Origin of the sequence: Pseudoalteromonas sp. bablab_jr011, assembly GCF_016464045.1 — a bacterium.
GTDB classification, from domain to species: Bacteria; Pseudomonadota; Gammaproteobacteria; order Enterobacterales; family Alteromonadaceae; genus Pseudoalteromonas; species Pseudoalteromonas lipolytica.
Window position 1 is genome coordinate 1 of the sequence record NZ_JACDWU010000082.1, and the last position, 57,671, is coordinate 57,671.

At 42.1% G+C, this 57,671-nt stretch carries 56 protein-coding genes; 34 read left to right on the forward strand and 22 right to left on the reverse strand.

Annotation, left to right across the window (positions count from 1 at the left end; genetic code table 11):
• Positions 1-168 precede the first annotated feature (168 nt).
• Entirely contained in the window at positions 169-477 is a 309-nt protein-coding gene (locus JIG41_RS02430) for an EscU/YscU/HrcU family type III secretion system export apparatus switch protein (RefSeq protein WP_036970060.1), read from the reverse strand.
• A 6-nt stretch (positions 478-483) separates the two neighbouring features.
• Positions 484-3,045 (reverse strand): flagellar hook-length control protein FliK, encoded by a 2,562-nt coding sequence (locus tag JIG41_RS02435; protein WP_249406596.1) that lies wholly within the window; start codon positions 3,043-3,045, stop codon positions 484-486.
• A gap of 102 nt (positions 3,046-3,147) precedes the next feature.
• Here JIG41_RS02435 and ccmA point away from each other — a divergent pair, with 102 nt between their 5' ends.
• From ccmA to JIG41_RS02485, 10 genes are read left to right on the forward strand one after another with little or no spacing between them, the layout of a single operon-like run.
• Entirely contained in the window at positions 3,148-3,768 is a 621-nt protein-coding gene (gene ccmA / locus JIG41_RS02440) for a cytochrome c biogenesis heme-transporting ATPase CcmA (RefSeq protein ID WP_118844096.1), read from the forward strand.
• On the forward strand, positions 3,768-4,454 hold the full coding sequence (gene ccmB / locus JIG41_RS02445) for a heme exporter protein CcmB (RefSeq protein WP_036970055.1): 687 nt from the start codon (positions 3,768-3,770) through the stop codon (positions 4,452-4,454). The genes ccmA and ccmB overlap by 1 nt, the downstream gene beginning before the upstream one ends.
• A gap of 1 nt (position 4,455) precedes the next feature.
• Positions 4,456-5,193 (forward strand): heme ABC transporter permease, encoded by a 738-nt coding sequence (locus tag JIG41_RS02450; protein ID WP_036970052.1) that lies wholly within the window; start codon positions 4,456-4,458, stop codon positions 5,191-5,193.
• Positions 5,194-5,195: 2 nt separating this feature from the next.
• Positions 5,196-5,399, forward strand: coding sequence for a heme exporter protein CcmD (gene ccmD / locus JIG41_RS02455; RefSeq protein ID WP_036970047.1), 204 nt, complete (start codon positions 5,196-5,198; stop codon positions 5,397-5,399).
• Positions 5,396-5,875 carry a cytochrome c maturation protein CcmE gene (ccmE, locus tag JIG41_RS02460; protein WP_036970044.1) on the forward strand — a complete coding sequence of 160 codons (480 nt, stop codon included), beginning with the start codon at positions 5,396-5,398 and terminating at the stop codon, positions 5,873-5,875. The genes ccmD and ccmE overlap by 4 nt, the downstream gene beginning before the upstream one ends.
• Before the next feature lies 1 nt (position 5,876).
• On the forward strand, positions 5,877-7,832 hold the full coding sequence (locus JIG41_RS02465; protein WP_036970041.1) for a heme lyase CcmF/NrfE family subunit: 1,956 nt from the start codon (positions 5,877-5,879) through the stop codon (positions 7,830-7,832).
• Positions 7,829-8,401, forward strand: a complete 573-nt coding sequence (locus tag JIG41_RS02470) for a DsbE family thiol:disulfide interchange protein (protein ID WP_065978760.1) — start codon at positions 7,829-7,831, stop codon at positions 8,399-8,401. The genes JIG41_RS02465 and JIG41_RS02470 overlap by 4 nt, the downstream gene beginning before the upstream one ends.
• Positions 8,398-8,859, forward strand: coding sequence for a cytochrome c-type biogenesis protein (locus tag JIG41_RS02475; protein WP_036970035.1), 462 nt, complete (start codon positions 8,398-8,400; stop codon positions 8,857-8,859). Before JIG41_RS02470 ends, JIG41_RS02475 begins: the two co-directional genes overlap by 4 nt.
• Positions 8,860-10,122, forward strand: a complete 1,263-nt coding sequence (gene ccmI / locus JIG41_RS02480; RefSeq protein ID WP_074988670.1) for a c-type cytochrome biogenesis protein CcmI — start codon at positions 8,860-8,862, stop codon at positions 10,120-10,122.
• 9 nt (positions 10,123-10,131) lie between these two features.
• Positions 10,132-10,863, forward strand: a complete 732-nt coding sequence (locus JIG41_RS02485) for a VacJ family lipoprotein (protein WP_036970030.1) — start codon at positions 10,132-10,134, stop codon at positions 10,861-10,863.
• Positions 10,864-10,929: 66 nt separating this feature from the next.
• Here the strand turns inward: JIG41_RS02485 and JIG41_RS02490 are convergent, their stop codons facing one another.
• Positions 10,930-12,153 (reverse strand): EAL and HDOD domain-containing protein, encoded by a 1,224-nt coding sequence (locus JIG41_RS02490; RefSeq protein WP_199524211.1) that lies wholly within the window; start codon positions 12,151-12,153, stop codon positions 10,930-10,932.
• A 376-nt stretch (positions 12,154-12,529) separates the two neighbouring features.
• Between JIG41_RS02490 and putP the strand changes: the two genes are divergently transcribed.
• Positions 12,530-14,041 carry a sodium/proline symporter PutP gene (putP, locus tag JIG41_RS02495; RefSeq protein ID WP_199524212.1) on the forward strand — a complete coding sequence of 504 codons (1,512 nt, stop codon included), beginning with the start codon at positions 12,530-12,532 and terminating at the stop codon, positions 14,039-14,041.
• 137 nt (positions 14,042-14,178) lie between these two features.
• Here putP and JIG41_RS02500 read toward each other — a convergent pair whose 3' ends face one another.
• A complete protein-coding gene (locus JIG41_RS02500; protein ID WP_074988669.1) occupies positions 14,179-14,487 on the reverse strand; it encodes a YebG family protein in 309 nt (102 codons plus the stop codon).
• A 250-nt stretch (positions 14,488-14,737) separates the two neighbouring features.
• Here JIG41_RS02500 and JIG41_RS02505 point away from each other — a divergent pair, with 250 nt between their 5' ends.
• Complete coding sequence (locus tag JIG41_RS02505; RefSeq protein WP_075593876.1) at positions 14,738-15,031, forward strand: helix-hairpin-helix domain-containing protein; 294 nt, start codon at positions 14,738-14,740, stop codon at positions 15,029-15,031.
• A 25-nt stretch (positions 15,032-15,056) separates the two neighbouring features.
• Here JIG41_RS02505 and JIG41_RS02510 read toward each other — a convergent pair whose 3' ends face one another.
• From JIG41_RS02510 to JIG41_RS02520, 3 genes are all read right to left on the reverse strand, one after another.
• The gene (locus tag JIG41_RS02510) at positions 15,057-15,359 is read right to left on the reverse strand and encodes a DUF6170 family protein (RefSeq protein ID WP_199524213.1); all 303 of its coding nucleotides are present in this window, start codon (positions 15,357-15,359) and stop codon (positions 15,057-15,059) included.
• The gene (dsbB, locus tag JIG41_RS02515; RefSeq protein WP_199524214.1) at positions 15,359-15,877 is read right to left on the reverse strand and encodes a disulfide bond formation protein DsbB; all 519 of its coding nucleotides are present in this window, start codon (positions 15,875-15,877) and stop codon (positions 15,359-15,361) included. The genes JIG41_RS02510 and dsbB overlap by 1 nt, the downstream gene beginning before the upstream one ends.
• A gap of 144 nt (positions 15,878-16,021) precedes the next feature.
• A complete protein-coding gene (locus tag JIG41_RS02520) occupies positions 16,022-17,173 on the reverse strand; it encodes a chorismate mutase (RefSeq protein WP_036970008.1) in 1,152 nt (383 codons plus the stop codon).
• Between the two features lie 333 nt (positions 17,174-17,506).
• Here JIG41_RS02520 and JIG41_RS02525 point away from each other — a divergent pair, with 333 nt between their 5' ends.
• Entirely contained in the window at positions 17,507-20,512 is a 3,006-nt protein-coding gene (locus tag JIG41_RS02525) for an EAL domain-containing protein (RefSeq protein WP_118844097.1), read from the forward strand.
• Between the two features lie 11 nt (positions 20,513-20,523).
• Here JIG41_RS02525 and JIG41_RS02530 read toward each other — a convergent pair whose 3' ends face one another.
• A complete protein-coding gene (locus tag JIG41_RS02530; protein WP_036970005.1) occupies positions 20,524-20,853 on the reverse strand; it encodes a translation initiation factor in 330 nt (109 codons plus the stop codon).
• Positions 20,854-20,986: 133 nt separating this feature from the next.
• On the opposite strand from JIG41_RS02530, the gene JIG41_RS02540 reads away from it, so the two are divergent.
• From JIG41_RS02540 to JIG41_RS02555, 4 genes are all read left to right on the forward strand, one after another.
• The gene (locus JIG41_RS02540) at positions 20,987-21,292 is read left to right on the forward strand and encodes an STAS domain-containing protein (protein WP_036970002.1); all 306 of its coding nucleotides are present in this window, start codon (positions 20,987-20,989) and stop codon (positions 21,290-21,292) included.
• Positions 21,292-22,962: a fused response regulator/phosphatase gene (locus JIG41_RS02545; RefSeq protein WP_074988667.1), complete on the forward strand. Its 1,671-nt coding sequence runs from the start codon at positions 21,292-21,294 to the stop codon at positions 22,960-22,962. The genes JIG41_RS02540 and JIG41_RS02545 overlap by 1 nt, the downstream gene beginning before the upstream one ends.
• A 45-nt stretch (positions 22,963-23,007) precedes the next feature.
• Complete coding sequence (locus JIG41_RS02550; protein ID WP_074988666.1) at positions 23,008-23,667, forward strand: GAF domain-containing protein; 660 nt, start codon at positions 23,008-23,010, stop codon at positions 23,665-23,667.
• Between the two features lie 73 nt (positions 23,668-23,740).
• Positions 23,741-24,931: an amino acid aminotransferase gene (locus tag JIG41_RS02555; RefSeq protein ID WP_036969996.1), complete on the forward strand. Its 1,191-nt coding sequence runs from the start codon at positions 23,741-23,743 to the stop codon at positions 24,929-24,931.
• 63 nt (positions 24,932-24,994) lie between these two features.
• On the opposite strand, the gene JIG41_RS02560 is transcribed toward JIG41_RS02555, so the two are convergent.
• The 8 genes from JIG41_RS02560 to JIG41_RS02595 form a co-directional block, all read right to left on the reverse strand.
• Positions 24,995-25,774, reverse strand: a complete 780-nt coding sequence (locus JIG41_RS02560) for a DUF3379 family protein (protein WP_180311432.1) — start codon at positions 25,772-25,774, stop codon at positions 24,995-24,997.
• Positions 25,774-26,337, reverse strand: a complete 564-nt coding sequence (locus JIG41_RS02565; RefSeq protein WP_074988664.1) for a sigma-70 family RNA polymerase sigma factor — start codon at positions 26,335-26,337, stop codon at positions 25,774-25,776. The genes JIG41_RS02560 and JIG41_RS02565 overlap by 1 nt, the downstream gene beginning before the upstream one ends.
• Before the next feature lie 68 nt (positions 26,338-26,405).
• On the reverse strand, positions 26,406-28,052 hold the full coding sequence (locus JIG41_RS02570) for a BatD family protein (RefSeq protein WP_065978769.1): 1,647 nt from the start codon (positions 28,050-28,052) through the stop codon (positions 26,406-26,408).
• Positions 28,046-29,914, reverse strand: a complete 1,869-nt coding sequence (locus JIG41_RS02575; protein ID WP_074988662.1) for a VWA domain-containing protein — start codon at positions 29,912-29,914, stop codon at positions 28,046-28,048. Before JIG41_RS02575 ends, JIG41_RS02570 begins: the two co-directional genes overlap by 7 nt.
• Positions 29,915-29,916: 2 nt before the next feature.
• Positions 29,917-30,903, reverse strand: coding sequence for a VWA domain-containing protein (locus JIG41_RS02580; protein ID WP_074988661.1), 987 nt, complete (start codon positions 30,901-30,903; stop codon positions 29,917-29,919).
• A complete protein-coding gene (locus JIG41_RS02585) occupies positions 30,896-31,336 on the reverse strand; it encodes a DUF4381 domain-containing protein (protein WP_074988660.1) in 441 nt (146 codons plus the stop codon). The genes JIG41_RS02580 and JIG41_RS02585 overlap by 8 nt, the downstream gene beginning before the upstream one ends.
• Before the next feature lie 2 nt (positions 31,337-31,338).
• Positions 31,339-32,283, reverse strand: a complete 945-nt coding sequence (locus JIG41_RS02590) for a DUF58 domain-containing protein (protein ID WP_036969983.1) — start codon at positions 32,281-32,283, stop codon at positions 31,339-31,341.
• A gap of 3 nt (positions 32,284-32,286) precedes the next feature.
• Complete coding sequence (locus JIG41_RS02595; RefSeq protein ID WP_036969980.1) at positions 32,287-33,243, reverse strand: MoxR family ATPase; 957 nt, start codon at positions 33,241-33,243, stop codon at positions 32,287-32,289.
• 337 nt (positions 33,244-33,580) lie between these two features.
• Here JIG41_RS02595 and fadI point away from each other — a divergent pair, with 337 nt between their 5' ends.
• The 3 genes from fadI (at position 33,581) to JIG41_RS02610 (ending at position 37,792) form a co-directional block, all read left to right on the forward strand.
• Positions 33,581-34,891 (forward strand): acetyl-CoA C-acyltransferase FadI, encoded by a 1,311-nt coding sequence (fadI, locus tag JIG41_RS02600; protein ID WP_036969977.1) that lies wholly within the window; start codon positions 33,581-33,583, stop codon positions 34,889-34,891.
• Positions 34,891-37,116: a fatty acid oxidation complex subunit alpha FadJ gene (gene fadJ / locus JIG41_RS02605; protein ID WP_199524215.1), complete on the forward strand. Its 2,226-nt coding sequence runs from the start codon at positions 34,891-34,893 to the stop codon at positions 37,114-37,116. The genes fadI and fadJ overlap by 1 nt, the downstream gene beginning before the upstream one ends.
• A gap of 145 nt (positions 37,117-37,261) precedes the next feature.
• Positions 37,262-37,792 (forward strand): GNAT family N-acetyltransferase, encoded by a 531-nt coding sequence (locus JIG41_RS02610; RefSeq protein WP_036969973.1) that lies wholly within the window; start codon positions 37,262-37,264, stop codon positions 37,790-37,792.
• A gap of 27 nt (positions 37,793-37,819) precedes the next feature.
• Here the strand turns inward: JIG41_RS02610 and JIG41_RS02615 are convergent, their stop codons facing one another.
• Positions 37,820-38,206, reverse strand: a complete 387-nt coding sequence (locus JIG41_RS02615; protein ID WP_118844102.1) for an MmcQ/YjbR family DNA-binding protein — start codon at positions 38,204-38,206, stop codon at positions 37,820-37,822.
• A gap of 189 nt (positions 38,207-38,395) precedes the next feature.
• On the opposite strand from JIG41_RS02615, the gene yeiP reads away from it, so the two are divergent.
• The 7 genes from yeiP (at position 38,396) to JIG41_RS02650 (ending at position 45,743) form a co-directional block, all read left to right on the forward strand.
• Positions 38,396-38,968 (forward strand): elongation factor P-like protein YeiP, encoded by a 573-nt coding sequence (gene yeiP, locus JIG41_RS02620; RefSeq protein WP_036969970.1) that lies wholly within the window; start codon positions 38,396-38,398, stop codon positions 38,966-38,968.
• Positions 38,969-39,186: 218 nt separating this feature from the next.
• A complete protein-coding gene (locus JIG41_RS02625) occupies positions 39,187-39,915 on the forward strand; it encodes an RDD family protein (protein WP_180311436.1) in 729 nt (242 codons plus the stop codon).
• Entirely contained in the window at positions 39,912-40,862 is a 951-nt protein-coding gene (locus JIG41_RS02630; RefSeq protein ID WP_180311437.1) for a stage II sporulation protein M, read from the forward strand. Before JIG41_RS02625 ends, JIG41_RS02630 begins: the two co-directional genes overlap by 4 nt.
• The gene (locus JIG41_RS02635) at positions 40,852-42,309 is read left to right on the forward strand and encodes a hypothetical protein (protein ID WP_182396195.1); all 1,458 of its coding nucleotides are present in this window, start codon (positions 40,852-40,854) and stop codon (positions 42,307-42,309) included. The genes JIG41_RS02630 and JIG41_RS02635 overlap by 11 nt, the downstream gene beginning before the upstream one ends.
• Positions 42,299-43,447 carry a DUF4350 domain-containing protein gene (locus tag JIG41_RS02640; RefSeq protein WP_199524216.1) on the forward strand — a complete coding sequence of 383 codons (1,149 nt, stop codon included), beginning with the start codon at positions 42,299-42,301 and terminating at the stop codon, positions 43,445-43,447. The genes JIG41_RS02635 and JIG41_RS02640 overlap by 11 nt, the downstream gene beginning before the upstream one ends.
• Positions 43,444-44,427: a MoxR family ATPase gene (locus tag JIG41_RS02645; protein WP_036969962.1), complete on the forward strand. Its 984-nt coding sequence runs from the start codon at positions 43,444-43,446 to the stop codon at positions 44,425-44,427. The genes JIG41_RS02640 and JIG41_RS02645 overlap by 4 nt, the downstream gene beginning before the upstream one ends.
• The gene (locus JIG41_RS02650; protein ID WP_180311440.1) at positions 44,424-45,743 is read left to right on the forward strand and encodes a DUF58 domain-containing protein; all 1,320 of its coding nucleotides are present in this window, start codon (positions 44,424-44,426) and stop codon (positions 45,741-45,743) included. The genes JIG41_RS02645 and JIG41_RS02650 overlap by 4 nt, the downstream gene beginning before the upstream one ends.
• Before the next feature lie 50 nt (positions 45,744-45,793).
• Here the strand turns inward: JIG41_RS02650 and JIG41_RS02655 are convergent, their stop codons facing one another.
• Entirely contained in the window at positions 45,794-46,270 is a 477-nt protein-coding gene (locus tag JIG41_RS02655) for a DUF4234 domain-containing protein (RefSeq protein WP_036969958.1), read from the reverse strand.
• Positions 46,271-46,490: 220 nt separating this feature from the next.
• Here JIG41_RS02655 and JIG41_RS02660 point away from each other — a divergent pair, with 220 nt between their 5' ends.
• Complete coding sequence (locus tag JIG41_RS02660) at positions 46,491-46,685, forward strand: hypothetical protein (RefSeq protein ID WP_036969956.1); 195 nt, start codon at positions 46,491-46,493, stop codon at positions 46,683-46,685.
• On the opposite strand, the gene JIG41_RS02665 is transcribed toward JIG41_RS02660, so the two are convergent.
• Both JIG41_RS02665 and JIG41_RS02670 read right to left on the reverse strand, forming a co-directional pair.
• A complete protein-coding gene (locus tag JIG41_RS02665; protein WP_371915642.1) occupies positions 46,682-48,799 on the reverse strand; it encodes a putative bifunctional diguanylate cyclase/phosphodiesterase in 2,118 nt (705 codons plus the stop codon). The two genes, JIG41_RS02660 and JIG41_RS02665, sit on opposite strands and share 4 nt — an antisense overlap.
• Positions 48,800-48,975: 176 nt before the next feature.
• On the reverse strand, positions 48,976-51,696 hold the full coding sequence (locus JIG41_RS02670) for an insulinase family protein (RefSeq protein WP_118844107.1): 2,721 nt from the start codon (positions 51,694-51,696) through the stop codon (positions 48,976-48,978).
• A 192-nt stretch (positions 51,697-51,888) separates the two neighbouring features.
• Here JIG41_RS02670 and sixA point away from each other — a divergent pair, with 192 nt between their 5' ends.
• From sixA to JIG41_RS02690, 4 genes are read left to right on the forward strand one after another with little or no spacing between them, the layout of a single operon-like run.
• On the forward strand, positions 51,889-52,365 hold the full coding sequence (gene sixA, locus JIG41_RS02675) for a phosphohistidine phosphatase SixA (protein ID WP_036969950.1): 477 nt from the start codon (positions 51,889-51,891) through the stop codon (positions 52,363-52,365).
• A gap of 48 nt (positions 52,366-52,413) precedes the next feature.
• Entirely contained in the window at positions 52,414-52,767 is a 354-nt protein-coding gene (locus JIG41_RS02680; RefSeq protein WP_199524217.1) for a RidA family protein, read from the forward strand.
• A gap of 19 nt (positions 52,768-52,786) precedes the next feature.
• Positions 52,787-53,227, forward strand: coding sequence for an ASCH domain-containing protein (locus tag JIG41_RS02685; RefSeq protein ID WP_075593883.1), 441 nt, complete (start codon positions 52,787-52,789; stop codon positions 53,225-53,227).
• Positions 53,224-53,958, forward strand: coding sequence for an SDR family oxidoreductase (locus JIG41_RS02690; protein WP_065978779.1), 735 nt, complete (start codon positions 53,224-53,226; stop codon positions 53,956-53,958). Before JIG41_RS02685 ends, JIG41_RS02690 begins: the two co-directional genes overlap by 4 nt.
• Positions 53,959-53,961: 3 nt before the next feature.
• Here JIG41_RS02690 and JIG41_RS02695 read toward each other — a convergent pair whose 3' ends face one another.
• Together JIG41_RS02695 and smrB are read right to left on the reverse strand one after the other, a co-directional pair.
• A complete protein-coding gene (locus JIG41_RS02695; RefSeq protein ID WP_118844111.1) occupies positions 53,962-54,882 on the reverse strand; it encodes an AEC family transporter in 921 nt (306 codons plus the stop codon).
• Positions 54,883-54,905: 23 nt separating this feature from the next.
• A complete protein-coding gene (gene smrB, locus JIG41_RS02700; RefSeq protein WP_036969939.1) occupies positions 54,906-55,463 on the reverse strand; it encodes an endonuclease SmrB in 558 nt (185 codons plus the stop codon).
• A gap of 101 nt (positions 55,464-55,564) precedes the next feature.
• On the opposite strand from smrB, the gene prmB reads away from it, so the two are divergent.
• Positions 55,565-56,500, forward strand: coding sequence for a 50S ribosomal protein L3 N(5)-glutamine methyltransferase (gene prmB, locus JIG41_RS02705; protein WP_065978781.1), 936 nt, complete (start codon positions 55,565-55,567; stop codon positions 56,498-56,500).
• 61 nt (positions 56,501-56,561) lie between these two features.
• Positions 56,562-57,659, forward strand: a complete 1,098-nt coding sequence (gene aroC, locus JIG41_RS02710) for a chorismate synthase (protein ID WP_036969935.1) — start codon at positions 56,562-56,564, stop codon at positions 57,657-57,659.
• Positions 57,660-57,671: the final 12 nt, after the last annotated feature.

Consider the following 57,671-nt stretch of genomic DNA (forward strand, 5'->3'; position numbering starts at 1 on the left):
ATCATTTTGAGTGATCAAACCAGTCGCTACCTGCGTTAAAAATTTCTGATTTAGAACAACTAAATAACTAAATTTTTGCCTTGTTATCAACGCGGTTTTATTGCCTCAAAATAGACCACTTAATTAAGCGGAATGGTATTACTTAATGATGTGAAAGGACGTTCCTTTTTAAGCCTGAATATTTAACTTGCCTTGAAAATCTTGCCAACCAGGGGGGAATTTACCGCGTAAAACATACGAAAAGGCAATAAGCTCAGCAATCACATAATAAAGCTCCTTCGGTATCTCTTCACCTAACTCAAGATGTGACAGTGTTTTTGCTAAATCAGCATCTTGATGAACTAAAATGCCTTTTTGTTCGCCAAGCTTCACAATTTCTTCTGCCAGCTCACCAAATCCTTTACAGGTTACTTTTGGCGAGTTTCCAGCTTCGTAGAGAAGACCAATGGCTGACTTATGTGTGTATTGTTCGCTCATTGAATATTAAACCTTAATGTTGATGATGGCATGCGATTTATAAAATGCCTGATGAGTCGTTGCACCTTGTTTTAAACTTAACTCTCCTACATTTAAACCATGACTAGCGAGCTTATGGCGCAGTGTATCTAAATGCGGGTGCGCTAGAGCGGTTACCTCTTGCGACGATGCAAGCAATTGGCAATCGACCGCGGTATCCATAACCTCAGCCGTTACTTGCAGTTTACCAAGCGTTGCAAAGTCAAAGTTTAACCTAACAAACCACACATTCTTGCTCTCGAGTTTATTTTTACTGGATTTTTTGTATTGCCCAAGACTTATCTCTGTTTGCCCTGTTTCTGGGGGGAGTTTCATGGGTAAGAAAAATTGCGCGAGGGCGCTGGCATCTTGTTGCTGGTTAATCGGTGTTGCTTGCACTTGAGTGAGCGCTGTTTTTACTTGGCTTAGTTCTGCGGCCATGGCTTGCAAGCTAGGTTGTTGAAGCTGTTCGAGTAACTTATTACTGTTCACGGCTTTAAAGTTAGGTACTAACACTTGTAAAAGTGCATCAAGCCCTGTTTGATTATTAAAACTAAGGTTTGTAGGGGCTTGGCTTACGATGGGGGCCGCGAGTGTGGTTATAGCTAATTGTTCAAGCCCTTGAGTAAAACTGGCTTGTTGGCTTTGAGGTGTCAAACTTGAGGGCCTTATAATGCTCAGTAACTCACGCTCAATGGTTGAAGGGTGTACATTTTGATTTGATATCATTCTATTAAATGCTTGATTCACCAATCTATTTAAATCGACTGAGGGGGATTTGTTTTGCTCACTTAGTTCATTGATTTTTTGACTTAGCTGTACAGGAAGATCACTGACTGCGCTACTTTTGGTGTTAGGTAAAGGCAGTAACTTTGCAATTAACGCCGCCTCTAAAGGCCTAATGGGTTGTAATGGTTGCGCTAAGTTAGGCTCTTTCAACGCTAAATAAGGTGGCTGCATTTTTAATGTATTACTCGCATCTGTCAGCAGTTTGTCTAACTTGGGGTGTGTCAGCGCTGGTTGCGTTTTGAGACTTGCTACATTACTTGGCGGCTGGGTCAGTGTCATTTGGTTTGCTGCAACAGGTTTAGCGTGAGGCTTTATTAATGGCGACTCTGTCCCCTGAGTTTTATTAGCCTCAGCGGGGATTAGTTTTTGTAATTCAATTGCTTGTTGACTATTGATGCGTGGAAAAACACTTGCTTTAATCAATTTAAATAGCTGAACAAGTGGCGCCGATTTAGTAAAGCTAACAGGCAGCATCGGGTTTTCGACCTGCGCTCGTATTGTAGCTGTTGTCCCTGAAGTGTTGGCTAAGGGGGCATGAGTCTTTGGTGCATCAGCCACAGCGGTTGCTGATGTTGGCTGATGGAATCGTGTTTCGGTTGGCCTGTTATTTTCAAAAGCCGCGAGTTTGACAATATCGAGTCGTTTAGCATTAAAGCCAAGCTGACTGATTGAGTCGGTTTTAGTATTCAATGCAGCATCAAGTGAATTATTTGTGGCTTTATTTGCAGCGGGTAGTTTTTCGAAATAACGAACAGCATCGGTTATGCGCGTTTTTAGGTCGGCAAAACTGCCTTTTAACCATGAGCGAATCGGTGAGTCTGTGGTGCTTAGTGGCGTTAATTCAACATGCTGTTTAGGGGAAGCATTGCGCTGGCTTTGCAGTGCTTGAATAAAGGTCTCTGCGAGAGAATTTTTAAGTGTTATTTGCTGTGCAGGCGCTTGATTAATAAGCGTGATAGTGTCTTTAATTGCCTTAGGTGTCATTATTAAACTAAGCGGGCTTAACTGCCATTGAGCTTGAATATTTTTTACTTGCTTAGAGGGCAGTGTATTTAATGGCACCGTTAAGGAGGACGTTGGCTTTTCAGGTATGTTCAACTGCACTTGTTGCCCAGATAGCTTTAGGTTTAGCTCAGGTGTGAGTTTTGCCAAAAGTTCTGCGACCTTTTGCTGGCTAATACTTTGTTGGTGAAGTGAATCACCAAAACGGTTAATGATTGTCAGCGAAAACTCGTTGTGTTTATTGCTGGCAGGCACTATCACAGCCTTGAGTGGAGTTTCTGTTTTTAAGAGTGCTGCAAGGGTGTTATTGAGTACAAATTCAGTGTTGAGTACGGGTAATTGCAAAGCCGGCTTTGTTGCAGCAAGGTTTGCAGGTAAGGGGGCGGTTGTACGTGAGTCACCCTGTGCTAACAGATTAAGTAAAGCGTGTAACTGAGGCGCTTTACTCAGCGTCATTGTTACGGGTAAGGGTGATATTGTCAGTTGTTTACCATCGCTGCTTAATTGAATGGTTGCGGCTAAAAATTTCTCAAGTTGTGGGTTCGCTTGTTCTGTCGATAAGCGTAAGGTTTGCCAGCTGTTATTAATTAATACATCCATTTGCACAGTATGTTTAGTTACAACAATATTGCGTGCTGTTAAGTGCTGATCTGTGAGTGCTTTTAACGCGTCGTTGGGGTGTTGTTGATCAGCCGAATGTATGCCTTTTGGATCAAGGTTTAGGTGAGTGGTGAGAGTCAACTGGCTTTGTTTATTCATTATTTTAGATCAAATATAAGTTAATCGTTATAAAGCAATATTCGTATTACCCTATCATTATGGTAGACTAACGCCTAATTTTGGGTATAGAGAATCATCATCTTGTTACACATTAAGGCCGTCACCTGCATCAAGCAAGATCGTTGTTTGTTTGCGGATCTTAATTTCAGCTTGAAATCGGGGCAAATTATGCAGTTAGCTGGTCCGAATGGGGCTGGTAAAACATCATTATTGCGTATTATTGCTGGTTTCGCTATGCCAGATGAGGGCGATGTTTTATGGCAAGACCGTTCGATTGCAAAATACTACGATGAGTATGCGCAATCGCTTTTATTTATCGGTCATAAAACAGGTGTGAATAGCCAACTGACGGCGCTTGAGAATGTGGCGTTTTGGCTAAAGATTAATGGTTACGATACACAGCAAGATCTCTATCCTATCTTAGCCAAAATTGGTTTAGTGGGGCTTGAAGATGTGCCAGTACGCATGCTCTCCGCAGGACAGCAACGTCGTGTGGCTTTAGTGCGACTATGGCTAAACAGTGCAAAGTTATGGATTTTAGATGAGCCATTTACAGCACTTGATAAAAGCGGTGTGGCATTTTTACAAGCACGATTCGTTGAACACTTAAATGCTGGTGGGGCTATTCTTCTCACTACGCACCAAGATTTAACAACACAGTTTAGTGATCTTAAAACGGTGACTTTGGAGTATCGCCACTGATGGTAAAGCAGCACTCTTATTGGCAACTGTTCTCTGCGGTTTTTTCAAAAGATCTTAAATTAGCGTTTCGTCAGCGTGCTGAAATCGTTAATCCTATTCTATTTTTTCTGATTGTTATCACTCTTTTCCCACTGGCGATTGGACCTGAACCGGGTTTATTAGCACGAATGGCACCGGGTATTATTTGGGTCGCCGCATTACTTTCAACCATGCTTGGTTTAGACAAACTTTTTCGTGATGATTACCACGATGGCACATTAGAGCAGCTTATAGCTTCGTCATACCCGTTACCTTTGACAGTATTGGCTAAAGTGGCTGCTCATTGGGTGATTACGGGGCTGCCTTTGGTATTAATGACGCCAGTTTTCGCTTTGTTATTAAATTTAGAAAGTTCAGCACTTCTTGCTACAGTGCTAACCCTGTTATTGGGTACACCTTTGCTAAGCTTTATAGGCGCAATCGGTGCTGGACTCACGGTGGGTTTACAAAAAGGCGGCATTTTAATGAGCTTACTTGTGTTGCCTTTGTATATCCCAGTATTAATTTTTGCAACATCTGCTATCGACACCAGTTCAATGGAGCTTGCGTATAGTGGACAGCTTGCAATCCTTGGCGCCATGCTAATCGTTGCGATTTTAGCTGCGCCAATTGCCATATCGTCAGCATTGAAAGTGAGTGTAAGTTAATATGTGGAAGTGGTTACATCCCTACGCAAAAGCAGATCGTGCTTACCAATTGTGTAACACCTTACTGCCTTATTTCGCCGTCGTGACGGTGGTGTGTATGATTGTTGGATGGGTCTGGGGGCTGGCTTATGCACCTGCAGATTACCAACAAAAAGACAGCTACCGAATTATTTTTATCCATGTCCCATCTGCAATCTTATCGATGGGTGCTTATTCCTCTATGGCGATTGCCGCAGTGATCGCATTAGTATGGCAACTACGTAATGCTGAACTTGCAGTGATTGCAATTGCGCCTGTTGGAGCGTGTGTAACAGCAATCGCATTAATCACCGGAGCAGCCTGGGGTAAACCTATGTGGGGCGCTTGGTGGGTGTGGGATGCACGCTTAACGTCAGAGCTTATTCTGTTATTTTTATACTTAGGTGTGTTGTCGCTATACCATGCTTTTGAAGATAAGAAAGCCGCAGGGCGAGCCGCGTGTATTTTGGCCATTGTTGGGGTAATAAACCTCCCTATCATTCACTTCTCAGTTGAGTGGTGGAACACCCTTCATCAAGGTGCCACAATCACAAAGTTTGATACAAAAGCGATTGACCCAAGCATGTTTTGGCCATTAATGGTGAATATTGTTGCGTTTGCTGCCTTTGTCGGGACTGTGACGTTGATCCGTCTTAAAAATGAAATATTACAGCGTGAAAAGCACCGTCCGTGGGTGCGTCAAATGCTTGAGCGAGGTTAATCATGCAGTTTGATTCTTTTGCAGATTTTATTGCCATGGGAGGCTATGGCTTTTATGTGTGGTTGTCATTTGGCAGCTGTGCATTAATTTTACTTGGTATTTTAGTGAGTTCGTTAAACGATACGAAACGTATTTTCTCTTCAGTTAAGCAACAAGCACAACGAGAAGAGCGCATTAAAAAAGCGAAGCAAGAGGCAGGGCAATGAATCCAAGACGTAAAAAACGCTTATTAGCTGTTGTCGCCATCATTTTCGGTGTGGGCGCAACGATTGGTTTGGTGCTATATGCACTACAAGAAAACATTAATTTATTTTATACGCCGAGTGAGCTTGTTGATGGTAAAGGCCCTAACAAAGAAAAGCCGCACATAGGTCAAAAATTGCGTATTGGCGGTATGGTTGTGCCAGGCTCTGTTGTGCGTGATGAATCAAGCCTTAAAGTCAGTTTTAAACTGATTGATACAGGCCCAATGGTGACAATTAATTACCAAGGCATCTTGCCAGACTTATTTCGTGAAGGCCAAGGGATTGTAGCCCAAGGGGTGCTTGTGAATGCCAACGAAATTGATGCGTTTGAAGTACTCGCTAAGCATGATGAAGAATACATGCCTGCGGAAGTTGCTGAAGCAGTGAAAGGTATCAAGCACGAAAAACCGACCTATAACTTAGAAAGCGGTAATTAATATGATCCCAGAACTCGGTTATTTTTCACTCACACTGGCCATGGTGCTCAGTGTCTTATTGTGTATTTTTCCATTGTGGGGGGCTCATACTGGTAATTTACGCCTGATGCGTGCGGCGCCCTCACTGGCAGTGGGCCAGTTTGTGTTTGTACTGCTCTCTTTTGCTGCGCTTATTTATGCCAGTTTAACTGATGATTTTACCGTTTCTTACGTAGCCTACCACTCAAGTAGCACCTTACCTTGGTATTACAAAATTACCTCGACGTGGGGGGGCCATGAAGGCGCTATTTTGTTGTGGTTAGTGATGCAAGCAGGGTGGACTGCGGTTGTTGCAATGCGTTCTAAATCATTGCCTTGGGTATTACGTGCGCGTGTACTGGGTGTTTTAGGCTTTTTAGGCGTGGGCTTTATGCTTTACACCTTGTTAATGTCGAGTCCATTTGAACGATTACTGCCTTATTTCCCTGTTGAAGGGCGAGATTTGAATCCACTTCTTCAAGACCCTGGCATGATTATCCACCCGCCATTACTTTACATGGGCTATGTGGGTTTATCAGTGTCATTCGCGTTTGCGATTGCTGCACTCCTTACCGGCAAGCTTGATAATACGTGGGCAAAATGGTCTCGACCTTGGACTATGACAGCGTGGGGCTTTTTAACGTTTGGTATTACTATCGGCAGTTGGTGGGCATACTCAGAACTAGGCTGGGGTGGCTGGTGGTTCTGGGATCCAGTGGAAAATGCCTCGTTAATGCCGTGGCTTGTTGCCACCGCGTTATTGCATTCATTATCGACCACAGAAAAGCGTGGTGTATTTAAGTCGTGGACAGTACTACTGGCAATAGCTGCGTTTTCATTGAGCCTATTAGGCACCTTTATTGTGCGTTCAGGCATTATTGTTTCGGTGCATGCGTTTGCCTCAGACCCTAATCGCGGTATGTTCATATTGGCCTTTTTAGCGATTGTTGTTGGTGGCGGGTTGAGCCTGTATGCACTGCGCGTTTCTCAAGTGAAAAGTGAAGGGCGATATAAGTTTGCATCACGCGAAGTGGCACTGTGGCTTAATAATATCTTTCTCGTTGTAGCGACTTTAATCGTTCTGTTAGGTACGTTGTTACCTATGATCCATAAAGAGCTTGGTTTAGGCAGTATCTCTATTGGTGAACCATTCTTTAACAAGATGTTTGCTATTTTACTTGTTCCATTCGCTATTTTAATGGGAATTGGGCCGCTACTACGATGGAAACAAAATAAGTGGTCAATGCTACAAAATAAGCTTGCGTTATCAGCAGTAGTCAGTGTTGTTGCAACTGCTGCATGGCTGTACTCAAGCTATGATGTAGTGGCGCCAATCACGTTTATAGCCACAACGCTGGCGATATGGATTTTTGTCACAACGTTTGTCGATTTAGTGTCAAAAGTGACTATTCACACGACCTTGTCTGAGGGCTTTAAACGTCTAGGTTTGAGTTATTGGGCGATGGTATTGGGTCATGTTGGTTTAGCATTTGTAATTGCAGGCGTTACCTTAACCTCTGCGTACTCAGTTGAGCGCGATGTATCGATGAAGCCGGGTGATAAAGTCGCGCTTAATGAATACCAGTATCGTTTTGACGGTGTTAAAGCAATCCGTGGTGCGAATTACAGTGGTCATGCAGGTGTGGTGACCGTGTTTAAAAACGACAAGCAAGTAACCGTCTTACATGCAGAAAAGCGTCGTTACGACATTGGCATGCAATTTATGACAGAAGCTGCGGTTGATGCAGGGTTTACTCGTGACTTGTATTTAGCGCTTGGTGAGCAACTTAGCCAAGGCGCGTGGTCGTTGCGTATTTACCACAAACCGTTTGTTCGTTGGATGTGGCTTGGTGGTATTTTAATTTCACTCGCGGGTTTCTTAGTCTTAGGCGATAAGCGTTACCGTCAAAAATCATTGAATGGGGAGGCCGCAGCATGAACCGAAAGTTGTTAGCATTAGCGCCTTTGCTGGTTTTTGTTTTACTGTGCGTATTTTTGTACCAAGGCTTATTTGCTAATCCACGTGAATTGCAAACAGGGCGTATTGGTCAAGCGATGCCTACTTTTAATTTGCCTGATTTAATGGATGAGTCTAAACGTTGGACAGACACTGATTTAAAAGGTGAAGTGTATCTTCTTAACGTATGGGGCACATGGTGCCCAACCTGTTTGGCTGAATTAGGCTACTTAACTGAGCTCAGAGAACAAGGCGTTAAAATTATCGGCTTGTACTATGAGCAAGGTTATGACCCTGACTTTGACGGTCAATTTGATATTAATGCGTTACGTGACGATGTCACGAGTATGCTCAATCGTGCTGGCGACCCATACCAGTTTAATATTTTAGACTTAAAACGCACCTTGGCTCTCGACTTAGGTGTATCGGGTGCCCCCGAAACCTTTTTAGTTGATAAACAAGGTACTATTTTACTTCACCATACTGGCGATATTAACCCGCGTGTATGGCGAGCTAAGTTTGCACCGTTAATGCAGGAGCTACAGCAATGAGGTGGGTGATTTTTTTAGTAAGCTTGCTGATCACGGTGAGTGCTTTTGCAGAGCAAGATAAATATCAATTTGATAATAACGAACAAGCAGCGCGTTTTAGTGAGTTAACGAAAGAGCTGCGTTGTCCTAAGTGCCAAAATCAAAATATTGCCGATTCAGATGCCGTTGTGGCAAAGGATCTCCGTGATAAAGTGTTGGCGCTCGTTAAAGATGGCAAAACCAAAGAGGAAGTGATTGATTACATGATTGATCGCTATGGCTATTTTGTTCACTACGATCCACCTGTTACACCAGCAACTTTAGTGTTGTGGGTGTTACCTGTATTGATTGTGGTGCTGGGTTTTGGCTTTATTGTTTTGCGTCAACGTAAAGCGTCGGTTAAACAAACTTGGACAACAGAAGACGAAGCGTTACTCGCTAAGTTAATTGAACAAAATCAACGTCAGGAGCAAAACTAAATGGCATTAATGTGGGCTTCTTTTGTTTTACTCACACTGATTGCATTGCTGTTTGTTGTGGTGCCGTTTTTTAAACGCGAACGTATTCAACGCCTTGATCACAATGCAAACTCGGAATTGATCCGAATTTATTACCAACGTTTAGAAGAATTGAAAGCTGATTTAGACAACCAGCGTATTGATAAAAATATGCACAGTGAATCGGTTATTGAGTTAAAGCGTCGTTTATTAAACGAGCTTTCGCCAGAAAAAGCACTGAATAGTAAAGGTAATAATCGTATTTTTGCACTAACCGGAACCGTGTTTTTAATTACATTAACGGTTATTTTCTACAGCTACACCGGCAGTCAGCAACAGATTAAAGGCTGGCACGATGCCATGGCAAACTTAAAGTCATATGGTGAGCGTGCAGTAATGCAAAGTGGTGAGCCTTTGACAGCAAATGAGCTACAAGCGTTTGCGTTAGCACTGCGTACTAAGCTTGATCAAAGCGGTGACGATGAAGTGGCTTGGATGCTGCTTGGACGTGTTGCTATGTCGTTGAATGAGTTCGACATGGCGATGCAGTCATTTGATAAAGTGTTGAAAATGAATCCTGATAACAAACAAGTGCTGATCAGTTACTCTCAGGTACTTTTAATGGAAGGCAGTGACGCAAACATGTCACGTGCTGCAACAATGTTATCTCGCGTGCTCAAGGCTGAGCCCACCAATATCGATGCTATTTCATTGTTAGCACTTATTGCGTATGAGCGTAAGGATTGGTTGCAAGCTAAAACTGCATTCGAAGTGTTACTTGCTAGTATGGAGCAAAATGATCCCCGTTATCCAATGATTGCACAGCGTATTGCTGAAATTGATGCACATTTAAATAATGAGCAACAAGTCGCAAGCGCTGGTGCAGTCAATGATAGCAACAGCGAGATTAAAATCACGGTCAATTTAGATGAATCACTTAGCAATAAACAACCTGAAAATGGCACTTTGTTTATTTTCGCAAAAGCAGCCAGTGGTCCACAAATGCCATTAGCTGTTGTGAAAATGACCGAGTATAGCTTTCCACTTGAGGTGACCCTCAGTGATAGTAATGCCATGGTTGATGGTTTAAATTTATCGAGTGTCGATAAAATTATTTTAACCGCGCGTTTATCAAAAGATGAGACTGTGGTAACTTCTAGCGGCGAGTTGGAAGGTAATTCGGATGTCTTAGAGCGTAAAAACGTTAAAGAATACGCGTTGCTAATTAATGAGTTAATACCGTAAGGATAGCCGATGTTTAGGCACAGTATATTTTTTATCTTTTTTGTAGTGCTAGCAGGATGCGCACAAATTCCTGAAGAAAAAGTTGATGAGCGTGACCCGTTACAGTCATTTAACCGTCCAATGTACGATTTTAATATGGACGTACTCGACGCGTACATTCTTCGCCCTGCAGCGGTTGGTTATGTGGCCGTTACGCCTATGCCGGTTAGACGCAGTATTGTGAATTTTACCGATAATATCACTGCACCAACAGACATGGTAAATGCGGGTCTTCAAGGCAAGCCTGGTAATATGGGAATTAGTCTGGCACGCTTTTTAGTCAATTCAACGGTCGGTTTGTTGGGTCTCTTCGATGTTGCTTCATCACTGGGGTTAGAGATAGTGGATGAAGATTTTGGCCAAACACTGGGTGTTTGGGGAGTTGGTGATGGTGCCTACTTAATGATCCCAGGCATGGGACCAAGTACAGCCCGTAATTTAACTGGTGATGTTGTCGATAACGTCGTATTACCAGAAATAGCCCTGACTACGCCGCAAACCGTATTGGTTTTTGTTTTAAAAGCAGTGGAGGCCCGTGCCTCATTGATAAACCAAGAAAGTTTATTAAATGAGTCGCTCGATCCGTATATCTTCGTAAAAGATGTCTATTTTCAGCGCCAGCTCTATGAGCTTCACGATGGCAATCCCCCCATCGAAAAAGAGCCTGATGACTTTGATGAAGACTTCTTAGAAAATCTTTAAAAAGTATCCTATAAAAAATGCCAGCATGAATGCTGGCATTTTTTATGGAGATGAAGCGGGGTGGTATTAGTCGCCAAACACAGCCATTTGTTCATTCGCCCAGTTAACAGCGTCATGGTATGCATCGGGAACTTCTTCAGGCTTCAGACCAAGTGCTTGCTGTATTTCATTGGCGTTTTGCCAATTAGCTTGCTCATATTGTTTTACCAAGCGTAAATAACTGGCTAAAAGGCCTTCGTCTTTAAGAAGCGCAACTTTAATGTCGTTTGCCAACGGCAACTTATTCATTACGCTAGACATCTCTTCATCTAAAATAGCGTCCATTAAGGACATCATACCGGTTAAAAATGCCATTCCTGTATCACGGAATTTTCCGTGACTGATTGCCAATAACTCTGCAAATCGAGCACGAGTGAGTGATAATCGAATAAGCTCTGCAGGCTTATCAGCAGCCACTTGTGCAGCAAAAAGTAGCGATAAGAAGCGTTTAATTGCTTCACTTCCCAATACAATAAGTGCTTGTTTAATAGTGCTTATTTCTGCACGGCGTTTAAACGCGGCTGAATTTGAGTAACGTAATAATTTATAAGATAAATTAACATCACGCTCAAAGACTTCAGTGATTTTCTTAAGGTTTAGATCAACACTCGATGTTTCGTATAAAAGCTCAGCAAGTGCCATCTCTGACGGAGGCAGCGTTTTACTTTGTACCATTTCAGGTTTTGAAAAAAAGAAACCTTGGAAATAACTAAACCCTAGGTCGAGAGCAAGTTGATATTTTTCGTGGGTTTCTACTTTCTCAGCAAGTAATTTTATATGAGGGAAAGGCTTTATTGCCTCAATTACCTCTTTAATTGACTCGGCCTCGGAGCTTAAAAAGTCGATTTTAATAATATCGATAAACGGATAAAAATGACGCCAAACAGGTTGATGAATATAGTCATCAAGGGCAAGTGTATAGCCTTTTTCTTTTAAATCTTTGACTAAAGCAAGCAGGCGTTTTCCCGGTTGAATTGTTTCAAGGATTTCGACAACAACGTGGTCTTTACCTAATAACAGCGGATAGCCTTTTTGTAAGGTGTCTAAAGTAAAGTTAATAAAAGCGGGTTTATTGTCGGTTAAATCTTCTAAGCCGAAATTAAACTGGCTCCCTTCAATAAGCCGTGAAGTTGCTTCATCGCCATCGATGTCTGGAAACACATTATCTACACCATCCCGAAAGAGGAGCTCGTAGCCTATGAGTTTCTTTTCCTTATCTAAAATCGGTTGGCGCGCAGCGTAAAAATACATAATTGAAGCAAGTCCACATCTGTTAATTCATTTCCTTCCCGCAATATATTGCATTGAGCTTAAAATAGCATTAGTTAAATAAATTTTATGCGGGAAACGTAATTTTATTCTCTTGTTCAAGACCTTAAGACTAAGATAAATTGTGCTTAAATTCTATAACTTGAATTAAATATCAGAAAAATTGTTAGCAAACCGTTGTTATTGTAAATTATACAGCTCATCGGCTTAATTGGAGTTGTGGGGCACAAGCATGATATAGTCGTGTGTGATACCGGCTTTTATCCCAATAATGTCTTAAAACTAAGTAACTTGCGAGTCATTATTTGGATTAGAAGCCTACATTGATTAATTTTTGGAGGCTGATTTGGAAACAGGAATGATAATTTCGTTAGCATTGTACTTCATTGTTATGTTGGGAATAGGGCTTTATGCCTATAAGAAATCAACTGACGATGTATCGGGTTATATGCTAGGTGGGCGTAATTTATCACCCAGTGTAGCTGCGTTATCGGCAGGTGCGTCTGACATGAGTGGTTGGCTGTTAATGGGTCTGCCAGGTGCAATGTATTTATTTGGTTTAAGTAAAGTTTGGATTGCAATAGGGCTCGTATTAGGTGCTTGGGCAAACTATTTCCTCGTAGCGCCGCGATTACGTGTGTATACCGAAAAGGCGAATGACTCGATTACTATCCCAGACTACTTCGCTAATCGATTCGATGATAATAAGAATATTCTTCGCGTTATTTCTGCCATTGTGATCATTGTTTTCTTTACTCTTTATACCTCATCAGGTGTTGTTGCCGGTGGTAAATTATTCGAAAACTCATTTAATATGAGCTACGAAATGGGGCTCTATATCACCACGGGTGTTGTGGTTGTGTATACCTTGTTTGGTGGATTTCTTGCAGTAAGTTTAACGGATTTTGTGCAAGGCTGTATTATGTTTATTTCGTTATTAGCTGTGCCTATTGCGACTTTTACAATGCTTGATCAGCCTTTCATGGATACCTTGGCTAATGCTCGCTATGACCTCTTATTAAGCTCACCCAAAGAAACAGAAATTCATGCACTTAACATGATGGATTGGTTTGCAGGTGGCTCGACAATTGCGATTATTTCGGCAATGGCTTGGGGCTTAGGTTATTTTGGTCAGCCACATATTATTGTCCGCTTTATGTCAGTGCGCTCTGTTAAAGATATGCCTACCATGCGTCGTATTGGTATGTCTTGGATGACATTGTCTGCAATTGGTGCTGTATTTACTGGTTTATTCGGTGCGGCTTATATGCTTGAAAACCAAATGCCAATTGACGATAAAGAAACAATTTTCTTAGTTTTATCTGAACTCATTTTCCACCCACTGATCGCAGGTTTTCTCCTAGCTGCAATTTTAGCAGCGATTATGAGTACTATTTCTTCGCAGTTATTAGTGTGTTCGAGCTCTTTGACTGAGGATTTTTATAAAATTTACCTGAATCGCGACGCGTCTCAAAAAGAGTTGGTATTAATTGGTCGTGTTAGTGTGATGTTGGTTGCCGTTTTTGCTATCTACTTAGCTTATGACCGTGATAACTCTATATTAGATTTAGTGAGCAATGCATGGGCAGGGTTTGGTGCTGCATTTGGACCGTTAGTGTTGCTTAGCCTTTATTGGAGACGAATGAACCTACAAGGGGCAATAGCGGGAATGGTTGTGGGCGCTGCGACAGTGCTGTTTTGGATTTATGCACCGATTACGATTGATGGTGAAAAGTTAAGTGCCATTATTTATGAAATTGTACCGGGCTTTATCTTATCAAGTATTGCCATTGTGGTCGTTAGCTTGAACACATCAGAGCCAAAACAAGAAATTACACAATTATTTGATGAAGTTGAATCGTCACTTTAGGACGCTAAGTGTCATTTTTTAGAATGTAATTAAAAAGGGCAACATAAGTTGCCCTTTTTTGTGTTAATTTTTTTAACTCTACTTTAAGAGTGACCGGTTACTTTGATGAATAATATCCGCTGCTAAAGTAAGGGATATTAACTGGCTGCTTTTTCTTTTATATCAGCGACTTTATCTGTGTCTGCTGATTTGGCTTTTTTCGGTTTGCTAGGCAGTTCTTTAGCGCCTTTTAGTACAGCCATAAATTGGTCTTTTTCTTTTGCTATTTCAAGGGCTAGAGATTCAATTTGTTGCTCACTTAATGGTACATCTACCTTCTCAAGCATGAGCTCTAACGACTCAGCGATGTCGAGCATTTTATCGTACGCATCAGCTTCTTTTTTGGTAGTAAACGTCATGCGCTCGACTCCGTTTCTTTCTACAACATATTTAACAACAACAGCCATGATTTCTCCTGCATTCAAGCGTGGCATTTGCAGCGTGTAATCGCTACTTTGATTACTGTTTTTATATACAGTAATCGTTTGGGGCCGAATTTGCAAGCTGCGTGTGTGTATTTTTTATGACATTAATTTGACAAAAAGGCATAAATTGACTTTATTTAGTTTGTCACCAAATTAGTGACGAATGTAATGGAATTAGTGTTCGGTGACGAGACTATTTAACAGTCCACGTAAGGACATCATGGAGGAAACAATGAAGTTTTTATCAAGTTTACTATTTGCAGCAAGTCTTGCATTACTGCCGGCGACTCAGGCACTCGCTGAAAAACCAGCTGAGTCAGTGCAAACAAAAATTCAAAAAGTGAGTATCAATAAAGCCACTGTAGAGCAACTTTCTCAGTTACCTGGCATTGGTAAATCGAAGGCTCAAGCCATTGTTGAGCATCGTAAGAATCAAGGCCCATTTAAATCAGTTAAGCAACTGAAAGAGGTTAAGGGGATTGGTGATAAATTGTTCGCTAAAATAGAAGGAAAAATTTCGCTTTAACTAAATAGTAACTTAAACAGGGCGTCTATTCGCCCTGTTTAAACTCTTGTATCGCTTTTCGCAGGTGAGGTTGAGCGAACATATTTTCAACCGGCGTTGTGATTAATGGGTAGCTTAATCCCGCTAATAATAACCAAGGTAAAAGCATCCAACCTTCAAAGTAGGCAAGGCCTAGAAACAAGGGCGCTAAAAATGCCAGTTTGCACACAGATAAAACGATTTTATGCATTGGGCTTAAGTGGGTCAGTGCAATTGCTATTATCTGCTGACGCTGCCTTACTTTAAAGGTCTTTAATTCAGGAATTTGACTGCTAAAAAAGTAAATCATTACAGTGACTTTTTGACTAGTAAGCGGCTTGCTAAAACCCCGACAAAAACAATTGAATATGCGGCAAAGATGACTTCCATCCATGCGGGCATACTCATTGACGCAAATTGCCAATCAATATTACCACAGTCTCCTGTTGCTGCGAAAAAGTGCGGGATCCATTCATGTAGGGGCATGAAACTAGGGAAATTTGGCTCAAACGCACAGCTAAATGCAAATGGATCTGTGTTGTTTTGCATAGCAATGTGCTCTTTTGCGATAAAGTAGCCCCAAATGGCAGAGATTCCCCACGTTGCAAAGGCGATTAATCGGCAGGTTACAGCGTGTGGGTTTATTGCTCCAATGATACCCGCGGCTAAGAGACCAAGCATCGCTGTGCGTTGGTATATGCACATAATACAGGGTTCTAGACCCATACTATATTGAAAAAACAGGGCTGTTATTTCAAATGCGAGTGCCGTTAAGGCTAATAATACCCAAGGGGTTCTTTTGTTTGCTAACTCAGCTAACCAACTCATGAAAAATCTCATTTCTAATTGTTTTCAAGATTATGCTTAGGGACTGCGCAGGGTGCAAGTGCCTGCGATGAATATTCGTAAAAACAACGCAGATAAATAGTAAAGGAGCCAACGGCTCCTTTACTATATGTGTATGAATGAAGGTTAAACACTCACAGCTTGTAGAGATTCACTTTGATAACAACCCAGTACGCGTGTGTATTGGGTATGCTCTTTTAGCTCTTCTAGCGCTTGTTTTACATGTGCATCATCTAGGTTTGCTTCTAAATCAACGTAAAACACTTCTTCCCATGGATTTCCTGGCACTGGTCGAGACTCTAGTTTTACAAGGTTAATTTGATGGTGTTTAAATATCATCAAGGCATCTGCAAGCGAACCTGCTTGCTGTTTAGTTGCCATAATCAAACTTGTTTTAGTGGGGATTTGTTTAGAGACTTGCAATGGTTTACGTGCAACAACAATAAAGCGGCTGTGGTTTTCACTTTGGTTTGCAAGTCCAGACTTAACAACCTCGAGGCCAACATTTTTACCCGCCTGAGCAGAGCCAATGGCCGCACTATTCGGGTTCTCAACTGCGGATTGTAGCGCGTGAAATGTCGAATCACAGGTTTCATGTTGGATATCACCGAGCCCTTGCACAAAACGACTGCACTGTGCGAAAGGTTGTGGATGCGCATATATTTTATTGATGTGTGAAAGCTCAGTGCCCGGTATTGCAAGTAAACAATGCTCAACACTGTGAGTAACTTCACCTACAATAGAAACTTGGGCGTGTTGTAATAAATCAAAGACTTCATTGATACTGCCCGAACTTGTGTTTTCAATCGGCAACAAGCCAAAGTCGGCTTGGCCATTTTCAACTTTCCCCGTGATTTGCTCAAAGCTCGAGCAGCCTATTTCTATGACTTTACCCGGGCGGCGGCTAAAGTATTTATGACATGCTAATTGGCTGTATGAGCCCTGACCACCTAAATATGCCACACGATGCGTTTCGCTCATTGCATCTGGGTTCAGGCTTTTTTGTAACATGGCCTGTTGATTTAATACGGAGTCTTCCAAAATAGTCTGGAACACATTATTGATGTAGTAGGCGTCTAACCCCAGCGACTTTCCATAGCTTATTAGCTTTTCAAGCAATGCTTGTTCGCGGGCTTCATCGCGAATCGGTTTATTGTTAGCAATTTTATATTCAACAACACTGTGACTAATACGTCGTCGTTTTGCGAGTAATACTAATAAATCGGAATCTATTTCATTGATATCGTGTCGTAACGCATTTAATGCATCGTTGCTCATGTTGGTTTCCTCATTCCAAAACAGTGCACAAACAAAAAAGCCTCCCAAGAGGGAGGCTTTAGCTATTCGGTGAATTTATCTCGCAAACAGTTAAGCCTCCTCTATCTAAAGAAGCTAAAAAACGAAAAATAAGTGCGAGAAATAATGTGTTTCATCCAGTTAATGTAAGAAGTGTCGTTTATAAAGTCAACAGCATATCGAAGGAATTTGCAAAACACATGGATTAGTTATGAAAATTCATCAATCTTCATAAAAAATTTATAAATCTAAAAATGAATCTGGTATATTTGTTTTTGGATAATAAATAATAACAATTATTAATAAGGTAGTCCTGTGGTGTATCGACGCCCGCCATCTCGTTTTGGTGTGAATTCGTTAAGTATGAAGCTATCGCTGCTGATTTCTGCAATTTGTTTAATTGCGGGTATTTGTGCAGCGGCATTAATGCTTAAATCAGAAGAAAAACAGCTCGTTTTTGAAGAACACGAACTTTTAAAGCATTCGAGTGAACGCTTAAGTCGTCAATTTAACGGCTTGATAAAAACAAAAACAAATATTGCTGAACAAGCGAATAATGTCGTTACTAGCCAGTTATTACTTAACGAGTCTCACTTGCAAAGTAATCACAATGCCGATATTAAATTTGCTGTTGATGGCAGCATACGCAGTACGTCTGCAGATGGACTCTCCGCCGCTTTTATTCCTCAAGATAACTATTCCGCTTTTTATAAAAGGCTGATTAACGATTCCGAGTCATTATGGAAAATAGTGTCACCGACACTTATTCAAGATTTCTTTAATTTTTATTTAGTCAGTAAAGATAACTTTATACGTATCGCGCCGCCAAACTGGGCACTCAATGTACCTGCTGAGTTTGATTTTACAAAAGGCGAAACATTTAACTACGCACAAGAAGCATTAAACCCAAGCCGAGAAGCAGTGTGGTCAAAAGTTTACTACGACACCATTTGGCATAAATGGGTGGTGAGTGTATTGGTTCCGGTTTACCACAATAATGAATTTTTTGGTGTCACAGGCAGTGATATTGCGCTAGAAACCTTACTTGCTCAATTACCAATTGGTGATCGCGAGCAACATTTATTTGTGTTTGATGCAAAAGGACAGTTACTTGCGCATCCCGATTTAGATAAATCGACATTAGAAGAATATGGTCGCGAAGGTAAAAAACTACTGACAAAAGACTTTGTTAATGCGGATTTACAAACGCTCGTCTCAGAGACTATTCGTTCTAAATTACCTGAATCTGCAAATTCATTTGTGCAAGGCGGCGAAACACACATTATCAATATTCGTAAAGTAGAAGGCCTTAACTGGTACATTGGTATTTATAAAAAGCGTTCTTCGGCGTTGTCTGCCTTAGAAGAGTTAAAAGTTAAGTTTTTTGGACTGTTTATTTTATATGCCATCTTAGTCGCACTGTTGTTACATCAAGCGCTTTACCAGCTTGTTCTGCGCCGTATCCACTCGTTAGTTAATGCCGTTGTCAGCTTTGGCAAAGGGCAATTGCAAACAGAGTTTCCGTACGCAAATAAAGATGAGATTGGCACCCTCAATGGCTCATTTAAAGATATGGCGATAGAAATCAGAAAGCTAATTGATGGTTTAAATCAGCGTATCAGTGAAAAAGAAATTGCCGAAAAAGCGGCTAACCGATTATCAAAAGCGGTGGCATTCTCTGGAACCGGTGTTGTCATCACCAACCAAGATTTTGAAATTGAGTACGTCAATCCGAAAATGGTTGAGATGACTGGGTTTGAAGAGCGCTACTTTATTGGCTCGCCTTTAATGAGCATCATATCGCAAGAAATGGCCATTTTGGTTGACGACATAGATGTTGATTTAAGAAGCCGAAATTATTGGCGTGGCGATACACTGTTACAAGCCAATGAGCGCCAATCTGTATGGGTGTCATTAAGTATTTCGCCGATTCGTGAAGATGGCGGAAAAATTACCAGTTATGTTGCATCAGCGCAGGATATTTCGTTTGTAAAAGAAAGCCAACGTAAGATGGAGCAGTTAGCTTATTTCGATACACTAACCGGACTTGCCAACCGAACGTTCTTTAGAATGCAACTACGTAAATCGATGGCGCTTGCAGAGCGTGGACATTATGCGTTTGCGTTATTTTATTTTGACCTAGATGAATTTAAGCGAATTAACGACACTTTAGGTCACGATGCTGGTGATCAGTTATTGGTCGAAGTGGCTAACCGTTTGAAAAAACGTTTACGCACAGAAGATACGATTGCCCGACTCGGAGGCGATGAATTTGCCGTACTGTTAAGTGGTATTGAGCATCAAACACATGCAATGGAAGTGGCAAATACGATTCAAAGAACGCTCAATGAGCCAATCAAACTTGGTAATAATGAAGTGATTATCAGTGCGAGTATAGGCATTACAATGGCACCATTTGATAGCCAAGAAGAAGATCAATTACTTAAACATGCCGATTTGGCTATGTATGAGGCGAAAGCAAAAGGACGAAATACTTTCCACTTCTACAGCCAAGAATTAAACGCCGCTGCGAATGAGCGGTTGTTCATTGAAAATGAGCTACGTAATGGCATTCGTGAGCGTCAGTTTGAGGTTTATTATCAACCTCAAGTTGATAGCCGAAATCAGCAAGTGGTTGGCTATGAAGCGCTTATTCGTTGGTTCCACCCTAAAGAAGGCATGATCCCACCGACTAAGTTTATTCCGATTGCAGAGGCAACCGGTTTAATTGTTGAATTAGGGGCGTGGGTTCTTCAAGAAGCGTGTGAGTTTGCTGCGCGTTTAGCGAGTAAAAACCTAAAAAATAATATTTCAATCAACTTATCGGCACGCCAGTTTAAAGACGCTAATTTGGTTTCGACACTCGATAAGATCATTAAACAAACAGGGGTTGAGCCTAAGCGACTTCATTTAGAATTAACTGAAAGTATGTTGATGGGGCATGTTGAAGCGGCAATTTTGCAGTTGCATCAGCTTAAAGCATTGGGCGTATCAATCTCTATTGACGATTTTGGCACAGGTTATTCATCGCTGAGTTACTTGAAACGTTTTCCTGTTGATATTCTCAAAGTCGACCGCTCATTTGTAAAAGATATCCCTGAGGATACCAATGACATGGAAATCACCGCGGCGATTATTGCTATGGCGCAAAAGTTAAAGCTTAATGTTGTTGCTGAAGGTGTCGAAACGATAGAGCAAGTTGAGTTTTTACAAAACAACAACTGCTATATTGTACAGGGTTACTATTACAGTAAGCCGGTGTCCGAAGCGCAGCTGCCAGCACTTTTTGAGCGCTTGAGCCATATAGAAGACGTTAATTAAAAGGGGGCTTTTTAGCCCCCTGCGATTTTAACTTTAAATTTGAGCGCTTCGAGAATCGCTTTAAGCTTTTCTCGGTCGTCGCCTTGAACCTCAATAATACCGTCTTTTACTGCACCGCCTTGGCCCATTTTACTTTTAATGGTTTTGGCGAGCTTTTTAAGATCATGTTGTTCAGCGTCAATGCCAACAACAAGCATGACACCTTTGCCTTTACGTCCTTTGGTTTGACGTTCAATGCGAAGGAAGCCATCTTTAAACACCTTACTTTGCAAAGGCTTTGTTTCTTTAGGTTGCTCAATGCGTCCAGTGGCTGTTGAATAAACTAGATTATTATCGCTCATAGTGATACTCGTTATAAAAGCTTGCCTAAATGATAACAAATTTCCTCTTAAGTGTTTTAATTTTTGGCTTATTTCTTCTAAGCAGTTATATTTAGATATGTCTTAGAAAAGATTTGTTTATTAGGAGTTTATTATGAGTTTGACGCGCAGCACTTCTGCTGATGGCGCTATTTTAACTGTACAAATCAAAGGAAAGTTTGATTTTAATCTGGTGCAATCTTTTCGTCAGGCATACGCTGACTTAAGCGATAACATAAATAAGATTGTAATCGATTTAAGAGAAACTGATTACATGGATAGCTCTGCGCTGGGTATGTTACTAAATATGAAAAAAAACCTTACGGGAAAAGTTGATAATATTCAAATTAGTAATTGTCAGCCGCAGCTAAAAAAGATTCTGCAAATTTCTCGTTTCGATAAAAAGTTCGACATTGATTAATGCTTAATATCCTGGTTGTTGACGATCTTGCTCTAAATCGTCGCATGTTAACCGTGATGTTAGAGCAACAAGGCTATCGAGTTTATAACGCTGAAAATGGCTTGATGGCGCTAAAATTACTGGCAGAGCACAGTATTGATATTGTGCTACTTGATGTCATTATGCCGGTTATGGATGGCTTTGAAACAGCTGCAATAATAAAAGAGCGTTTTAGCCAAGTTTATCTCCCCATTATTTTTATTACGTCGCTTGAAGACGAAGCCAGTTTTGAACGTTGTTTAGCGGTAGGCGGAGATGATTTTCTTCATAAGCCGTTTCAAGAAGTGATTTTAAACGCAAAAATTAAGGCGCACAGCCGAATAAGAAACTTAAGCCAAAAGGCGCGAGAACAAAATTTACAACTTGAGTATCACCAAAATCAAGTTGAACGCGAACACGAAATCGTTGAGCATATCTTTAATAATGCGTTAGAAAATCAAAAGCTATTTACGCAACACCTCGATTTTCATCTTTCACCCGCTGCCATGTTTAATGGTGACATGTTTCTCGTCGCGCAAAGTCCCATAGGCAGTTTATATTGCATGCTTGGGGATTTTACCGGCCATGGCTTAGCGGCTGCAGTTGGGGCCCTGCCAGTATCACGAGTGTTTTATACCATGGTGAGTAAAGGCATGTCAGTGAGTGATATTGCTGCTGAAATTAATGCTGTTTTGGCTAATTTATTACCTGGGCACATGTTCTGTGCTGCGACAATATTAGAGCTTAGCCATTCTGGACGCAGTTTATCTGCGTGGCTTGGCGGCTTACCTGACACCTATATCATTAACGATAAAGGCGAAATTACACGTACCTTAGAGTCCCAGCATATGGCACTGGGAATACTTGAGGGAGATGAATTTGAACGCGGTCTAATACATATCGAAGTCGAGCCAACCTCACGCGTTGTGATGGCTACCGATGGCATTATTGAAACGGCCAATCCTCAAGGTGATTTTTTTAGCGAGACGCGTTTTAAAGAAGCCTTGTGTTCAAAAGAAAACATTACAACAGCGCAGGTGTTAGAGCGGGTAAATAAATTTGCGCAAGGTAACGAACAACAAGACGATTTGAGTTTAGTGCTATTAAATTGTTTACCTGTTCCTGAACCAGAACAAGCGGCAGAGCCTTTTTCTCCTTTACCGTTTAACTTTTCTTTGAGCCTGAATTCAAAGCAAATAAAAAGCACAGATCCGGTGTTAGAGGTTGTGGATGTGCTCACCCAAGTAGCGGGCTTGAACGCGCATCGCGCAAATATATTTTTAATATTGTCTGAGGCATACAATAATGCTTTAGATCATGGGGTGTTAGGTTTAGATTCTGAGATTAAAAATCAAGAAGATGGTTTTTTAGTTTATTACCAAGAAAGAGACACCGCACTTGCCACTCTAAGCGACGCTTTAATTATTATTGATATTCGTTATTGCCCAGATAACTTAGCGTTGTATTTTACGGTGTGTGATTCTGGAAATGGCTTTGCTAAGGCACATGCCTCAGATCAAAGCTTAATGCGAGAGCATGGTAGGGGGTTAAGTTTACTAGGTGAAATAGCCTCTCATATTTCATTTAATGCCGCTGGGAACCAAGTCGAAATTTGTTATCAATTATCCTCATCAAGCACTAGCTCACACTAACAACGCATGTTATGATTCTGCCATTATAGATGTTTGGATGGCTAAATGATTTCAACTTACTTATCAATTGCGCAGCTTGATTTACCAGAAAACCTTGTTGCTGAGCAATTATCGTATCTAGAACAATACCTAGCAGATGCAGAGTTACCAGAAGTACGCTGGCAGTATCAAATCCCTGAATTAGGTGAAGGTGGTGCCTGTAGTCTGTTTGGTTATTTACAGGATGAGCCATTCAAGCTGAGTGATTATGTCGCTAATAACGCAGAGAACACTGCTAAGCTGGCAAAACTACAACAAATTATTGATTTTGTTGTTGAAAAAACTCAGGTGGACTGGTTTGGTATTTATCAAGCGACAGCAACGGATGAAGGTAAGCAGTTATTAAAATTAGTTTACCATGGTGCCCCAAGTCGTCCTTTGTTTCCTATAACAGAGGCCTTTGCTAAAGGCAGTAACAATGTGCAAGTCGCGTTATCTAAGCGTGGCCGAGTTATTAACAATGTTGCTGATTACCTTGCCAAGGGCGGTGAATATTATACGTGTGATCCCAACGTGAAAGCAGAGACATGTTTGCCGCTACTTTCACAACAAAATGAGTGCTTAGGTATTATTGATGCTGAAGCATTTAATAATGATTTCTTTGATAAGCAAACCCTTGCTTTACTGGTGGCTTGCTGTATCAAAATTCCTCAACTCTTGGTCTAATTTAACTAGTAATTAGGCTGGGTTTTTATGTTAAGCTAGTGGCAACGCTAACCCCTATAAAAAGAGATAGTCAATGTTCTCAGAATTAAAACCATTACCAACAGACCCTATTCTTGGCCTAATGGCGGCCTTTAAACAAGACACAAATCCAAATAAAATTGATTTGGGTGTCGGTGTTTATAAGGATGAGCAAGGCAATACGCCTGTACTTAAAGCGGTTAAAAAAGCGGAAGCGTTTCGTTTAGAAAACGAAACCAGTAAATCGTACATTGGCTTGGCGGGTAACTTAGATTACTGCCAAAAAATGGAAAACTTATTACTGGGCGAGCATCCAGCACTATTAGCAAACCGTGTACGCACAGCACAAGCACCCGGTGGTACAGGTGCGCTTCGCGTTGCGGCTGAATTTATCAAGCGTTGTAACAAAGACGCGACAGTGTGGGTAACAACACCAACATGGGCAAACCACATTAGCCTATTTGAAGCGGCTGGTTTAACAGTTAAAGAATACCCTTATTACGATTACGAGAATAAAGACCTGTTATTCGATGAGATGATCAATACCTTAAAGCAAGTGCCAAAGGGTGATGTTGTGTTATTCCATGCATGTTGTCATAACCCAAGTGGTATGGATTTAAATGCAGAACAATGGAGCACGGTTGCAGACCTTGCTGTCGAAGTTGGTTTTACACCTCTTATCGATATCGCTTACCAAGGGTTTGGTTCAAGCTTAGAAGAAGATGCTGCAGGCTTACGTAAGTTAGCAGCAGCCGTCGATGAGATGATCATTTGTTCTTCTTGCTCGAAAAACTTTGGCTTATACCGTGAGCGTATTGGTGCATGTTCTATCATCGCCAAAGATGCGGCAACGGCCGATGTGTCAAATTCTGTGCTATTAAGCGTTGTGCGTAGTATTTACTCAATGCCTCCTGCTCACGGTGCTGATATTGTAAGCACTATTTTAAGCAGCACTGAACTGACACAAATGTGGCATGATGAGCTTGATGAAATGCGTAACCGTATTAATGGTTTACGTACTCTAATTAAAGAAAGCCTCGCAGCGAAAGGCATTGCGCAAGACTTCTCATTTATTGACCGTCAAAACGGGATGTTCTCTTTCTTAGGCATCAATAAAGAGCAAATTGATCGTTTACAAAAAGACTATTCAATTTACATTGTTGGCTCTAGCCGAGTAAATGTTGCTGGTATCAGTGATACAAACATTGACTACTTTGCTAACGCAGTTGCTGATGTATGCAAATAAGACATTAATGTATGTCAAAAAAAAAACCGCACAACGTGCGGTTTTTTTCTATCTGCTGTTTCGCTAATGTAGCCAGCGAATGGCACTGTTGAGCATACTGTTATAGCTATCAAGCGGTGCGCCGATACTGGCAATGAGTATTGTATCTGCTCGCTCACCTCGGTTTATATGTCCAGCAAAGCGTTCGTCGCTGAAATCTTCAGCGCCAGTGCCAAAGGGCTGTTCATCAGATGGGACAATAAAAACTGTCATTGGGCCAAAATCAGATTCAAATACTAAATGCAGGCCTTTTTTACCTTGGAAATCACAAAACGTAAGGTACGTTACTTTACCTGGTAGCTCATCTAAGTGCCCGCCGATCGTGGCAAACTTTTTGTTCACATAGGCAAGATCAATTGCCTCGTGTTTATCAAGCGATCCAATCTCATGGTATAAATGTGCAAAAGCATGTTCACCGACACTGTAGAGAGTATGTTGTTTGTTGGTGACAAAGAAAATACTTACGGCAATCAAAAACGACGCTGCTGCGACTAAATAAAGGCGCTTAAAGGCGAATCGAGATTTTGCCTCAATAATTGTGTCAAGTGGTTGCTCAGCCGTTTGCTCCTCAGCCGTTTGCTCTTCAGCACGCTGCTCCTCAGCGGCATAGGTGTTTTCAATAATGCGTGCGGCAAGGTTTTCGGGCACGGGTACATTTAATGCGCTGTGAATTTCATCATCAAGTGCTCGCACATCATTAATAAATGCGTGTTTTTCTGTGTCCTGCTCGGCAAACGTTTCAAGGTCCTTATCAATCGTGCTTGGTTCGGCGAGGATGCGGCGGCGAAACTCGAGTTCATCCATTACTTTGATGCTCCTCTAAGTTGGTCATCATCACTGCTTAAAGCCTCTTTAAGCTGGTTTCTGGCACGAAAAAGACGTGTCATAACGGTATTTTTATTTAAATCGAGGATCTCGGCAATCTCATCGCCAGAACACCCCATTACAACTTGTAAGAGTAATGGTTCTCGATATTCATCTGCTAACTTTCCGATCTGTCGTTGGATCACTGTTTGTTCCATTTCAGCGTCTAAGGTTGTGCTTCTTTCATCTACTAGCGTCTCGTTTTCAACGTCGGCGTAGTCAAATTGTTTACGCTCAAAACGACGGGCGTTTTCGCGCCTTAGTATGGTTAAAAGCCAGGGTTTAACCGCGTGCTGATCTTGAAGCGAATCCAAGGCACGCCAAGCTCTCAGGAAGGTTTCCTGCACTAAGTCTTCGGCAACACTTTGATCACGACACAACCAATATGCAAAGCGAAAAAGCTCACTGTGGTAGATATGAACCAGCGCTTCATATCGCTTCTGTTTTTCTGTCATAGTAATTAAGACCTGCCTATCAGAAAAAAAATTTCTGATATTATTCATTATTTTTAATAACAGCTAACCTCAAGATTAGCTGTTATTTTTCATTATTTTATTACTATTAATTGATTTTAATCGTAAAGATTTTTCAATGTCTGATTTTGCGCCGCCGATTTAGGGTGTTTTTCAGCCTGGTTAAGCTGATTAACAATCAGCACTAAATCAGGTTTTTCATGCGATGAACTATAGAGTTTTGCACGTAATTTGGCAATTTCAGAGTTTAATGATTCATCGTTTAGTGTGGCTAGCAGTGAGTCTAAAGCCCCCGTTGTTTTTCCTGTGTGGTGTTTTGCATAGCGACTTAATGCACTATAAAACGCAGTGTATTTACCTTGCTTAGCTAACTTTTTAAGCTCGGGTAATGAGGATGAAGTCGTCGCTGAAGTGTGCGTTGACTCTCCTGTTGATTGAGGGCGTTTTTTAAAATACAGCACCAGTGTCACTAACCACAGTATGTAACCGGCAACGGCAATAATTATCAGCCAAGTTGGCGTACTTAACTGAGTAACGACAGCAGGTGTGCTGTTATTTAAGCTAGGCGTGGCTGCTTGCTCTGTAGGCGCTGTAACAGCTGCTTGAGGTGGCGTGAGCGGGTTAGTGCTTGGTACGACGGTAATCGAGCGTGCTGGGATTGTTGCATAGCTTATACGATTAATTTTAGTGTTGAACCAAGGCAGCTTGATTTCGGGCAGTGTATACGTTCCCGGGGTTTGCGGTAATAAAGCATAAGAGGCTGTTTGCTGAGAAATGACGCGGCCATCGCGAACAAGGTGATTGTTCTCTTTTTCGTCAGGGTAGCTTCTAAAACCTTGCACTTGCGGCATATCGATATCAGGAAGCTGCTCTTTAGTCACGCCCAGTGCCGTTAAAGTAATGGTGCGCGTAATCGGGGTGCCAACTTCTACAGTGTCATCTTTTGGTTGCCATTGCTCATCAAGGTTAACCAGCTCACTTGGCAACCAAGCACCAGAGTAGTTATCAGGAATCGGTTTGATTTCTGCGTCAATATCTTCGCCCATCGCAGAGATTTCCATTTGGCGATAGTTTTGACGAATACGGCCATTAAACACAGGGGCTGTTATGGTGTGAATGCCACTTTTTTGTGGTTGTACTAAGTATTCACGGGTGATCACTAAATACCGTTTACCGTCAATCAGTTCATAGCTTTCTGATTGCTTGTTAATAGGGGTTAGTTCAGCGTCTGCCATGACTGGTGTCGTTAGGTTACCATCGAGCAGTTCTTTGTTATTGTCTAAGTACAGTTTAACTGTGTAAACACCTGCTTCTTGAACATATAAGTTGTTTGGCTTGAGACTGGTTTTTATAAACGCATCTTTATTTTGCTCTGACGATTGGCTGCGTTTAGAAACGCTAAGTTGAATTGGTTTTGAACTTACACCTGCCACCGTAAAAGCAGGAATAGTGTAGGTGCCTTCCTTACGCGTCATGAGTTTTACAGACCAATTAGTTTGTTTACTAATTTCGCCGTTAATAATGTTTGTGCGTGAGCTCACACTGGTTGGCCCAACGACAAAGTCTTTTAATAATACAGACGTGTCGGGTTGTTCACTGTTAATCGTGTCGTCTGCAGAAATAGTGAGGATAAAAAATTCGCCCGCAAGGACGGGGTTTTTATCAACACTGGCCTGTAGTTGGGTGGCGGCCCAAAGCGGCGCTGCCGCGATTAGCAATAAACAACATAATAATCGCATTACCATGATTTTTCGGCTCCTCGTGGACGACGTTGATAGTTTCGTTTTTGTGCTTCTAACTGCATTTTATTTCTTAATAAGATAGCGGGATCATCAGGAACTTTACGCAGCAACTGATTCAGTTGCTGGGCTTTCTCTTTTTCTTCATTTGTTAGTTCAGCCGCTTGTGCCTGCATAGCTTGTTGTTCAGCTTCTTTTTTAGCTTGTTCATCACTTTGCATCGGCTCTGGCTGCGCGTCTTTTTGCTCGGGTGTTTGCTCAGGCTTTTGTTCACCAGAGTCGGATGGTTGCGCTGATTCAGATTGCATTTCAGGTTTATTTTTTTGCTCGCTATTTGACTCGCTTTGCTCACCTTTCTGATCCGATTGTTTATCTTGCTCAGAGGGTTGTTCACCTTCTTGTTGCTCGCTCTGTTCGCTGTTTTCACCTTGCTGCGAATTATCGCCTTGTTGCTTTTGCTGGTCGTCTTGCTGACCATCCTTGTTTTGTTGGTCAGAATTTTGCTGTTGATCTTGTTGTTGCTGTTGTTGATTTAATAACTGCTCAACAAGTGCTTGATTTTCTTGTGCCTCAGTAAAATCATCTTGTAACTGTTGGGCTTGCTTATAGGCATCAATGGCTTGTTCTAGCTGCCCAGCTTTAGCCAGAGCATTACCGTAGTTATAAAGGCCTGTTGCAGACTTATCTTGGCTAAAAGCATCAACCGCAGCTTGGTAATTACCTTGCTGATAAAGTGCGGCTCCTTTTAGCTGGGTGTTATCTGTATTAACGGCCTGATCAAACTGCTTTTGCTGATAAGCATCCAAAGCGCGTTGATCTTGGTTTTTAAACACTGCTGGTAACTCTGCGGCGTGTATCTGCTGTTGTGGTAGTAGCATAATAAACATAAAACCAAGCACTAGGCTGCTGCTCCGGATTAAAAAGAGTGCCAGTGGCATTAAAATCAGTAAGCCATAAATACCTGCATCGATACGCCATAACGTTTGGCTTTGTTTTTCGTCTTTGAGACGCTCTGCGTTGGCGCTGGGGGCGAAGGCTTTTATGTCTTGGTTACTGGTTTGATATAACGCAAATTTGCCGCCACTGTTACGAGCAATTGCTGTTAAGCGGCTGATATTAAGAGTGGGAATGACGATTTGCCCCTGTGAGTCTTTCAAAAAGCCGCCTTCAGGTAACTTAATGGGGGCGCCTTGTTCTGTGCCAACGCCGTAGACATTTAAGCGGTAGCTCGATTGAGCAGTAAAGCGACTAATATCATCGTGATCGAGTTGATCAATGCCATCGGTTACCAAAATAATGTCACCGTCTAAATACCCGGCTTGCTTTAGTAAATCATCGGCTTTTTCAAGGCCATCAATCACGTTTGACCCTTTGCTTGGCATAATATCTGGACTCAAACTTGGAATCAGATTCGCTAACGTGCTGGCGTCATTAGTTAAAGGCGAAATAGTAAATGCTGACCCCGCATAGGCCACAAGTGCAGTATCACCCTCTTTAAATAGCTCAATCATATCAAGTGCTTTAAAACGCGCTTGTACTAATCGGCTGGGGGCTATGTCGGTACTGAACATTGAGTACGACATATCCATGACGATAACGCGTGCATTTTTTGCTTGAAACACGGGCACCTGTTTTTTCTCAAAGCTTGGGCCGGCCGAAAAAACAATCGCAAGCAGGGTAAATAGCGCCACCAACCAGAGTGGTTGTTTTTGTTTGTTGTGACTTTCGTTCATAACAAATTGTGCAAGGTGCGGTGCAATTAAATCAGCTGGAGCATGCTTTTTATTTCGTACAAATAGCACGCTAAAAATAATCAATGCAGGCAGCAATAACCAAAGTAGGGTAGGGCGAATAAACTCAAAATCCATGCTTAGACCTCCCGTTTAAATTGGCGAATAAAATTAACAAGCAAGGCAAGTGCAATAATGCCCAACGCTGCAAGTAAGGGTAAATAAAACAAGGAGACTTGCGGGCGGAATGTTTGTTCATCACTGCTGATAGGCTCCAGTTTATCGAGCTCTTTATAGATTTGCTGAAGCCCTGCGACATCCTTCGCTCTAAAGTAGAGACCACCGGTTTGTTCTGCAATGCGTTTTAGTAAGCCTTCATCTAGATTACCACCACTCATTCCGCCCATGTTAAATAAGCTAAAACCGCGAGGGTTATCGGAACCTACGCCTATGGTGTACACTTTTATTCCCTCTTCACGGGCAAGTAACAGCGCGTCATCAGGGTCAAGGTTGCCAGCAGTGTTTTGGCCATCTGTTAACAACACCACAATACGGTTACTTTCGTCTTTATTGGCAAACCGTTTTACCGACAGCCCTAAAGCATCACCAATCGCTGTGGCACGGCCAACTAACCCAATTTGGGCTTCGCTGAGCATTTGGCTTACTGTTTTTACATCGCGGGTTAGTGGGGTTTGTAAAAAGGCGGTATCACCAAATAAGATCAGTCCTAAGCGGTCGCCTTGGCGTTGCTCTATAAAGTCACTGAGTACCGCTTTTACCATGGTCAGTCGATCAACATATTGTCCTTGATACGCCATATCTTGCTCTGTCATCGAACCTGATAAATCAACTGCCAGCATGATATCGCGGCCTTCATTTGGTAAGGTAATTGGTTCATCAAGCCATGTTGGATTGGCAATAGCGATAACCAATAGCGCCCAAATTATCCACTCGACTATCGATACCTTGCGGCCGTGGTCTTGTGCGGCTTGATTATTAAGGCCTAACTTAGCAAATCCAGGGATACGCAAACGCAAGTTACCTTGTTGCTTTAGCGGCTTTAAGCGGCTTAATAACCAAGGTAAAGGTAATAAAATAAAGCACCATGGCCAGCTAAACTCAAACATTAATAGACTCCTTGAGTTTAAAATTATTGATGGCATGGCGTAATTTTACACCCAGCTCGGCATGGTTATTGTCTGGTTGATAAAGTTGCATTAATTCATCATAGCTAAAGGTGTCGCCGCTAAGCTGTGACAAACTCTGTGACCATTGTGCCACAGGCTGAGCAGCTAATTGTTCTGTGTAGTAGTGACGTGTTAAGCGTTTTAAAATGATATGCAGCGCCTGCACGTCGTCATCTGCGAGTGTGCGACTTAGTTCAATAGCCTGTTTTTTGGCTTTTTTAAATTGGTTATTTTTATATAACTGCACCAAGCCAATAATCAAAAGCACACAGACTATTGAGATTATTAGCCACCAAATAGGCGCAAGTGGCCACCACGCAACCTCTGCGGGTGCAATGACATCATGTAAGCCATCGAGCGGATTTGTTTGCATTGTTACTTTCTCACTAATTGCAGCTCAAGCGGTGTGGCTGCACTGAATGAAATTAAACTCAGCCCCGATTTCTGTAAGCGTTTTAGTCTTTGAGTAAAAGAGTGCTCGGCTGATTTTGCGAAGCGTTCACGGAATTGTTTGTCCATTAATGGTAGGGCTAAATCTTGGCCATTAGCAGACACAGTGACGGTTTGCTTAAATGCCGGCAGCTGATGCTCAAACGGGTCACTGATATGACAACCAATTAGTTCGCAGTGTCTACTGAGCATTTCAAGCTGTTTAAAGCTTGCTTCATCAAGAGCATTAAAGTCTGAGACAATATACACAAGGCTTCCTGGCTTTGCTAAGTGATTTAATCGTTTGAGATTATCGCTGAATAAGCTGGAAGCTGTTTTGTCGATATTGTTAAGTGCGTTGCTGTGAATATCGCATAAATTATGGCAAAGCTTTAATACTGCTTTTTCACGTGATGTAGGTTTTAGCTCATGATGGCTGTGTTGGTTGAACACCAAACCACCTATGCGGTCACCTCGTTGGCAGGCCGACCATGCTACCAGCGCACTGATATGCGCAGCTTGCACCGACTTTAATAATAACCGAGAGCCAAATAGCATCGAGTTTGAAAAGTCAGTAAAGACAAAAACAGGACGCTCTTTTTCTTCTTGAAACAGCTTTGTGTGGGTTTCGCCAGTACGTGCTGTTACACGCCAGTCGATAGAGCGTATATCATCACCAGCTTGGTAATGGCGCACTTCGGCAAATTCCATCCCACGCCCCTTATGAGGCGCAAGATATTGCCCAGCTAAGCTGTTTTTGATTTTTACTTTGGGCGCAAGTTCAAGCAAGCGAGCCTTAGCTTTGTAATACATCAACTCTTTGAGTGATAAATTAACGCCTTGACTATGACTTGCAGCTAACCACGCCGCTGTATCAAATTGGCTAGACATAGTTTATGGCACTGCAACCAATTCTAGGATGCGACTGATAACGTCATCCTTACTAATACCATCGGCTTGGGCTTCGTAGCTCAAAATGATGCGATGACGTAACACATTGTGAAGAACCGCTTGGATATCATCGGGGGCAACAAAGTCGCGACCTTCAAGCCATGCATGTGCACGGGCACATTTATCAAGCGCGATTGTGGCACGCGGACTGGCACCGTATTCAATCCAGCGGCCAAGTTGTTCATCAAGTTCTGATGCTTCACGGGTTGCAACAATTAATTGCACTAAGTACTTTTCAAGCGGTTCAGCAAGGTATAAGCCTAAAATTGCTTTTCGGGCGGCAAATAATTCGCTTTGGCTAATTTGCTCTGTACTCGCTTGTTTATCAGAAATTGCTTCGCCACGCGTCAGACGCAAAATATCAAGCTCATGCTCAGCGCCCGGGTAATCAATGCTTAAGTGTAATAAAAAGCGGTCTAGTTGTGCTTCTGGCAGAGGGTAAGTCCCTTCTTGCTCTAATGGGTTTTGCGTTGCCATCACCATAAACAAGTCTGACAACGGGTAAGTGTTTTTGCCAACGGTTACTTGGCGTTCTGCCATCGCTTCGAGCAATGCAGACTGCACTTTTGCAGGAGCACGGTTAATTTCATCAGCCAAAATCAGGTTATGGAATAACGGCCCTTTTTCAAAGACGAATTCGCTTGTTTGCTGACGATAGATATCGGTGCCTGTGACATCTGCTGGCAACAAGTCAGGGGTAAATTGAACCCGTTGGAAACTGCCTTCAACGCCTTTAGCTAGCGCGTTAACAGCACGCGTTTTAGCAAGTCCTGGCGGGCCCTCAACCAATAAATGACCATCCGCTAAAATAGCGATTAACAGTGCTTGAGTTAATTGAGGTTGGCCGATAATTTGCGTGTCTAAGTATGATTTTAATTGTGAAAATGCGTTAACTGCCATAATAAAAAGACTGTCCTAAAAGCGTGAGTCAAAGTTCATTTTTGTGAAGCGCCAATAAACACTATTCAGTGCCGATAAATTATCCAAGCGATACTGTGATTGGGGCGCTATCAACAAGTTATAAGGATTCAAAAGTCATAACACAAGTGTTAGACAGAAAATCCTAAAATAGTTCGTTATTTTTTAAGGATTTTTAGCCTAGCATATAAATGGTGCTATTTTTTGTAAATAGGTCGAAAAAAGCCTATGGTTGGTAACTTACTATTGGCATTCATACACGGGTTGTTTTAGAATCAGGAAAAACAAACAGGTCAGACCTGTCAGCGGGAGAGCATAAATGTCTGAGCAAAACATACTTAAAACAGCAAAGGGCGATCGTATCGCTATCGTTAGCGGCTTACGAACGCCATTCGCAAAACAAGCCACAGCATTCCATCATGTACCAGCCCTTGATATGGGCAAGTTAGTTGTCAACGAAATGCTTGAGCGCCTTAACTTCGATAAATCTGAAATTGATCAATTGGTATTTGGGCAAGTAGTGCAAATGCCAGAAGCCCCTAATATTGCCCGCGAAATAGTGCTTGGTACCGGTATGCCTGTCTCTGTTGATGCGTATTCGGTATCACGTGCGTGTGCAACAAGTTTCCAAGCAATTGCCAACGTAGCCGAGTCAATTATGGCGGGGTCTGTGCAGGTTGGTATTGCTGGCGGTGCTGATTCATCGTCTGTATTACCAATCGGTGTGAGCAAAAAATTAGCGGGCAGCTTAGTTGATTTAAACAAGGCGCGTACGTTCGGGCAGCGTTTAAAAATATTCTCTAAATTGCGTTTAAAAGACTTAATGCCGGTACCGCCAGCCGTTGCGGAATACTCTACAGGTTTATCTATGGGTCAAACAGCTGAGCAAATGGCTAAAACGCATAACATTAGCCGTGCTGACCAAGATGCACTTGCACACCGTTCACACACGCTTGCGAGCCAAGCATGGGCCGACGGTAAATTAAAAGACGAAGTGATGACGGCACACGTTGCACCGTATAAGAGCTTCATCGAGCAAGATAACAATATTCGTCATAACTCAAGTATTGAAGGTTACGCTAAATTAAAACCAGCCTTCGACCGTCAACACGGTTCAGTGACGGCGGCAAACTCAACGCCATTAACTGATGGGGCCGCTGCGGTGCTTATGATGAGCGAAAGCAAAGCAAAAGCACTGGGTTACAATATTTTAGGCTATGTCCGTAGTTTTGCGTTTTCGGCAATCGGTGTGCACGAAGACATGCTTATGGGCCCAGCCCATTCAACACCCATCGCGCTTGACCGTGCGGGCATCACATTAGCTGATTTAGATTTAATTGAAATGCACGAAGCATTTGCAGCGCAAACACTGGCAAATATGAAAATGTTTGCATCAGATAAGTTTGCCCAAGAAAAGCTGGGTCGCAGCAAAGCGATCGGCGAAATTAACATGGACAAGTTCAATGTGTTAGGTGGCTCACTTGCTTACGGTCACCCATTTGCGGCAACAGGTGCGCGCCTGATCACGCAAAGCTTACATGAACTTAATCGTCGCGGTGGCGGCCTTGCTTTAACGACTGCCTGTGCAGCGGGTGGCTTAGGTGCAGCCTTTGTATTGGAGAGTGCGTAATGACAGATTCAGTATTTAGTTTATCGGTAGGTGATGACGGTGTTGGCGTTGTGATAATTGATGTGCCGGGTGAAAAAATGAACACCCTGCGCAGTAGTTTCGCAGAAGATTTAAAAACACTCTTAAAAGACGCACAACAACAAGCTGTTAAAGGCATGGTATTTATTAGTGGTAAAAGCGATAACTTTATTGCCGGTGCCGACATTAAAATGCTTGATAGTGCAAACAGTCGTGAAGATGCATTAGCGCTGAGCGAGATGTGTCAGCAAGCGTTTTTCGATATGAAAAAACTACCATTCCCAACAGTCAGTGCCATTCATGGTGCGGCGCTTGGTGGGGGATTAGAGTTTGCATTAGCGTGTGATTATCGTGTCTGTTCAGACAGCGACATCACGAAGCTGGGTTTACCCGAAGTACAACTAGGCTTATTACCTGGGGGTGGGGGTACTCAGCGCTTACCTAAATTAGTTGGCCTGCAAAAAGCGCTCGAATGGATGCTAACAGGTAAACAAGTACGTGCAAAACAAGCGAAAAAAACAGGCTTGGTAAATGATTGTGTTCCGCACAGTGTATTACTTGAAGTTGCAAAAGAGTTTGCCCTTAAAGGGAAAGCGAAAGTAAGCAAGCCTAAATTAGACCGTTTGAGCCAATTGTTAGAGTCAAACCCGTTTGGCCGCAATATTATTTTCAAAAAAGCCCAAGAAAATGTGCTTAAGAAAACAGGCGGTCATTACCCTGCGCCTTTAGCAATTATTAAAGCCGTGCGTGCGAGTGTTGAACTTGATCAATTAAAAGCATACAAAACAGAAGCAGAAGGCTTTGCAACGCTTGTTATGAGCGACGAGTCTAAAGCGTTGCGTGGTATTTTCTTTGCAACCACTGAAATGAAAAAAGAGTGGCGTAATGATGACGCACCAGCCATTAGTAAAGCCGCAGTTCTTGGCGGCGGATTGATGGGCGCGGGTATTGCCCACGTAAGTGCTGTTAAAGCGGGTGTGCCTGTGCGTATTAAAGATGTGGCTGAAAAGGGCATTAGTAATGCAATGAACTACAGCTACAAGATTTTAGACAAAAAGCAAAAGCGCCGTATTTTATCAAAAGCCGAGCTGCAACAAACCATGAGCCGTATTACAGGCACGACAGATTACAGCGGCTTTAAACACATTGATATTGTTATTGAAGCTGTGTTTGAAGATTTGGCACTTAAGCAAGGTATGGTGGCCGATGTTGAGCGTGAGTGCCAAGACACCACGATTTTTGCAAGTAATACATCGTCATTACCGATTGCACACATTGCCGCTAATGCTGCACGCCCAGAGAATGTAATAGGATTGCACTACTTCTCACCTGTAGAAAAAATGCCATTGGTTGAAATAATTCCTCACGCTGGCACGTCTGAAGACACCATTGCGCGCGTTGTTAATTTTGCTCGTAAGCAAGGTAAAACGCCGATTGTGGTGAAAGACATGGCGGGTTTTTACGTAAACCGTATTTTAGCGCCGTATGTAAACGAAGCGGCTAATTTACTGCTTGCGGGTGAACCTATTGAGAAGATTGACCAAGCGCTTGTTGAGTTTGGTTTCCCTGTGGGTCCATTAGCTTTACTTGATGAAGTTGGCATTGATATTGGCTCTAAAATTGCGCCAATTTTAGAAAAAGAATTGGGTGAGCGTTTTAAAGCCCCTGATGCCTTTAATCGTTTAATTGATTCTAAACGTTTAGGTCGTAAAACGGGACGTGGTTTTTATCTTTACGACAAGAAAGATAAAAAAGTGGATGAGTCAGTTTACGAGTTATTGGGTGTGACTCCTTCGCCACGTCTAAATAAAAGCGAAATAGCCAAACGCTGTGTGGCACAAATGCTAAATGAAGCGGTACGTTGTTTAGATGATGGCATTATTGCCAGCCCACGTGACGGGGATATTGGGGCTATTTTTGGTATCGGCTTCCCACCGTTCTTAGGCGGCCCATTTAGCTATATGGATAAGCTAGGGGCGGCGCAAGTGAGCTCTGAAATGGCAACATTTGCAAACTATAACCCTATTTTTACGCCATGCGATACATTAAAGGCAATGGCTGAGAATAAGGGGCGTTTTTATCAAAGTGCTGAAGAGTCTGTTGTTGAACAACAGGAATCACACCTAGACCCTGTCGAAGTAACGAAAGAAGTGGTTGAAGATGAGCAAGCCTTAGAAGAGCCAAATGCTGAAACAACTAAAAGTTAAGCTGCGTAGTTAACGAGTGACTTTATACTAAAAGCCCTGTTCCTATTGAACAGGGCTTTTTTGTTGCTGTATTGGCTATAAGTTGTATTTAAAGTAGGGGAGTGATTTGCTATAACAGACTTTATTTAGCAAACGACTAATCACCATGACTCTCACCACTGCGCGATTAACTTTAAGACCTTTAAATGCCGATGACTGGCCATTATTTTATGCATTACACAACGATATTGATGTGATTGAAAAGTGCTTTGATAAACCCTCTGAAGCACACGTACGCGCTAAGTTTAATGAACGCTTAAAGCCTTGGTCACCAGGTGGCAATACGCCGTTGTGTTTGGTGATAGTCGAAACCTGCACGGGCAAAGAAGTCGGGGTGACAGGGTTTACGTCATCCACTGTGCCAAATAGCCAAGAAGTAGGCTATTTGCTACTGCCAAACTTTCATGGCCGTGGTTATGCTACTGAGTCATTAAAAGCGGTGCTTGATTATGCTATTCGCGAACACCGCGTTTGTGAATTTAAAGCCGTGGTCACTGAGGGCAATGTCGGTTCAGAAAAAGTGCTGGAGAAATGTGGTTTTCAGTTAATTGAAAAACAGCCTGATGCTTATATGATAGGGGGTATTTTGTATACCGATCATCATTTTTATTTGAATCGCACTGATCACACCCTGTGATCAGTGCTGATGTAACTAGCGAAGAGGTTAAAGGTGCATCTCAATCGCTTTTCTGTCTTTTTCAGGCATGTTTGCGACCACTAGATTAAACGAATTATCAATCATACGTTCAATCTCCCCTTGTGGTACTGTGCCATCTAAAATAACGGTATTCCATAAACGTTTATTCATGTGATAACCCGGGACCACGGAAGGGAAAATATCTCGCAATGCTTGGGCTTCATCAGGATCGCATTTTAAATTTAACCACCAAACAAGGTTACCTTCATCGTCAATTTGGCCTTCTTTTCCCTCTACGAGAGTGGCAAACATTTTATGGTTAACCTTATAAACATCGACATCTTGGCCAAATGGTTGGGTGATCATCACCAATGGCTTTTTCATTAAATATTCGTGTACTGTGTGTTGATTCATGATCCAATCCTTGAAGTCATTTTTCGTAGTTATAAACATAGCAGAATTTTTAAGTTTGGAGATATCTATTTTTATAATTTGCTGAAAACTAGGATAAATAATGCGGGTGATGGAAAACTGCAAATTTTTATTGAACAAAAGCCATTACGTGGTAAATTTCTGTCATCAAAAAACGATAGGAATACACCCATGCCTAAGGCAAGTGAAGTAAAAAAAGGCGCAGCGATTGAATACAATGGCCGTGTTTTAGTAGTAAAAGATATCCAGCGTTCTGTGCCGCAAGGTCGAGCTGGTGGTAGCTTATACCGTATGCGTTTATACGATGTTGTTACTGGCGGTAAAGTCGATGAGACGTTTAAAGACAGTGACATGTTAAAGCTTGCTGATTTGACGCGTCGTGAAGCAATGTTTTCTTATATTGATGGCGAAGAATATGTGTTCATGGACAATGAAGATTACACGCCTTACAACCTTAATAAAGACGCAATTAGCGAAGAAATTTTATTCGTTAACGAAGAAACACAAGGTGTGCATGTCATTGTGATTGATGGCGCGCCTGTTGGTATCGATTTACCTTCAAGTGTAGAACTTGTTGTTGAAGAAACTGACCCTTCGATTAAAGGTGCCTCTGCGAGTGCACGCTCGAAGCCTGCGCGTTTAACTACTGGGTTAACGATTCAAGTACCAGAGCACATTTCAACGGGCGATCGTATTCGTATTAATACTGCTGAACATAAGTTTATGGGTCGAGCAGAAAAATAATTATCAGATCATCTGTAAAAGCCGACGTTATGTCGGCTTTTTTGTTAAGTTAAAATTAGGGCTAAGTTCACTTTAAACATCAGCCTATGTTCCTTTTTTTAGGCTAAAAGGCATTGAAAAAAGACTGGAAAACGCGCATCATGGTTTACTTAACTTATTGCTTTTTAAGGTTCTGCCCTAATAAGCAAAGACGATAATAACGACTAGTAGTAGATTGCATGTTAAACCACGGATTGGAAAACAGAGAGTACATTAAACTCCCAGAAGGTGTTGATATTGCTATAACACCAGCAGGTGTTGTGGCGCGTAGTTACGCTTATATTATCGATCTTATTATTCGTGGCTTGATCCTGCTTGCCATATCAACGCTCTTTTCTTTTTTTGGAGACGCAGGCGAAGGCCTTGTTCTTATTGCCTACTTTCTTATATCTTGGGGATACAACATCCTTTTTGAAATGGAAAATGGTCAGACCCCCGGTAAAAAACGCCTCAAAATACGTGTAGTACAAGACAACGGTTTGCCAGCGAGCTTTTCGCAAATAGTGGTACGCAACTTATTACGTCCTGCAGATATGCTGCCTATTGGTTATTTTTTAGGACTCATCGTGATGATGTTTAATACGCGATTCAAACGGATCGGCGATTGGGCAGCAGGCACCTTAGTTATTTATGATGATGAGCTGCAAGAGCGCCCATTACTGCCTAAAGGTGATGTAAGCATTCCTGCGGTCAGCTTGACGACCGAAGAGCAATTAGCGGTGCTTGCTTTTGCTGAACGACACAATGAGTTATCCGCTGCCAGACACCTAGAGATTGCCACTATACTTGCTGAGCCTTTAGCCAGTAATGAAACCGATATTGAGGAGCAATTAGCCAGTTATGCCCGTTATTTTGCTGGGCAACTACACGATAATCATGACCACCCACACGTGGAGAGTCAGCAATGAAACAAACCCAATTTGTAAAATCGAACACACAAAGCTGGGATGAATTCAAAGCGTTATGTGAAATGGAACGTTCAGAGTCGTTGCCCATTCATTTTCCAAATCTGTATCGCAAGATCTGTAATGATTTAGCCATCGCTCAAAGCCGTCAATACAGCCCCATACTCGTTGAACAAATAAATCGTTTAGTGCAGTTAGGCCAAAAACGTTTGTATTTGTCTCGTAGCAATCAGTTTTCTGAGCTATGGCATGTCGCACGAACAGCGTTTCCTCGGGCTCTGTATGAAAACCGTGTGATGTTAGCTGTTAATTTGCTGGCTTTTTGGAGCTTAGCTTTAATTGCCTTTATTTGGGTAAGACTGGACCCAGATGCAGCGTATACTTTTCTAGGGCAAGGTACGTTGCTAAACATAGAAAAAATGTATGACCCAAGTGGAAGTGTGCAATCTGCTGAGCGGGGAGCATCACAAGATTTATTAATGTTTGGGGTGTATATCTACAACAATATAGGGATCGCATTTCAAATGTTTGCAGGGGGAGTGTTGTTTTGTGTAGGAGCTGCATTTTTCTTGTTATTCAACAGTTTTTATTTCGGGGCCATTGCCGCACATATTGTAAATGTTGGGTTTGAAGGACCGTTTTTCTCGTTTGTTATCACCCATGGCTCTTTTGAACTGACAGCGATTATCATTGCCTCTGCAGCAGGGTGCCGAATTGGCTACGCACTCCTTAACCCTGGCCAATTCACGCGTGCTTATGCCATAAAACAAGCCGCACAAAAAGCTTTGCCCTTAATTGTAGGGGCCTTTTTAATGCTGGTGATAGCTGCTTTCATAGAAGCGTTTTGGTCTCCGCGCGATATTGCGAATGAAATAAAATATACAGTGGGCAGTGGGTGTTGGGCGTATGTGCTGTATCGTCTCTATAAGGGAATGCGTTATGGAGCTTAATCGCCTGAGTTTTAACCCTCGTAAACGTGATGCTTACGAAACCTTTGATTTAACAGTGTTATTAGTTAAATCGCACTTTTTTTCTTTGTTTTTTATGTATTTATGCATGGCCTTACCACTATTTATAATTGTGGGCGTGTTACTTAATTGGAGCTGGAGTGCTTTTTTAATATGGTGGCTTAAACCTTTATTCGAGCGCCCGATACTCGATTACATGTCAAAAGCGGTTTTTAATCAACCGGTCTCGATTACCCACAGTTTAAAGTCGTTAAAGCAATTAAAGTTGGCAGAGATGCTAGTGCATTTAAGTGTCTTAAGGTTCAGTCCTAATCGTGCTTTCTTGGCGCCAGTTGAACAACTAGAGCAACTGTCTAAAGAGCGAAAAGCGAAGCGTAAACAGCTGTTGTTCGCTTCAACAAAACCCAAACAAACACTTTGGATGCTATTTTGTGTCCACTTTGAATTTATTTTGTTGATGGGGTTTTCTGCATTAACGATTGCATTAGTGCCGTATTCATTTACAGCTGAAGAAGCGATGTATCAGATTTTTGAGGCCCCTGAATGGTTAGAAATTGCCTTTAATGCTTTATATATAGTAAGTATTGCACTCGTTGCGCCTTTATTTGTCACGGGGGGCTTTTTAGCTTATTTACACCGTCGAGTTGAGCTTGAAGGGTGGGATATTGAGCTTGCTTTTAAAAATATTCGCGCACGTCTAAGCGGTGTATTGTGTTCACTGGCACTGCTTTTCTTATCCAGTGTTACTATTGCTCCGTCTGCCAGTTACGCCGATGAAATTGATAAACAACAGGTAAAAGAGCAAGTCACAGCGCTTTATAATGAACCTAATGTGATAGAGACAGAAACAACGTGGACGCCTATTTTTGAACCCAAAAAAGCCTCATCGAGTGACTTATCATGGTTATTTAATATTTTTGAAGCCATAGGGCAGGTTTTTGGTGTATTGGGATGGGTGTTAGTGGCGTTATTAGTCATTTGGTTAGTCTATTACTTAATGAAAAAACGCGGTTTTTTTGCCAATTTAAGCCTGCCTGAACGTGCCAGACATAAAGAAGAGCCCGTGATCCCCAGTTTGTTTGCTGAAATTAAAGCACAGGATTTACCTACAGATTTAATTGCCTCGGCATTGCGTTGTTTTAATGCAGGGCAACACCGTTTAGCGCTGGCTTATTTGTTACATTACTCGCTTAGTTGGGCGCAGCAGCAACATCAAGTGAGATTACATCGCTCAATGACTGAGCGTGAATGTAAGCGTGCGATAGATGCCAAAGTACCGACGCATATACACGATATTTTTACGCGCTTGTTTACAGCGTGGGTGAGTGTTGCTTGGGGGCACCAAACACCCGATCTTGATTTTATTGCTCTTACAGAGGAAATAAAAGCAATGACAGCCAGCAAGGAGGAAAGTACTCATGAAGCTTAAATATGTACTGATTGCTGGTTTGGTATTGCTTGGTTTTATTATTGTTGCGGGGGTTGCGTCGCTGGAGTGGGAGAAAAAAGAATTCGAAATAGGTTTTCACTCTGATGTGGCTAAAGATAATTTCACCATGGCGCAGCGATTGTTAAACGCAAATGGCATTAAATGGCTTAAAGATAAACACCTTGCTGCACATGCCGATAGCGAACAAATACGCATTGACCCACACACTATTTTAATTGTCGATGAAGCGGTGCTTGCCGATTCGTATCAATTAGATCAGCAGCTCGCTGAATGGGTGGCTGAAGGTGGGCGATTGGTGTATGTATTAAATCGACAGCGCGATGAGTTGGCACTTGATAATATATTGTTTTTTAATCAACTAGGGATCACCGTTTCAGCGAAAGACAGTGCCTTTGACTATGACTTTGCAATGCTTAAAGAAGGGTCTAAAAACAGCACCTTGGCTATAAATGAAGACACCGTGTTAGCGCTTGAACTAAGCCGTGCATTTACGATTGAACATTGCCCAGGTGTCAGCACAAACACAGAACAGGGCGATACTGTTATGTGTGACCTCGCTTTTGGGCAAGGCCGCGTTATTGTAATGCCGTCATTGGCACCATTTACAAACTATCGATTACGCCACCTTGACCATGGCAGCCTCCTACTTTGGCTTAGCAAAGGGGCTGATAAAGTGACGTATGTTCCTTATTTAACATACCCTAATTGGCTGGCAAAAATATGGCACTGGAGCTGGCAGTTTGTTGTGAGCCTTTTATTATTGGTTGTGTTTACAGTGTGGCATATCAGTAGTCGAATTGGTCGAGCCTATGCCCCTGACTTCGATATTAAAACCAGTTTTAATGCGCATATTCGTGCAGTGGCTAATTTCTACATGCAACACGGACACGAAGCGTATTTATGGACAGCGCTTCGTAAAGACTTTAATGCCAAAGTAGAGATGCGAGTCCCTAATTTTAAAATGTTAAGTGATGATAAACAGGCACAAATTATTGCTAATTTAACGCACTTCGACAAACAACAAGTGACCCAGCTGCTTGTAAGTGAATTACCCACATCACGCGAGCAACGATTAGAATATATCAAACGATTTAAACAATTAAGGAATGCATTATGAGCACGGAACTGGAAAATAAACGCATGAGCTTGATAGATGCAGCGGAGGCTGTAAAACAAGTAAAGCAAAACATTTCACGTGTCCTCGTTGGTCAAGATGCCATTGTTGAAGATGTGCTAACCGTTTTATTTGCAGGTGGTCACGTACTGCTTGAAGGTGTGCCAGGGCTTGGCAAAACGTTACTGGTTAGGGCATTGGCAAAAAGCTTAAACGTGGATTTTTCGCGCGTACAGTTTACGCCTGATTTAATGCCATCAGATGTTGTTGGTCATAGCTTATATGATATGAAGTCGGGTGAATTCAATATTAAAAAAGGACCCGCCTTTACCAATATTTTATTGGCAGACGAAATTAACCGTGCACCCGCAAAAACCCAGTCCTCATTACTTGAAGTGATGCAGGAGCAACAAATAACGATTGATGGTGAATCGCTTTCTATCGATTCTCCTTTTATGGTTTTAGCAACACAAAACCCGCTCGATCAAGAAGGGACTTACCCGTTGCCTGAAGCGGAATTAGACCGATTTATGATGAAAGTTGAATTGGGTTTTCCTTCGCATGAAGCGGAAGTTGAGTTGTTAAAACTTAACACCAAAGTGGTGTCGAATGAATCAACGGTTGAGCAACTGCCAGCAGTACTTGATGCCGCGCGTATTAGTGAAATTAAGCAGCTATGTGCAGATAGGCTAGTTGACGAAAAAATTCTTAATTATGCTGTCGATATTGTTCGTAATTCACGAACTTGGCAAGGTGTATTGCACGGCGCAGGTTTACGAGCATCAATAAACCTGATTAAGGCTGCAAAAGTAATCGCATTGATGAATGGGCGCGATTTTGTGATCCCAGATGATGTAAAATCAGTCGCCCCTAATATTTTAAGACACCGTTTGATCTTATCGGCTGATTTAGAGTTAGAAGGGGTGTCGTACGACGAAGTTATCAATGCCATATTAGCCAGTGTTGAAGCACCTCGCTCATGATTCGAATTAAGCTTAGACCTGCCAAACGCCTTGTTTTACTGCTATGTGCAGTCGTGCTGATGGTGCTTGTCTGTGCTATAGCTGAGCTTGGTAGCGTAATAATGACGGCGTTATTATTGGTGCCTGTCGTGATTACATGGATTGACTTAATGTTGTCAAAGTCGCAGCCGCTGTTATCAACAGAATTGTCGACGAGCCAAAATATGGCATTGTATCGTTGGCAGCCAGTTCAGCTTACTATCAATAACACCGCTAAGCAGCCTCTGCTTCTCGATGCCAGTCTGCATTTAAGTCAGGCCATAGAGCTTGCTGAGCCGCAACAGACGGTATTTTTAACAGCGATGCAGCAAGCACAGCTGAGCTTTAATATTCGTGCTCATAAACGCGGTGACGCTGACATAACCGCTATTGAACTCAGAGTTGGCTCGTCTTTTGGGCTGTGGCAATCTAGCTGGTTAGTCAAGCAAGAGACTCGGTTAAAAGTGTACCCTGATTTTAGTCGTGTAACCTCAAAGCAACACCTTAATGGCGTAACCAATAAGCCAATTAATGGCTTAAAGTTAACCAAAAAGCGGGGTGAAGGTATTGAGTTTCATCAATTAAGGGAATACCGGCAAGGTGATAGTGTTAGGCAAATTGACTGGCAAGCGACCAGTAAACGTCGTAAATTAATTTCTCGTGAATACCAAGAAGAGCAGAATCAGCATGTGATTGTGATGCTTGATGCATCTAAAAAAATGGCGATTGAAGCAAACGAAGGCACTCACTTTGATCATGCATTAAATGCACTTTTATTGCTCGCTCACACTGTGTTAAAACAAGGTGACTGGTTTAGTATGCAAAGTTTCAATCAAGCCTTGCGTTGGTTACCAGATGTTAAAGGGGCGCAGAATGTCTCGCGGGTGATGAATCATTTTTATGATTTATACCCCGATAATAGCAGCAGTGACTATTTAGTTGCGGTTAATCAACTTATTGCTAAGCGAACTAAACGCTCTTTAGTGCTCTTGGTGACAACGTTAGATGAGCAGAGTATTGATGAATTGCTCCCAGCCATAAAAATGCTGCAAAAGCACCACCTTGTAGCGCTTATCAATATAAATAACCGTGCAGTGGCTGAGGTACTCGATGAGCCAATCGAGAAGTATGAAGATGCAACTAGTTATTGTGCGGCACTTGCTTTACTTAATGCACACAAAGCCAATATGGCAAAGCTTAAAAAGCAAGGTGTCATCGCTATTGATTGTAAGCCTGTGCAACTACTGCCACATGTGTTGAATACGTATTTAAATGTGAAGCACTCAGGTGCTCTCTAGCAGGAATAAAAAAGGCATTGAATTCAATGCCTTTTTTACGTTTGTAACGATTATTTTTGCTTGTCTATTGCTTCGTTGATTTTATATTGAAAGTAAATCACGTTGAAGAAAAAGGTTAAAATACCATTTAGTTTGACAGGTTCATCACTGCTTTCGTTGATTAACTCAGTTAAAGAAGTACGCAGTGAAAAGATAAGAATGATCGCGACAACAAAAGAAATAAGCGACACAACACCCCCAAGTTCGGGGCTAACTCCCGCAATCGATAAAATAATATTCACCGCGTATAAACCAACATAGCCGTAAATTATACCTTGGCTAACTTGATGTTTAGCGAGTGAATTTGCAAGATTTGTGCGATTTACTAGCCAATAAACACTGTAAATGCCCAGTGTAAAAACACTTAAAAAGAACACGCCCCAGGCAGAGAAACGATCAAAGTTTAAGATTGGTTTATTACCACTGCTGTTTGCATCTGTTAGGGTAGCTTCGGGCGCTTGGTATAGATTGCTGGTTTCATTAGACATAATATATCCTCATATTTTATTGTTTTTTCCTTAGGTGCCACAGGCACGTTCCTATATTATATCCTCGACTTTATTCTGTATATCATTTCACGCATTTTTTAACGCTTTGCAATTGATAGTAATAGAATATAACCCGTCTTTATAGTGGCTATTACAGCTTCATGGTTTAAACCTGTGCTTAAATTATATACACTGCGCGCTGTTTTTAATGAGGTGCTGTGTGCTGCTAATTCTACTGAGTTGTTTATTTGTATTGGTGATGTATTTAGAGTCGCTTTCGAAGGGAATGCCTGTAAAACGTTGGATGTTTTTAGGGGGCGTGCTTGGGCCCATTGCTTGGTGTTTGTTTAATGTGCACTACCGCCGTGCTTTTGTTCGCCATGTTGGCCGTCAGGCATGTGGTTGGCGCCCTTAATTAACGTTTACACTCCTGATTAAACTTGGAGCTGATTTAGTGAGTTGGCTTTTCAAAAATGCGGTAAATTCAGGGTGTGACAATGGTTTTGAGTAATAATAACCTTGCACCGTTTGACACTTTAATTCTTTTAACATCTCTACTTGTTTAGCTTGTTCAACCCCTTCGGCAACAACATGTAACTCTAGGTTGTGTGCGATGGTAACGATTGAGTCAACCATGTTCCGGCCCCGCTCAGTCTGCATATCATCAATAAATGCTTTATCAACTTTAAGCGTGTTTAGTGGAAACTGTTTTAGATAGGCGAGGGATGAATAACCGGTGCCAAAGTCATCCATCGCTAAGTGAATGCCTCTAGCACTTAATGAGCGCATGACTGCAATGGCTTCTTGCGGGTCATCCATTACGGTGCCTTCGGTAATTTCGAGTTCGAGAAAATAAGAGGGCAACTCGTTCTTTTGTAATATTAAATCAATGCGAGTGGTTAAGTCGGGTAAACTAAATTGCTTAGCGGATAAGTTCACCGCAACACGGCCATTAAAGAGGCCTTGATCTATCCAGTTTTTCACATCGCGACAGGCTTTATTTAAGACCACTTCACCAATTTCAATAATTTGCCCTGTTTCTTCGGCAATCGGAATAAAGACGCCCGGGCTTATAATCCCCTTTTTAGGAGTGATAAAGCGGACGAGTGCTTCCATGCCATCGAGTTTACCGGTGTGAATATTCATTTTCGGTTGGTAATAGACTTCGAAATGATCCTCTTTTAATCCGTAGCGCATTAAGTTTTCAATTTGTAAGCGCTTTACCGCCTCACGGTTCATTGTGTCATTAAAGAATAAGTAGCTGTTGCCTTTTTTCTTTGCGTGATACATCGCAGTATCGGCATTTTTTAGCAATAGCTCGGGGGTATTACCGTCTTCTGGAAACAGCACGATTCCGACACTTGAGGTAATTACCAGCTCATGGCCTGCCATATTAAAAGGGGTGGCAATTGCGGCTAAAAATAGTTTAGCCATCCGTGTGATGGTATGAATGTCGTTAGTGCCCGACATAACCAGTGCAAATTCATCACCACCCAATCGATAAAACACATCTTTCTCGCGAGTGAGTTTATTTAAACGCATTGCCAGTTTAGCTAGGAGACTGTCACCTAGTTGATGACCTAATGAGTCATTAATTTTTTTAAAGTTGTCTAGGTCAAACACTAAAAGAGCATGGTGATTGTCTTGCTTTGCGAGTTTTTTTAAATTGGTGAAAAATAAGTTTCGGTTAGGCAAGCCGGTCGTCCGGTCTCTGTTTGATAGGTTATGTAATTGAGACTCCGCTTTTTTACGCTCGGTTTGATCAGAATAGACAACCACGTAATTACAAATTTGATTATGCTCATTTTTAATTTCATCAATTGAAATTTCAATGGGTAATAATTGACGTTGAGCATTTTTAAGTTTGACTTCTTGTTGCCAATGTTCGGTGGCTTTTACGGTGGCTTTAATTTCGTCGACATAACTTTGGTCGTAGCCAAGCAGTGCAAAATCTTTCTTTAAATACTGTTCACGGCTGCCGCCAAACAGAGTTAAAAAGCTCGGGTTTAAATCAACAAGCTTAAAGTTTTTGTCGTAGATAGCAATTGCATCAGTCAGCGATTCAACACATTTAGCAAATAGGTTTAAACGGGCTTCTGTTGATTTTAGCTGTGAAATATCTCTGACAGTGCCTGTCATTCGTAAGGGGTTTAGGTTGGTATCTTTTTCGATAATTTTTCCACGGTCTAATACCCAGTGCCAGCGATCAAAACTATCTTTAATTCGGTAACTTGCTTCGAAAAATGCAGTGTGTTCTGCAAAATGTCTTTTGAGTGCATTTTCAACGTGTGGTAAATCATGTGGGTGAATAAGGTCTCGATTAGGAGGGAAGCCGTTGGCGTTATTCGTATCTGTGGTGTATTTATCGTTGATACGTATTACTTCGCCCGTTTTTATGTTCCAGTCCCATAGGGTATCACCACTGCCTTCTACGGTACTTTTTAGTCGATGTTCAGAGATTCGCAGCTGATGTCGAGAACGCTTTAGTTTGTAAATGACAAATAGCAAATATGGCAGCAAGAGCATCATAATTGTGCTTGGGATCAGCAACAGTGTACTTTGCTCAAGCTCTATCGGGCTTGCAGAAGCAGAAAAAACATCCGCCATACTCATTATTAAAAAAGTAGAAATCATTTTTATTATTTTTATCATTAATGAAATACCTTAATTCGCACCAGATAATTTAATCTAAGCTCACGAACGAGTCAAAGAGAATGAGAAGAAAGGTTGGCTTTTGCTGGTTTTTTGAGCTTTGGCTCACTTAAAAGTTCGATTCTAGGCCGGTTTTCAGAAAAGATCTCAATAATATATTGCTGCATATCCTCAAGACTCAGCGCATCAAGCTCAGCGATCAGTTGTTGTTGCATATTAAACTCAGTATCGCGGTTACCAATTGCCAGCCATAAACGTTGTGAGCGAAGTCGTAAGTTTTTGTCTTTTTCTGCAATATGTGTGACGAGTCCCGCTTTTGTTTGAAGCCATTGCTGCTCATCAACAGTGGGGATCTGTGCGACAAAATTACTAATAAATTGCTGGTGGCGTTTGAGTATCTCATCAGCGTTGTGTTTAGGCGATTGCACATAAAACGCAATGCCAGCGCGTGTGTTGAATGGGGCATAACCAGCACCCACTAAATAGCCAAGCTGCTGTTTTGTTCTTAGCTCGTTAAAGTAGTCTTGATTGATAAGGTGATTAAGCACCATCATTTTAACTTTTTCTGTGGTGTCATCGGTTAATGCCTGGTAATAAAGCACCATCGCGTGGTCGTTGCAATTGAGTGTGATACGTTGGTGTTCTACTTCGGTAACATCGTTTAGTGGCCGTGTTAAATCGATAATAGTGGTACTGCCAGCGAGGTGATCAACGATTTGCTTTTGAAATTTAAGTGCATCGCTGCGCTGCCAATTGCCATGTAAAAATGACTCAACATGCAAGGCTTTAAAAAACTCAGTTCTAAAGCAGTTGAATTGGTGGAAACTGGTATCTTTTAGCGCCTGAGCAAGTGCATTGGGCTCAGGGTTCCACGGCATAATTTGCGCCCCTAAAATACTGAATAGCTCACTGACGGGTTTGTTTTGATTACTGTTACGCCAATGCCTAACAAGCTGTTTTTTATACTCGGCAAAGCGCTTTGCGCAAATATCGACATTAAACAGTGCTTCGAGTAATTCGTTGACTAAAGTGAGCTGACTTGAAGATAAACCGGCTGTGTGCAGTGTAAGCCCTCCCTGATGCGAGGTTAAATGATAGCTCAGCCCAGCCAGTTCGGCTGGATAAAACTGCTCTGCCACACTGTCCATAAAAAGGTCTGCAAACAGGCGCGTTAGCGCCATGTGTTTTACGTCTTTAATTGCGTAGTGAGAATCCATCGCTAAATAAAAATGCCCTTTAGCAACGCGGAAAGTCGCGTCTTGCTTAAACCAAAAATCAAACCCTTCTTGTTTCACAAGTAGTTCAGGCGCTTTTTTGGGAGTGTCTAGCGGTAACAGTTCAACCTCTTTGGTTAAATAAGGGTTAGCGCAAGGCAGACACATTTCAGGTAAGGGCGTGTTTATTTCACTTAATGCTTCTAACCAGCATGGCGATATATCTTCGATTTTATAAGGTGTATTGTACCAAGCGGTAGTATGTTCTGGCTCAACATCGGGGTGAATGAGCACCAATCGCATATTATCTGGGGTTAACCATTGCATCGCAATTTCATGGGCGCAACGATTAAAGCCTTCCATTAAATAATCGCCTTGTACGTAATTTTCTTCATCGTAATGCTGCATGTTAATGCTTAAATTACTAACCCAGTCGATGAGGCGTGCTTTTTCTTGGTTATCAAAGGCAATTTGTAACAGGTTCTTTTTATCTTGATAAAGCCTGGGAAGTTTGGCGCAGTTTTGATTAATTAAACAGATATACTCGAATACCATTTCGACAATATCTTCATAGTATTCAATACCTTCATCTGTAAGAGCTACGCTGATATTAAAATCTTTAAAGTTACTGCCATTAATACCGCCACCAGCAGAAAGAGCATTGATCCAACCTTGTTCTTTTAAAATTGAATACAACGAGCCCTTGCCCTCATAGCCAAGCAAGTGAGCAATAAAACTAACCGTTTTATGGCGATAAAAATCGTCAATGTTGGGCATAGCAAAACTGATGATGAGCTTTTGCATATGTTTGTGCGGTTCAATGTGTAAAACTTTGCCCAAATCTTGTTTGCGATAAAGGGGAGGCTCGATGATCTCTTTACTCTTTGCTTGCCCTTTAATATCGCTAAAATACTGCTTAACCCAGTCAGTCATCGTGGCAATATCGGCGTTACTGCAAATAACTAAAGTCATCCATTGTGCTTGGTAATGACGGTTGAAAAATGCGCGCAGTTCTTCGCTAATACAGCCCTCACGGTCTGCTAATGTGTGTTGATTACCCACCGAAAACTTAGCAAAAGGGTGTGCTGGGTTTACCGTTTCTTTATGCGCTTGATAAATACGGCGTCCGTCGTCTTTAATTTTTAATTTAAATTCAGCGTCAATTGCATTGCGCTCTTTGGTGGTTTCTTTTGGACTGAGTAAGGGGGCAATAAAAAAACGACTAAATTGCGCGAGTGCATCTGAAAACTGTTGATTATTGATGTCAAAAAAGTAGCAAGAATGCTCGGTGCCAGTCCAGGCGTTCGTGCTGCCACCTGATTGTGAAACAAAGTTCGAAAAGGCACCAGACTCGGGATATAAATCAGTCCCTAAAAAAAGCATATGCTCTAAAAAATGAGCCAGACCTTGTCTATCAAGGGGATCGTCGAAGTGACCCGCATTAACAGCCATAGAAGCCGCTGATTTTGTTGACTCTAGGTCTTGCACTAAAAGCACTTTTAGACCATTGTCCAGTGTTAGGGGCTGGTATGTTCTGTTATCATTGCGGCTGATATTCAAAAGATTCTCCTGAAAGAATGCGTTAATGTCCTAACAACAGATGATAATCTCAGGAACGCTAAAGGCACAGCAACGAAAATCTACCTGAATATCATAAGCGGATGTTTAATCTATCTTGTGATGATATTCTAATATAGCTAACAATCAAGCAAACTGGCTACTGTTTTATATTCTTTAATTGGTTGATTTTTTATGAAAACAATCTTAATCATGCGCCATGGCGAAGCAACGCCTATGCAAGCAGATGATGCAGCAAGACAATTGACGCCAACGGGTCAACAAGAAGCCAGTAGGATGGGGAAGTGGTTAGCATGTCATTATAAACCAGACGCTTTGTTGGTAAGTCCGTACTTACGTGCCCAGCAAACGGCTGAGAATGCAACACACAATATTCCGTTACTCTACAAAGAAACGTGTCGCGACATTACTCCCGACGGTGTACCACAAGTGGCTACTGATTATTTAGAAACGTTAATCGCGATGCATCCACAGTGTAATACTTGGCTAGTCGTCGCTCATATGCCGATCGTGAGTTATTTAGTTGATCAATTGAGCCCTGGTAATATGCCTATTTTTAATACGGGTGCTGTAGCGGTCATTGAATATGATGAAACGAAACAGCGAAGCCACTACTTAAGTATTCACTCGCCAAATAACGTCGAAATATAGCAGTATGTCTGTTAAATTACTGTCACTGTTAACTATTTAATACATACTATGACAATTGAACGATTACAAACAGGTGCGCGAATGAGCCGCATCGTTAAGCATAACGGCACGGTTTACTTATGTGGGCAGGTGTGCGCTGATGCAGAAAAAGGCATTGCTGAACAAACGCAAACTATGCTCGATAAAGTTGAAACTCTGCTAATTGAAGCCGGTAGCAGCAAAGAGCATATGTTAAGCGCCACCCTCTATCTTAAAAGCATGGAATACTTTGCCGATATGAATGCTGTGTGGGATGCATGGGTACCTGAAGGTCATGCCCCCGCGCGTGCCTGTGTTGAAGCTAAAATGGCGCGTGACGCGCTACTTGTTGAGATTTCAGTTGTTGCAGCCGCCGTTAAGTAACGAGCAACGAATCAACAAGATGATTGCTGATTTTAACCAGCAGTCATCTCGTCAAATTAGTACTTTGCCTGCTTGGCATTTTTGCGATAATGAGGTGGATGCCAATGAATGCGCTGACCTTGTTCTGCAAGGAGTCAAGCGAGCGACCACCTCATCACTGTATTGGTTTGAAGCTAATAACGAGGCGCTCCCTCGGGTTGGTGACTTGGCTATTTTTACGAACTGGCAAGGGCGGCCGCTTGGCATTATTGAAACCACCTCTGTTGTTATCACCCCTTATAATCAAATTACCGAAGCGTATGCTGCGTTAGAAGGCGAGGGCGATAAAAGCCTTCGTTATTGGCAACAAGTGCATTGGCCATACTACCAGCGAGAATTACACGGCACAGCTTATTCACGTCATCCTGAGATGCCCTTAGTGTGCGAGCAATTTCAGTTAGTTTTTAAGGAGTCATCATGAGTTCAAATCCCGTTGTGCTTATTACTGGTGGTGGGCGTGGTATTGGCGCAGCAACAGCTAAACTATTTGCCAAGCATGGCTATGATGTGTGCATTAACTATAAATCAGACCAACAAAGCGCCGAACAAGTTGCCAAAGAAATCGAAAAGCAAGGGGTTAAAGCGCACACCTTTCAGGCAGATGTGGCTGATGAGCAACAAGTAATGGCTATGTTTGCTGCACTTGATAGCACGGTGTCACGCTTAGATATACTGGTTAACAATGCTGCGATGATGAAGCCACAAATGTCACTTTTAGAAATGGACGCGGCGCGTATTAATGCTATTTTGAGCTGTAATGTGACAGGGGCATTTTTATGTGCGCGAGAAGCTATAAAGCGAATGCACAAAGGCAGTATTGTTAATGTGTCATCGGGGGCTTCACGGACAGGTTCAGCGAATGAGTATTTAGATTATGCTGCCTCAAAAGGCGCACTTGATACCTTTACCATAGGCCTTGCAAAAGAAGTCGCCAGTATGGGAATTCGTGTTAATGCTGTAAGGCCCGGCTTAATTTATACCGACATGCACCGTGATGGTGGTGAAGCTAATCGCGTAGACCGCTTAAAAAGTAAATTACCACTCGGGCGAGGCGGTGAGGCTGATGAGGTCGCCAAAGCTATTTATTTTTTGGCCTCAGAGCATGCATCGTTTACCACAGGCAGTTTTGTGGATGTATCTGGTGGGCTGTAAGACTTAAAGTAAAATGCTTAACCAAACAGTAAAACTTATAACGCTCAGTGTGGTTGATATGACGACAGCACTTGCGAGCGTTGCTTGATGTTGTTTTATTTGGTTAGCTATTAAATACGCATTCACTCCTAATGGCGACGCACTGAGCAATACCAGTACAGTCATCAAAGAGTGTTCAAGGTTGAAAACCTGAGTTGCAAAAAAGTACACACTACATGGTAAGACTACGAGCTTAATGATGGTTGCGATAAGGGATGCTTGCCAGTTATCTGCCACCTTATAAAACGCTAAATTTGCGCCTAACACAAACAGTGCGCAGGCAATAGCTGGCTTGGCAAGTAAGCTCAAACCATTCGCCAAATCGTGATAAAGCGTTACACCCAATAAGTTAATCGCAAGGCCACTGCTTATACTTAGAACCACAGGATTCAGTAACATATTTTTCGCGAAGGCTCGCCATGAAAAGGTTTGCTGCGATTTTGCACTCAATAGAAAAGTCAGTGTAAACAGTAAAGCGCTGTGAAAGGTAATGATCATAAACACAATCCCAACCATTTGCTGCCCAAGTGCGGCGATAATAATTGGTAGCCCGACTAGTACGGTATTAGAGTAGCTACTACCCAGCGCAAACACGGCATGGCGAGATGCGGCTGATTGCTTATAAATTACATAGCGATCAAGCAAATACCCGAGTGCGTAGATTGCTAATACAGGAATATAAAAGCTTAAAAATCCAGCAATACTAACGCTACTATGTAAATCTGCTTGCGCCATATTGACAAATAGAAATGCCGGAACGCTAATATAAAAAGTAAATTTACTGAGGCCTGCGATGTGTTCTTTCGATAAAAATCGGCTACGACTACTAATGTAGCCACTTAGCACGATAAAAATCAGTGGAAAGATGATCGAAAAAATATGCACTTGTGGCCTTATTAAAAGTGACGTTAACGTCGGAATTCGTCACTTTGTGGAAGGTTAATTAAAATAAGTACTGCGCCTTTACCGCCAAATTCAAGCGGGGCTTGGTGCATAGCAATAACATCGGGATGTTGCACTAAATACTGCGGTACTTTGTGTTTTAAAATACGCTCACCAATCCCATGCACGATACACGCGCAGTAGTAATGTTGTTTTTTACATTCGTGAATCAGTCCTGCAAGCTCATCTTTGGCAAGTTCTTTATTTAACCCATGTAAATCAAGGGTTAGCTCAGGTACGTAGTCACCACGACGCAGTTGTTTTGCCAAGTAGGAATCATGTCCTGGTTTGACATAGCTTACAGTGCCGTGCGTATCAATATCTGGCACATATTCGTCTGAAAAGAAAAATTCTGACTGATGTTGCTTTTTTTGCTGGGAAAATTGCTTCGCTTGTGACACTTTAGGCTTGTTAGTAAATCGGATAGTGTCTTGTTTAAATGCTTTGGCACCACTGATACTCTGACGAAATAAGTCTATATCGTCAGTGCTGATGTGATTGTTGTCGTGGGGATCTTTTTTCATGGCGGCAGTCTAAACAAAAAAACGCTAAAAATCGAGTAAAAAGCAATTGAAAAGACGGTACAATACGCGTCAGAACAGACTTTGAAAGTTAAGGAACATACATGAACCATTTCCAAATAGAAGACGCAATTTTAGACGAGGCAATTGCTGAACTTTCAACGTTGCACGATTGGTTACGTTGGACAACCAGTCAATTCGCGAGCAGTGGTATTTTCTTTGGCCACGGCACAGATAACGCATGGGATGAAGCGGTCAGCTTATTGCTACCAGCACTAAGTTTACCTGTTGATGCACCTAAAGAGCTAATGCATGCGCGTTTAACGAGCACTGAAAAAAATCGTTTAGCAGCATTAATCGCTGAACGTATTAACGATTGCACGCCAGTGCCTTATTTAACAAATATTGCCTGGTTTGCCGGCATGCCATTTTATGTTGATGAGCGTGTATTGATTCCGCGTTCACCTTTTGCTGAGCTAATTAACAACCGGTTTGCTCCTTGGCTTGAAGAGCCTGAGTCGGTAACCCGCATTCTTGATTTATGCACAGGCTCTGCATGTATCGCCATTGCGCTTGCACAAGCTTTTGAAGACGCGCAAGTTGATGCCGTCGATATTTCGTATGAAGCCTTAGAAGTTGCTGATATTAATATTAGTGATTACATGCTTAATGAGCGTGTATTACCTATTCAGTCAGACGTATTTAGCGGTGTGCCAGGACAAAAATATGACCTGATCGTTGCTAACCCGCCTTATGTTGATGCTGAAGACATGGCCGACTTACCGCGCGAATTCCACCATGAGCCAGAGCTTGGTTTAGCATCGGGCCATGATGGACTTGACGTCACTCGTACCATTTTAGCTGAAGCAGCAGAGCATCTAACTGATAACGGTTTGTTATTTGTCGAAGTTGGTAACTCTATGGTACATATGGATGCACTGTACCCAGGCGCGCCGTTTGAATGGATTGAATTCGAACAAGGTGGCTTAGGCGTATTTGTGATAAGCAAACAACAGCTTGTTAATTATTTCGCCGATTAATAGCGAATTTAAAAGCCGAGCCTTAGGGCTCGGTCTCAGTAGCCAGGAATGAGGAAAGTTAATGGCAGGTAATAGCATAGGGCAGTTATTTAAGGTGTCCACCTTTGGTGAGAGCCACGGCGTTGCATTAGGCGGCGTTGTTGATGGCACACCAGCAGGCCTTGAAATTAGTGAGGCCGATTTACAAATTGACTTAGATCGTCGTAAACCAGGGCAAAGTCGTTATACAACACAGCGCCGTGAAAGTGACGAAGTCAAAATTCTTTCAGGTGTATTTGAAGGTAAAACCACAGGCACAAGTATTGGTTTACTGATTGAAAACACCGATCAACGTTCAAAAGACTACGGTAAAATCGCTGACGTATTTCGCCCAGGTCATGGTGATTACACCTACTGGCATAAATACGGTATCCGCGATTATCGTGGCGGTGGTCGCTCATCAGCTCGAGAAACCGCGATTCGAGTGGCGGCAGGAGCGATTGCTAAAAAATATTTAAAGCAATTTCATGGTATTGAAGTACGTGCATGTTTAAGTCAGCTTGGGCCTATTAAAGCCGAAAACTATAACTGGGATGAAGTAGAAAACAATGCGTTTTTCTTCCCCGATACCAGTAAATTAGACGCGCTTGATGAGTACATGCGTGAGCTTAAAAAGCAGGGTGATTCGGTAGGCGCTAAAGTGAAAGTAGTCGCTAAGAATGTGCCTGTTGGCTTAGGTGAGCCAGTATTTGATCGTCTTGATGCTGAGCTTGCGCACTCACTAATGAGCATCAACGCGGTAAAAGGAGTTGAGATTGGTGATGGCTTTGATGTCGTTGAGCAAAAAGGCTCAGAGCACCGTGATGAGCTGACCCCAGATGGTTTTACATCAAATCACGCGGGGGGAGTGCTTGCGGGTATCTCGACAGGACAAGATATTATTGCGTCTATCGCGCTTAAACCAACGTCAAGTATTACGATTCCGGGTAACAGTATAAATACCAGCAACGAAGCCGTTGAAATGATCACCAAAGGTCGTCACGACCCGTGTGTGGGTATTCGTGCAATCCCCATCGCTGAGGCGATGATGGCGATTACCTTAATGGACCATTTATTACGCCAGCGTGGCCAAAACCCTCATGTTAGCCACGAGCATGGGCCAATCAAAGGCTCAATCTAAAAGTATCTATTT

Excerpts from the sequence above, each read along its gene's own strand:
- JIG41_RS02585 (WP_074988660.1), bottom strand. The coding sequence starts at position 31,336 with ATGCAAACAAATCCGCTCGATGGCTTACATGATGTCATTGCACCCGCA.
- JIG41_RS02680 (WP_199524217.1), top strand. The coding sequence starts at position 52,414 with ATGACAATTGAACGATTACAAACAGGTGCGCGAATGAGCCGCATCGTT.
- prmB (WP_065978781.1), top strand. The coding sequence starts at position 55,565 with ATGAACCATTTCCAAATAGAAGACGCAATTTTAGACGAGGCAATTGCT.
- fadI (WP_036969977.1), top strand. The coding sequence starts at position 33,581 with ATGTCTGAGCAAAACATACTTAAAACAGCAAAGGGCGATCGTATCGCT.
- JIG41_RS02615 (WP_118844102.1), bottom strand. The coding sequence starts at position 38,206 with ATGAATCAACACACAGTACACGAATATTTAATGAAAAAGCCATTGGTG.
- JIG41_RS02640 (WP_199524216.1), top strand. The coding sequence starts at position 42,299 with ATGAAGCTTAAATATGTACTGATTGCTGGTTTGGTATTGCTTGGTTTT.
- JIG41_RS02595 (WP_036969980.1), bottom strand. The coding sequence starts at position 33,243 with ATGGCAGTTAACGCATTTTCACAATTAAAATCATACTTAGACACGCAA.
- JIG41_RS02520 (WP_036970008.1), bottom strand. The coding sequence starts at position 17,173 with ATGAGCAACGATGCATTAAATGCGTTACGACACGATATCAATGAAATA.
- JIG41_RS02645 (WP_036969962.1), top strand. The coding sequence starts at position 43,444 with ATGAGCACGGAACTGGAAAATAAACGCATGAGCTTGATAGATGCAGCG.
- smrB (WP_036969939.1), bottom strand. The coding sequence starts at position 55,463 with ATGAAAAAAGATCCCCACGACAACAATCACATCAGCACTGACGATATA.
- JIG41_RS02540 (WP_036970002.1), top strand. The coding sequence starts at position 20,987 with ATGAGTTTGACGCGCAGCACTTCTGCTGATGGCGCTATTTTAACTGTA.
- JIG41_RS02575 (WP_074988662.1), bottom strand. The coding sequence starts at position 29,914 with ATGGATTTTGAGTTTATTCGCCCTACCCTACTTTGGTTATTGCTGCCT.
- JIG41_RS02630 (WP_180311437.1), top strand. The coding sequence starts at position 39,912 with ATGAAACAAACCCAATTTGTAAAATCGAACACACAAAGCTGGGATGAA.
- JIG41_RS02500 (WP_074988669.1), bottom strand. The coding sequence starts at position 14,487 with ATGGCTGTTGTTGTTAAATATGTTGTAGAAAGAAACGGAGTCGAGCGC.
- JIG41_RS02470 (WP_065978760.1), top strand. The coding sequence starts at position 7,829 with ATGAACCGAAAGTTGTTAGCATTAGCGCCTTTGCTGGTTTTTGTTTTA.
- JIG41_RS02565 (WP_074988664.1), bottom strand. The coding sequence starts at position 26,337 with ATGAATAATATCAGAAATTTTTTTTCTGATAGGCAGGTCTTAATTACT.
- ccmD (WP_036970047.1), top strand. The coding sequence starts at position 5,196 with ATGCAGTTTGATTCTTTTGCAGATTTTATTGCCATGGGAGGCTATGGC.
- JIG41_RS02545 (WP_074988667.1), top strand. The coding sequence starts at position 21,292 with ATGCTTAATATCCTGGTTGTTGACGATCTTGCTCTAAATCGTCGCATG.
- JIG41_RS02685 (WP_075593883.1), top strand. The coding sequence starts at position 52,787 with ATGATTGCTGATTTTAACCAGCAGTCATCTCGTCAAATTAGTACTTTG.
- JIG41_RS02590 (WP_036969983.1), bottom strand. The coding sequence starts at position 32,283 with ATGTCTAGCCAATTTGATACAGCGGCGTGGTTAGCTGCAAGTCATAGT.
- JIG41_RS02530 (WP_036970005.1), bottom strand. The coding sequence starts at position 20,853 with ATGAGCGATAATAATCTAGTTTATTCAACAGCCACTGGACGCATTGAG.
- JIG41_RS02580 (WP_074988661.1), bottom strand. The coding sequence starts at position 30,903 with ATGTTTGAGTTTAGCTGGCCATGGTGCTTTATTTTATTACCTTTACCT.
- dsbB (WP_199524214.1), bottom strand. The coding sequence starts at position 15,877 with ATGAGTTGGTTAGCTGAGTTAGCAAACAAAAGAACCCCTTGGGTATTA.
- JIG41_RS02485 (WP_036970030.1), top strand. The coding sequence starts at position 10,132 with ATGTTTAGGCACAGTATATTTTTTATCTTTTTTGTAGTGCTAGCAGGA.
- aroC (WP_036969935.1), top strand. The coding sequence starts at position 56,562 with ATGGCAGGTAATAGCATAGGGCAGTTATTTAAGGTGTCCACCTTTGGT.
- putP (WP_199524212.1), top strand. The coding sequence starts at position 12,530 with ATGATAATTTCGTTAGCATTGTACTTCATTGTTATGTTGGGAATAGGG.
- JIG41_RS02560 (WP_180311432.1), bottom strand. The coding sequence starts at position 25,774 with ATGGATGAACTCGAGTTTCGCCGCCGCATCCTCGCCGAACCAAGCACG.
- JIG41_RS02475 (WP_036970035.1), top strand. The coding sequence starts at position 8,398 with ATGAGGTGGGTGATTTTTTTAGTAAGCTTGCTGATCACGGTGAGTGCT.
- ccmI (WP_074988670.1), top strand. The coding sequence starts at position 8,860 with ATGGCATTAATGTGGGCTTCTTTTGTTTTACTCACACTGATTGCATTG.
- JIG41_RS02570 (WP_065978769.1), bottom strand. The coding sequence starts at position 28,052 with ATGGTAATGCGATTATTATGTTGTTTATTGCTAATCGCGGCAGCGCCG.
- JIG41_RS02655 (WP_036969958.1), bottom strand. The coding sequence starts at position 46,270 with ATGTCTAATGAAACCAGCAATCTATACCAAGCGCCCGAAGCTACCCTA.
- JIG41_RS02625 (WP_180311436.1), top strand. The coding sequence starts at position 39,187 with ATGTTAAACCACGGATTGGAAAACAGAGAGTACATTAAACTCCCAGAA.
- yeiP (WP_036969970.1), top strand. The coding sequence starts at position 38,396 with ATGCCTAAGGCAAGTGAAGTAAAAAAAGGCGCAGCGATTGAATACAAT.
- sixA (WP_036969950.1), top strand. The coding sequence starts at position 51,889 with ATGAAAACAATCTTAATCATGCGCCATGGCGAAGCAACGCCTATGCAA.
- JIG41_RS02465 (WP_036970041.1), top strand. The coding sequence starts at position 5,877 with ATGATCCCAGAACTCGGTTATTTTTCACTCACACTGGCCATGGTGCTC.
- JIG41_RS02435 (WP_249406596.1), bottom strand. The coding sequence starts at position 3,045 with ATGAATAAACAAAGCCAGTTGACTCTCACCACTCACCTAAACCTTGAT.
- JIG41_RS02490 (WP_199524211.1), bottom strand. The coding sequence starts at position 12,153 with ATGTATTTTTACGCTGCGCGCCAACCGATTTTAGATAAGGAAAAGAAA.
- ccmB (WP_036970055.1), top strand. The coding sequence starts at position 3,768 with ATGGTAAAGCAGCACTCTTATTGGCAACTGTTCTCTGCGGTTTTTTCA.
- JIG41_RS02650 (WP_180311440.1), top strand. The coding sequence starts at position 44,424 with ATGATTCGAATTAAGCTTAGACCTGCCAAACGCCTTGTTTTACTGCTA.
- JIG41_RS02690 (WP_065978779.1), top strand. The coding sequence starts at position 53,224 with ATGAGTTCAAATCCCGTTGTGCTTATTACTGGTGGTGGGCGTGGTATT.
- ccmE (WP_036970044.1), top strand. The coding sequence starts at position 5,396 with ATGAATCCAAGACGTAAAAAACGCTTATTAGCTGTTGTCGCCATCATT.
- JIG41_RS02665 (WP_371915642.1), bottom strand. The coding sequence starts at position 48,799 with ATGATGCTCTTGCTGCCATATTTGCTATTTGTCATTTACAAACTAAAG.
- fadJ (WP_199524215.1), top strand. The coding sequence starts at position 34,891 with ATGACAGATTCAGTATTTAGTTTATCGGTAGGTGATGACGGTGTTGGC.
- JIG41_RS02505 (WP_075593876.1), top strand. The coding sequence starts at position 14,738 with ATGAAGTTTTTATCAAGTTTACTATTTGCAGCAAGTCTTGCATTACTG.
- JIG41_RS02430 (WP_036970060.1), bottom strand. The coding sequence starts at position 477 with ATGAGCGAACAATACACACATAAGTCAGCCATTGGTCTTCTCTACGAA.
- JIG41_RS02635 (WP_182396195.1), top strand. The coding sequence starts at position 40,852 with ATGGAGCTTAATCGCCTGAGTTTTAACCCTCGTAAACGTGATGCTTAC.
- JIG41_RS02550 (WP_074988666.1), top strand. The coding sequence starts at position 23,008 with ATGATTTCAACTTACTTATCAATTGCGCAGCTTGATTTACCAGAAAAC.
- JIG41_RS02450 (WP_036970052.1), top strand. The coding sequence starts at position 4,456 with ATGTGGAAGTGGTTACATCCCTACGCAAAAGCAGATCGTGCTTACCAA.
- JIG41_RS02555 (WP_036969996.1), top strand. The coding sequence starts at position 23,741 with ATGTTCTCAGAATTAAAACCATTACCAACAGACCCTATTCTTGGCCTA.
- JIG41_RS02510 (WP_199524213.1), bottom strand. The coding sequence starts at position 15,359 with ATGATTTACTTTTTTAGCAGTCAAATTCCTGAATTAAAGACCTTTAAA.
- JIG41_RS02610 (WP_036969973.1), top strand. The coding sequence starts at position 37,262 with ATGACTCTCACCACTGCGCGATTAACTTTAAGACCTTTAAATGCCGAT.